Source organism: Stenotrophomonas maltophilia, from assembly GCF_003970865.1.
GTDB classification, from domain to species: Bacteria; Pseudomonadota; Gammaproteobacteria; order Xanthomonadales; family Xanthomonadaceae; genus Stenotrophomonas; species Stenotrophomonas maltophilia_AR.
This window is the reverse complement of record NZ_RXLZ01000044.1, coordinates 1-42,982: the sequence shown is the minus strand read 5'-3', so window position 1 is coordinate 42,982 and position 42,982 is coordinate 1. Positions and strand designations below refer to the sequence as shown.

General features: G+C 66.6%; 34 protein-coding genes and 1 pseudogene. 15 read left to right on the top strand and 20 right to left on the bottom strand.

The window, feature by feature from the left end:
• Nucleotides 1–171: 171 nt before the first annotated feature.
• The 3 genes from purH to purD are packed head-to-tail and all read left to right on the top strand — an operon-like array spanning nucleotide 172 to nucleotide 3,992.
• The gene (purH, locus tag EKL94_RS15055; protein WP_126929689.1) at nucleotides 172–1,755 is read left to right on the top strand and encodes a bifunctional phosphoribosylaminoimidazolecarboxamide formyltransferase/IMP cyclohydrolase; all 1,584 of its coding nucleotides are present in this window, start codon (nucleotides 172–174) and stop codon (nucleotides 1,753–1,755) included.
• Nucleotides 1,756–1,771: 16 nt separating this feature from the next.
• The gene (locus EKL94_RS15050; protein ID WP_126929688.1) at nucleotides 1,772–2,650 is read left to right on the top strand and encodes a hypothetical protein; all 879 of its coding nucleotides are present in this window, start codon (nucleotides 1,772–1,774) and stop codon (nucleotides 2,648–2,650) included.
• Between the two features lie 58 nt (nucleotides 2,651–2,708).
• On the top strand, nucleotides 2,709–3,992 hold the full coding sequence (gene purD / locus EKL94_RS15045; RefSeq protein ID WP_126929687.1) for a phosphoribosylamine--glycine ligase: 1,284 nt from the start codon (nucleotides 2,709–2,711) through the stop codon (nucleotides 3,990–3,992).
• A 226-nt stretch (nucleotides 3,993–4,218) separates the two neighbouring features.
• Here purD and EKL94_RS15040 read toward each other — a convergent pair whose 3' ends face one another.
• The 9 genes and pseudogenes from EKL94_RS15040 to rhlB form a co-directional block, all read right to left on the bottom strand.
• On the bottom strand, nucleotides 4,219–4,650 hold the full coding sequence (locus EKL94_RS15040) for a DUF2247 family protein (RefSeq protein WP_185830039.1): 432 nt from the start codon (nucleotides 4,648–4,650) through the stop codon (nucleotides 4,219–4,221).
• A gap of 59 nt (nucleotides 4,651–4,709) precedes the next feature.
• Nucleotides 4,710–5,465 (bottom strand): annotated as a pseudogene (locus EKL94_RS22695) (RHS repeat-associated core domain-containing protein); the annotation flags it as partial.
• A gap of 18 nt (nucleotides 5,466–5,483) precedes the next feature.
• Entirely contained in the window at nucleotides 5,484–5,681 is a 198-nt protein-coding gene (locus EKL94_RS22690; protein WP_260473437.1) for a hypothetical protein, read from the bottom strand.
• Nucleotides 5,682–6,029: 348 nt separating this feature from the next.
• On the bottom strand, nucleotides 6,030–6,905 hold the full coding sequence (gene rpoH, locus EKL94_RS15030; protein WP_006397457.1) for an RNA polymerase sigma factor RpoH: 876 nt from the start codon (nucleotides 6,903–6,905) through the stop codon (nucleotides 6,030–6,032).
• A gap of 277 nt (nucleotides 6,906–7,182) precedes the next feature.
• The gene (gene ung / locus EKL94_RS15025) at nucleotides 7,183–7,896 is read right to left on the bottom strand and encodes a uracil-DNA glycosylase (protein ID WP_126929685.1); all 714 of its coding nucleotides are present in this window, start codon (nucleotides 7,894–7,896) and stop codon (nucleotides 7,183–7,185) included.
• A 9-nt stretch (nucleotides 7,897–7,905) separates the two neighbouring features.
• Nucleotides 7,906–8,748: a response regulator gene (locus tag EKL94_RS15020; protein WP_099604709.1), complete on the bottom strand. Its 843-nt coding sequence runs from the start codon at nucleotides 8,746–8,748 to the stop codon at nucleotides 7,906–7,908.
• Between the two features lie 7 nt (nucleotides 8,749–8,755).
• Nucleotides 8,756–9,703 (bottom strand): permease-like cell division protein FtsX, encoded by a 948-nt coding sequence (gene ftsX / locus EKL94_RS15015; protein ID WP_099588825.1) that lies wholly within the window; start codon nucleotides 9,701–9,703, stop codon nucleotides 8,756–8,758.
• 3 nt (nucleotides 9,704–9,706) lie between these two features.
• Nucleotides 9,707–10,393 (bottom strand): cell division ATP-binding protein FtsE, encoded by a 687-nt coding sequence (ftsE, locus tag EKL94_RS15010; RefSeq protein ID WP_049424090.1) that lies wholly within the window; start codon nucleotides 10,391–10,393, stop codon nucleotides 9,707–9,709.
• A gap of 158 nt (nucleotides 10,394–10,551) precedes the next feature.
• Nucleotides 10,552–12,273 carry an ATP-dependent RNA helicase RhlB gene (gene rhlB / locus EKL94_RS15005; protein WP_126929684.1) on the bottom strand — a complete coding sequence of 574 codons (1,722 nt, stop codon included), beginning with the start codon at nucleotides 12,271–12,273 and terminating at the stop codon, nucleotides 10,552–10,554.
• A gap of 510 nt (nucleotides 12,274–12,783) precedes the next feature.
• Here rhlB and trxA point away from each other — a divergent pair.
• The 3 genes from trxA (at nucleotide 12,784) to EKL94_RS14985 (ending at nucleotide 16,875) form a co-directional block, all read left to right on the top strand.
• A complete protein-coding gene (gene trxA, locus EKL94_RS14995; RefSeq protein ID WP_005411275.1) occupies nucleotides 12,784–13,113 on the top strand; it encodes a thioredoxin in 330 nt (109 codons plus the stop codon).
• 228 nt (nucleotides 13,114–13,341) lie between these two features.
• Nucleotides 13,342–15,084, top strand: a complete 1,743-nt coding sequence (gene rho / locus EKL94_RS14990; RefSeq protein ID WP_126929683.1) for a transcription termination factor Rho — start codon at nucleotides 13,342–13,344, stop codon at nucleotides 15,082–15,084.
• 216 nt (nucleotides 15,085–15,300) lie between these two features.
• Nucleotides 15,301–16,875, top strand: a complete 1,575-nt coding sequence (locus EKL94_RS14985; RefSeq protein WP_126929682.1) for a sensor domain-containing diguanylate cyclase — start codon at nucleotides 15,301–15,303, stop codon at nucleotides 16,873–16,875.
• Nucleotides 16,876–16,909: 34 nt separating this feature from the next.
• Here the strand turns inward: EKL94_RS14985 and EKL94_RS14980 are convergent, their stop codons facing one another.
• The 11 genes from EKL94_RS14980 to EKL94_RS14930 all read right to left on the bottom strand — a co-directional run bounded on the left by EKL94_RS14980 (nucleotide 16,910) and on the right by EKL94_RS14930 (nucleotide 28,281).
• Nucleotides 16,910–17,800: an energy transducer TonB gene (locus EKL94_RS14980; protein ID WP_126929681.1), complete on the bottom strand. Its 891-nt coding sequence runs from the start codon at nucleotides 17,798–17,800 to the stop codon at nucleotides 16,910–16,912.
• A 75-nt stretch (nucleotides 17,801–17,875) separates the two neighbouring features.
• A complete protein-coding gene (gene aceK / locus EKL94_RS14975; RefSeq protein WP_126929680.1) occupies nucleotides 17,876–19,606 on the bottom strand; it encodes a bifunctional isocitrate dehydrogenase kinase/phosphatase in 1,731 nt (576 codons plus the stop codon).
• 146 nt (nucleotides 19,607–19,752) lie between these two features.
• Nucleotides 19,753–20,112: a hypothetical protein gene (locus tag EKL94_RS14970; RefSeq protein WP_005419760.1), complete on the bottom strand. Its 360-nt coding sequence runs from the start codon at nucleotides 20,110–20,112 to the stop codon at nucleotides 19,753–19,755.
• Between the two features lie 53 nt (nucleotides 20,113–20,165).
• Nucleotides 20,166–20,582 carry a roadblock/LC7 domain-containing protein gene (locus EKL94_RS14965; protein WP_019336717.1) on the bottom strand — a complete coding sequence of 139 codons (417 nt, stop codon included), beginning with the start codon at nucleotides 20,580–20,582 and terminating at the stop codon, nucleotides 20,166–20,168.
• Entirely contained in the window at nucleotides 20,575–21,123 is a 549-nt protein-coding gene (locus tag EKL94_RS14960; protein WP_126929679.1) for a GTP-binding protein, read from the bottom strand. The genes EKL94_RS14965 and EKL94_RS14960 overlap by 8 nt, the downstream gene beginning before the upstream one ends.
• Nucleotides 21,116–22,081 carry a hypothetical protein gene (locus EKL94_RS14955; RefSeq protein ID WP_126929678.1) on the bottom strand — a complete coding sequence of 322 codons (966 nt, stop codon included), beginning with the start codon at nucleotides 22,079–22,081 and terminating at the stop codon, nucleotides 21,116–21,118. The genes EKL94_RS14960 and EKL94_RS14955 overlap by 8 nt, the downstream gene beginning before the upstream one ends.
• A gap of 278 nt (nucleotides 22,082–22,359) precedes the next feature.
• Nucleotides 22,360–24,582 (bottom strand): NADP-dependent isocitrate dehydrogenase, encoded by a 2,223-nt coding sequence (locus EKL94_RS14950; protein ID WP_126929677.1) that lies wholly within the window; start codon nucleotides 24,580–24,582, stop codon nucleotides 22,360–22,362.
• Between the two features lie 364 nt (nucleotides 24,583–24,946).
• Nucleotides 24,947–25,459, bottom strand: a complete 513-nt coding sequence (locus EKL94_RS14945; RefSeq protein WP_032130280.1) for a hypothetical protein — start codon at nucleotides 25,457–25,459, stop codon at nucleotides 24,947–24,949.
• A gap of 42 nt (nucleotides 25,460–25,501) precedes the next feature.
• Entirely contained in the window at nucleotides 25,502–25,795 is a 294-nt protein-coding gene (locus EKL94_RS14940) for a LysM peptidoglycan-binding domain-containing protein (RefSeq protein WP_005419771.1), read from the bottom strand.
• A 243-nt stretch (nucleotides 25,796–26,038) separates the two neighbouring features.
• Nucleotides 26,039–26,884, bottom strand: coding sequence for an NADPH-dependent 7-cyano-7-deazaguanine reductase QueF (gene queF / locus EKL94_RS14935; RefSeq protein WP_126929676.1), 846 nt, complete (start codon nucleotides 26,882–26,884; stop codon nucleotides 26,039–26,041).
• A 77-nt stretch (nucleotides 26,885–26,961) separates the two neighbouring features.
• Complete coding sequence (locus EKL94_RS14930) at nucleotides 26,962–28,281, bottom strand: M20 family metallopeptidase (protein ID WP_126929675.1); 1,320 nt, start codon at nucleotides 28,279–28,281, stop codon at nucleotides 26,962–26,964.
• Nucleotides 28,282–28,467: 186 nt separating this feature from the next.
• On the opposite strand from EKL94_RS14930, the gene EKL94_RS14925 reads away from it, so the two are divergent.
• The 9 genes from EKL94_RS14925 to EKL94_RS14885 all read left to right on the top strand — a co-directional run bounded on the left by EKL94_RS14925 (nucleotide 28,468) and on the right by EKL94_RS14885 (nucleotide 42,758).
• Nucleotides 28,468–29,709 carry an efflux RND transporter periplasmic adaptor subunit gene (locus EKL94_RS14925; RefSeq protein WP_049411831.1) on the top strand — a complete coding sequence of 414 codons (1,242 nt, stop codon included), beginning with the start codon at nucleotides 28,468–28,470 and terminating at the stop codon, nucleotides 29,707–29,709.
• A gap of 73 nt (nucleotides 29,710–29,782) precedes the next feature.
• A complete protein-coding gene (locus EKL94_RS14920) occupies nucleotides 29,783–33,016 on the top strand; it encodes an efflux RND transporter permease subunit (protein WP_126929674.1) in 3,234 nt (1,077 codons plus the stop codon).
• Between the two features lie 31 nt (nucleotides 33,017–33,047).
• Nucleotides 33,048–36,170 carry an efflux RND transporter permease subunit gene (locus EKL94_RS14915; RefSeq protein WP_126929673.1) on the top strand — a complete coding sequence of 1,041 codons (3,123 nt, stop codon included), beginning with the start codon at nucleotides 33,048–33,050 and terminating at the stop codon, nucleotides 36,168–36,170.
• A 193-nt stretch (nucleotides 36,171–36,363) separates the two neighbouring features.
• Nucleotides 36,364–38,541 carry a YccS family putative transporter gene (gene yccS, locus EKL94_RS14910; protein ID WP_126929672.1) on the top strand — a complete coding sequence of 726 codons (2,178 nt, stop codon included), beginning with the start codon at nucleotides 36,364–36,366 and terminating at the stop codon, nucleotides 38,539–38,541.
• 140 nt (nucleotides 38,542–38,681) lie between these two features.
• Complete coding sequence (locus EKL94_RS14905; protein ID WP_071305944.1) at nucleotides 38,682–39,476, top strand: SDR family NAD(P)-dependent oxidoreductase; 795 nt, start codon at nucleotides 38,682–38,684, stop codon at nucleotides 39,474–39,476.
• 140 nt (nucleotides 39,477–39,616) lie between these two features.
• Nucleotides 39,617–41,506 carry an MFS transporter gene (locus EKL94_RS14900; protein ID WP_126929671.1) on the top strand — a complete coding sequence of 630 codons (1,890 nt, stop codon included), beginning with the start codon at nucleotides 39,617–39,619 and terminating at the stop codon, nucleotides 41,504–41,506.
• Nucleotides 41,507–41,688: 182 nt separating this feature from the next.
• On the top strand, nucleotides 41,689–41,976 hold the full coding sequence (locus EKL94_RS14895; RefSeq protein WP_005419784.1) for a CD225/dispanin family protein: 288 nt from the start codon (nucleotides 41,689–41,691) through the stop codon (nucleotides 41,974–41,976).
• Between the two features lie 34 nt (nucleotides 41,977–42,010).
• A complete protein-coding gene (locus EKL94_RS14890) occupies nucleotides 42,011–42,289 on the top strand; it encodes a CD225/dispanin family protein (protein ID WP_126929670.1) in 279 nt (92 codons plus the stop codon).
• A gap of 43 nt (nucleotides 42,290–42,332) precedes the next feature.
• A complete protein-coding gene (locus EKL94_RS14885; RefSeq protein WP_006473646.1) occupies nucleotides 42,333–42,758 on the top strand; it encodes a DUF2752 domain-containing protein in 426 nt (141 codons plus the stop codon).
• Nucleotides 42,759–42,982 lie beyond the last annotated feature (224 nt).

The following is a 42,982-nucleotide window of genomic DNA, read 5'->3' as shown; positions in this document are numbered from 1 at the left end:
TGATAGTGGTCCATACAACTACCCGTACTCAGTGGCCAGTGGTCTGTGCTTTCGGGGTGCAGTTTTTTTTTTTCCAGGAGAAACCGGAAAACGAGATAGGAGTCCGTCCCGGGGGCTCGGAGATGTGTAAAAGGGCCCGTATCGGCCCCGCTCCGCTGCCGATTCTGTCCCATGACTGCTGATCTGTTGCCCGTCCGCCGGGCCCTCCTCTCCGTTTCCGACAAGACCGGTCTGGTCGAGCTGGCCACTGCGCTGGCGGCACGCGGCGTGGAGCTGCTGTCCACCGGCGGCACCGCCAAGGCGATCCGCGATGCGGGCCTGGCCGTGAAGGACGTGGCCGACGTCACCGGTTTCCCGGAAATGATGGACGGCCGGGTCAAGACCCTGCACCCGATGGTGCACGGCGGCCTGCTGGGCCGTTCGGGTCTGGATGATGCGGTCATGGCCGAACACGGCATCGGTGCCATCGACCTGCTGGTGCTGAACCTGTACCCGTTCGAATCGGTCACCGCCAAGGCCGACTGCACCCTGGCCGACGCGGTCGAGAACATCGACATCGGCGGCCCGGCCATGCTGCGTTCGGCGGCCAAGAACTTCGCCCGCGTGGCAGTGGCCACCGACCCGTCGCAGTACGCCGAACTGCTGGCCTCGCTGGAGGCCAACAACGGCCAGCTGACGGCCGCCACCCGCTTTGCGTTCTCGGTGGCCGCGTTCAACCGCGTCGCCCAGTACGACGCCGCGATCAGCAACTACCTGTCGGCGGTCACCGCCACCGACGCCGCCGTGCCGGCGCGTGCCGAGTACCCGGCGCAGATGAACTCCACCTTCGTGAAGGTGATGGACCTGCGCTACGGCGAGAACCCGCACCAGAGCGGCGCCTTCTACCGCGACCTGTACCCGGTGCCGGGCACGCTGGCCACGTTCCAGCAGCTGCAGGGCAAGGAACTGAGCTACAACAACCTGGCCGATGCCGATGCGGCGTGGGAATGCGTGCGCCAGTTCGACGCGCCGGCCTGCGTCATCGTCAAGCACGCCAACCCGTGCGGTGTGGCCGTCGGTGCCGGCAACGGCGACGCCTACGAACTGGCCTACGCCACCGACCCGACCAGCGCCTTCGGCGGCATCATCGCCTTCAACAAGCCGCTGGACGCCGCCACTGCCAAGGTGATCCTGGACCGTCAGTTCGTCGAAGTGCTGATTGCCCCGGACTACGAGCCGGCCGCGCTGGAATACGCGCAGAAGAAGGCCAACGTGCGCGTGCTGCGCATCCCGCATGGCGATGGCCTGAACAACTTCGACAGCAAGCGCGTGGGCTCGGGCCTGCTGCTGCAGTCGTCGGACAACCGCGGCATGACACGCGACGAACTGAAGGTGGTGAGCAAGCTGGCGCCGACCGACAAGCAGTTCACCGACCTGCTGTTCGCCTGGAAGGTGGCCAAGTTCGTGAAGTCCAACGCGATTGTGTACGCCAAGGACAACCGCACGATTGGCGTGGGCGCCGGGCAGATGAGCCGCGTCTATTCCGCGCGCATCGCCGGCATCAAGGCCGCCGACGCGAACCTGGTAGTCGAGGGTTCGGTGATGGCCTCCGATGCGTTCTTCCCGTTCCGCGATGGCATCGACGCCGCGGCGGCCGCCGGTATCAAGGCGGTGATCCAGCCGGGCGGTTCGATGCGCGATGCCGAAGTGATCGCCGCCGCCGACGAACATGGCCTGGCCATGGTGTTCACCGGCGTGCGCCACTTCCGTCATTGATCCTGGAGCGACACGGATGTCCACAGTTTCGATGAAATCGCTGGCCGCCGTCGCCCTCGTGGGCGCGGCCGCGCTGGTGGGCTGCAAGCCTGCTGCAGAGCCCAGCGTGGCGCCGAAGGTGGATGCGCCTGCGGTGGCCCCCGCCGCACCAGAACAGCATGTCAGCCGCACCGCGCGGCTGCAGGCCTTCCTGGTCCAGCGTTACGGCAGCAACGCCAGGCTCTCCGGTGAATGGCGCGGCAGCTGGACCCAGGACGACGACACCCATCCGGTGGACTGGCAGGTCTGTGCGGAGCAACCGGTGGTGAACGGAGACAGCTGGCAACAGCTGCTGGCCGTGTGTGGTGCGCTGGTCGATGGTGCGCACATCGACCCAGGAACCATCGAGTTCTTCGTGCTGCGCCCGAAGGACGATGGCTTCGAAGTGGCCAGCGAACTGACCGGCGAGCGCTTCGGCAGCGGTGGCCAGCCCGGCACCGCCAGCATCATCCGCGCCGGCAGCGACTTCTATGGTTTCCGCGTCGAGGACGGCTGGTTCGGGCAGGGTTTCTCGCTGCTCTCGCAGTCGCTGATCCTGCCGGGCCCGAACGGCCTGGTTACCAGTGGCAGCGTGCGCAGTCATATCGACAATGACGCCCAGTACGAGTGCGACACGGTCGACGCCAGTGCCGACCCCGACACGGCCACTGACTGCCGCACCCGCCGCTTCAGCATCGATTTCGCCTTGCGTTTCGACGACAGCGACCGCAGCGCGCGCGTCTGGCCGCTGCTGATCGACGAAACCGGAACCACCTGTGGTGGCAAGCAGGTCCGGCAGGAACACCGCTTTACCCTGGACCCGAAGACCTGGGCCTATTCCTTCCCCGAATCGCTGCGACGCGAAGGCTGCGAGTGAGCCACGCGCGCCGCCGGGGATATCGATCTTCCCTTCCCACGCAATCTGGAATCTCGTGATGAACGTACTTGTCATCGGCTCTGGCGGCCGCGAACACGCCCTGGCATGGAAGCTGGCCCAGTCCTCCCGTGTCACCGAAGTGATCGTGGCACCCGGCAACGCCGGCACCGCCAGCGAAGACAAGTGCCGCAACGTGGCGGTGAAGGTGACCGACATCGACGGCCTGCTGGCGCTGGCCCAGGCTGAAGGCGTGGCGCTGACCGTGGTCGGCCCGGAAGTACCGCTGGTGGCCGGCGTGGTCGACCGCTTCCGCGCCGCCGGCCTGCGCATCTTCGGGCCGACCGCCGCTGCCGCGCAGCTGGAAGGCAGCAAGGCCTACGCCAAGGACTTCCTGGCCCGCCACAACATCCCCACCGCGTTCTACGCCGTGCACACCGACGTGGACGCCGCCCTGTCCTACATCCGCGAGAAGGGCGCACCGATCGTGGTCAAGGCCGATGGCCTGGCCGCCGGCAAGGGCGTGATCGTGGCAATGACCCTGGCCGAAGCCGAGGACGCGGTGCGTGACATGCTCTCGGGCAATGCCTTCGGCGATGCCGGCGCCCGCGTGGTGATCGAAGAGTTCCTCGATGGCGAGGAAGCCAGCTTCATTTCCATGGTGGACGGCGTGCATGCGCTGCCGATGGCCACCTCGCAGGACCACAAGCGCGTCGGCGACGGTGACACCGGCCCGAATACCGGCGGCATGGGCGCCTACTCGCCCGCGCCGGTGGTGACGCCCGAGGTGCATGCGCGGGTGATGCGCGAGGTGGTGAACCCGACCGTGCTGGGCATGATTGCCGACGGCATTCCGTTCACCGGCTTCCTCTATGCCGGCCTGATGATCGATGCCAGCGGCGCGCCGAAGGTGATCGAGTTCAACGTGCGCTTCGGCGACCCGGAAACCCAGCCGGTGATGCTGCGCCTGCAGTCGGACCTGGTGGAGCTGGTGGAAGCCGCCATCGACGGCCGCCTGGACCAGGCAGAAGCGCAGTGGGATGCGCGCCCGTCGCTGGGCGTGGTGCTGGCCGCCAAGCCCTACCCGGAAGCGCCGATCACCGGTGACGTGATTTCCGGCCTGGACGACGTACCTGCCAGTGCCAAGGTGTTCCATGCGGGGACTGCATTGGACGCGCAGGGCCAGGTGGTCAGCGCCGGCGGCCGCGTGCTGTGTGTGGCTGCGCTGGGTGACAGCGTGCGCGACGCGCAGGCCAATGCCTACGCCGGCGTAGCCAAGGTGACGTGGGCCAACGAGTTCCACCGCAACGACATCGGCTGGCGCGCGATCGCACGCGAGGGGTGAGGGAGGCGCCGTGTCCAGCCTCTGTCGCCCTTCCGTCGATGGATTCAGGCGGAAGGTATCGGCGCAGGGCTGTCGCAATGCTGTTGATTCGAGCGCTTCACCCTTGCGATGGACCAGATAAGGGATTCTGGATATCTTCACCGTCCTCGGCATGGAAAGCCGGGACGGTACTCTCCGTGACAAGGCGGCGCACGCCAAGCGAGGGAGATTGTCTGGAATTCATCCGCTATCTCGCGGAATCAAGAAACGCTTTCCAGTTCTCAAAGAGCCGCGCCACGTTCTGCTCATGTGAATGCGCTGCGGGATCATAGCCACCAGAAGCTGGCATGTACCTTACAAAGCTTTCCACAGACTCCGGATAGTCAAAATCAGCGTAGATCTTCTCGACCTCTCCGAGCGGATCAGCAACCACATCGCGCTTGGCGTAAAGATCCGTGAGGAGTGCAACAAGCCACCTTCTGGAGACTTCATCTTCGTCTAGATTTTCATCGAGTACCGTCAGCTGTGTAGCTACCCTGTTGCGCTCCTCAGGAGAAACGCTTTCCAGTCTTTGAATCAGGGAATTCAGATTGAATTCCTCCTTCAGCTCCTTCTGCCCTGACCCGCATTGTTTCACCACCTCAAAATCGATCAGATGGCGCCCCATTGCCCACGCCATCTCGGTCTGACTCCAGGGCCCGTAAGGTTGAATACAATCATACGTTCTCATGTAGACACTCATCTCTTGTTTGGTATTCCGTTCATGCTGCCACCTTCTACAAATCTTTGATGGGTCAAGTCTCCGGCTTTGTCTACTATGTATTCAAACCGACCGGCCTTTCCATTGAGTTCACCGGGGAGCTGAGTCAGAGTGCGAACCACGCCGTCGCCACCTGTCAACGGAGTATGAACACCTGCTTCTGCAGCGGTCTCTCGCATAAAGGTCGCTGAATTGTGCCCAGCGTCCCCTTTGAGTGCACTTCCCACAGGCCGGGAATTCAAAAGTGCCCGACCTTCTGCACTCAGAGCTTTGGATGCCGCCACACCTGCTCCACCGGCACCTGTAACTCCTGCGATATCAGCAGCGATACTGGTAGCTGCCGATACGACACTTGGATTGGCCATCGCAACCATGCCAGCTTCGATCAGCACTGGGGCAGCCATTGCCGCTGTAACAGCGATTGCGGCCGGTCTCATCGGCTCGTATACGGCGCCGTTCCCGGCAGCAATATCCCTCCGATGCTGCTCAACGAATCGCTCTGCGGCCTGCCTTCCATCCGCATCGACGAACCTGTACGAATTCCCATTCGCGTACCGATACCGATTGAACTGCTCAACTGGCATTTGGTGAGCGGTGACTGGGTCTACCGACAAAAACACACCCAATTGTGGATCCATGTAGCGCTGTTGCATGTAGCTCAGCCCTGTGGCCGAGTCGCTCACATGTCCAGCGTACCCAGGTCCATCCGTGACCTGACCACCTACCACGGCCCCGTAGGGCTCGTAGTCGTATCACTTGATGACGTTGCCGTTGGCATCGCTTTCGGCCACAACCGAGCCGAGGGCATCGGTGTGAATGTATGTGATCGTTGTCTGGGCGATTGCGGATGGTGACAGGCCAAGGCCCATCAGCAGCACGCAGCACAGCCAGGCACCTATGGCACCGAGCTTGCGAGTTCGATCTTCAAATCCCCCGAAGCGGGTCGACACACCGCCTGCAGTTCCCCCGAACCTGCGCATCATTCCAATCCATGAAAGAGCCTTGAAGCAAGGCTTGGCATTCATAGCACAGGAAGGCAGTCATCGGAGTCCAACTCTAGGACTGAGGCCAGAGGGACCATTCTGAATTGGACCAGACCCTTGGGTATAAACCTCGCGAGGGATTGAACGGCTACCGGAAGCGCATGACTGCCCGCCATGGGCTGGTACTACTGAAGCAGCCGATCAGCGGCCCGCATTACCAACAGCCATGCCGGTCAAACGAAAAGCCCCGACCAACGCCGGGACTTTTCATCAGAACGGGGGCCGGAACTAGGAACCGAACCAAAGATCCATGCCTTACGCGGTGAACAGCGCCTTCATCTTCTTCAGCGCGTTCGCTTCAACCTGGCGGATGCGCTCGGCGGACACGCCGTATTCGTCAGCCAGCTCCTGCAGCGTCACCTTGCTGTCGGCATCCAGCCAGCGACGGCGGATGATGTCGCGCGAACGGGCATCCAGCTCAGCCAGGCCTTCGCGCAGCAGCTGCATCTGGTTGTCTTCGCTGTCGGCACGCTCGTAGGCCATCGACGGGTCTTCGTCGTTGGCGACCAGGTACGCAGCCGGCGACGGCGGCGCGTGTTCGTTGTCCTCGTCGGTCGGCGCATCGAAACCGATATCGCGACCGGACAGGCGCGACTCCATTTCCATGACCTCGCGCTCGGACACGTTCAGGTCCTTGGCCACCGCGCTCACTTCAGCCGCGTTCATCCAGCCCAGGCGCGTCTTCGACTTGCGCAGGTTGAAGAACAGCTTGCGCTGCGCCTTGGTGGTGGCGACCTTCACGATGCGCCAGTTCTTCAGGATGAACTCGTGCATCTCGGCACGGATCCAGTGCACGGCGAAGGAGACCAGGCGCACGCCCATCTCCGGGTCGAAGCGCTTGACCGCCTTCATCAGGCCGATGTTGCCTTCCTGGATCAGGTCACCCAGGGCAAGGCCGTAGCCGTTGTAGCCGCGGGCCACGTGCACCACGAAGCGCAGGTGCGAATGCACCAGCTCGCGGGCAGCGTCCAGATCGTTGCCGTCGCGGAAGCGACGGGCCAGGTCCTGTTCGTCATCGACCGACAGCACCGGGATCTGGTGCACGGCACCGATGTAGGCGTCCAGCGAACCGAGCGCACTGGGAATCGGGAGATTGTTTGCCACAAGGGCAGTAGAGGTGTTCTGGCTCATAGGCACCCATCTTAGCAGTCCGGGATTTGGACTGCTAAAGGAGGAAAAAGTTCCAGCATCCTATTGATGCAACACTGGTCCCAAACAGAGCCCTACCGTAGCGCGATTTGATGACAGTGGCGAGCACGCTTTTCGGGATTCACAATCCCTTGGAATTCAATCAATTACCTACCGGAAACCGGCCGATTCCGGTCAAGCGGAGCTGAACGGGCCGTTCTGGAGGCCCATTCAGGGTCAGCAACGTTGCCAGGCGTTCAGCCCGGGCCGGGCGGCCCGCTCAGAGCGCCGAACGCGGCGGCAGCGACCAGTCGATCGGGGCCTGGCCGCGGCGCTGCAGGTACTCGTTGGCCATCGAGAAATGCTGGCAGCCGAGGAAGCCGCGGTGGGCCGACAGCGGCGACGGGTGCGGCGACTTCAGCACACGGTGGCGGCGGGTGTCGATAACCTTGCCCTTCTTCTGCGCGTACGCGCCCCAGAGCATGAACACCAGGCCGTCGCGTTCGCGGTTGAGCACATCCACCACGTGGTCGGTGAAGCCTTCCCAGCCACGCCCCTGATGGGCACCGGCCTGGCCCTCTTCCACCGTCAGCACGGCATTGAGCAGCAGCACGCCGCGCTGCGCCCACGGGATCAGGCAACCGTGGTCCGGACGCGGGATACCGAGATCGCTCTCGATCTCCTTGTAGATGTTCAGCAGCGACGGCGGCACCGGCACACCGGGCGCCACCGAAAAACTCAGGCCATGCGCCTGGCCGCGACCGTGGTACGGGTCCTGCCCGAGGATCACCACCTTCACCTGCTCGAACGGCGTGGCATCGAACGCGGCAAAGATCTGCGGTCCGGGCGGGAACACCGCCGCACCGCTGGCCTTGCGCTGGCGCAGGAAACCGGACAGCTCGCGCATCTGCGGCTGCATCAGGTAATCGCCGACATGCTGCTTCCAGCTCGGCTCGAGCTGGATCGTCGGGGTGCCGGCTACTTCATCAATCATCGCGCCACTTCATCGAATCAGGGGTCCATCGTTCAATCGGGCCAGGCGCAGCTGGAACAGCACCTTGGTGACCAGCAGGCGCTCTTCAATCGGCTTGAGCACCAGGTCGTTGGCACCGGACTGCAGCAGCCCGGTCTGGTTGTGCGGGTTGCCATCGCCGGTCATCACCAGCACCGGCAGGCGGCGCTTGCCGTAACCGAAGTCCACGCGCACGCGCTGCACCACGTCGCGGCCGCTCAGTTCACCCTTCAGGGTGACGTCGGTCAGCACCAGGTCGATGCGGTGGCGGCTGCGGCCCAGCGACTCGGCAGTGAGCAGGGTGAACGCCTCTTCGGCGCTGACCACGTGCAGCACGTTCAACTGCTGGCGTTCCAGCATGCGCTTGGTGGCCTCGGCGACCACGCGGCTGTCCTCGATGTAGAGGATGGTGGCGCCGGGAATGGTCTGCGGCTGCACGTAGCCACGGATGAAGGTCGCCAGTGCTTCATGGCCGAGCGATTTGTCGAAATAGTCGGTGACGTACTCGGTGAAGCGGCGCTGCTCCAGGTGCTGCTGGGCATCGCCGGAGACCACGATCACCGGCACATAGGCCTGGCCTGCGGCTTCGCGGACCATCCGCGCCAGTGCCAGGCCGTCACCATCACGCAGGGTCAGCGAGGTGGTCACCAGATCCACCGGGCCCTGCGCCAGCGCCAACTGCGCATCCTCGATGCTGTCGCAGCCGATCACCTCCACGCCCGGCAGGTCGCGCTGCAGGACATCGGCGATCAGCTTGCGGACCAGCTTCGACCCATCGACCACCATCACCCGCGTCGCGGGCCCCTCAAGGTGCTTCAGCGCTTGCGGTTGCATGCCGGTCTCAGGTGTCGGTCGGGCGGGTCTGGCGGAGGAAGTGGCCGGTCACCAGCCACGCGCCCAGCCAGCCCAGCAGCAGCGTGCCGAGCAGGACCAGGCTGCCATGCAGCAGGTCCAGGCCGTGCAGCACGAACGGACTGCCGTAGCTGCGCGAGAGTTCGGCCAGCGGCACGCGCAGGGCGGCGCCGGCCGCAGCAATCAGGGCCAGCGCCACCGCACCGGCACCCAGGCCATACCACGCGCCCAGGTACAGGAACGGGCGGCGGATGAAGCCATCGCTGGCGCCAAGCAGCTGCAGCACGCCGATCTCTTCGCGGCGGGCCTGGATGTCCAGGCGCACGGTGTTGCCGACCACCAGCGCGGCGCCGACGCCGAGCAGTACCGACAGCACCTGCACCAGCCGTGCGCCGAACGCCAGCCAGGCATCCAGGCGCTGGCGCCACAGTGCGTCGTGCTGCACCAGGTCGGCCTCGGGCAGGCTTTCCAGCGCGCGCGCCAGGCGTGCGTCGTCCTTGCCCTGGCCCGGGGTGATCACCAGCAGCGACGGCAGCGGGTTGTCGTTGAGAGCGTCGATTGCCTCGCCGAGGCCGGCATCGCGCAGTTCCTGCAGGCCCTGTTCGGGCGTGCGCACGTTCACTTCGGCCACGTCGTCGCGGTCGCGCAGCTGGCCGGCCAGCCGCAGCGCGCCGGGGCCATCGACGTCGCCCTTCAGGAACACATTGATGTCGCGCGACTGCTGCACGCTGCCGGCGAACTGCTTGAGGTTGTCCAGCGCGATCGACAGGCCCAGCGGCAGGGCCAGCGCCAGCGCCATGACCATCACCGTCAGCAGGGTCGCCCACGGCTTGCGGCAGGCGCGGCCGAGGCTGAACACCACGCTGTGCACGTGGTGCTGGAACCAGACGCCCACGCGCGACGGGGCGGCGGCTTCGCTGTTTTCGTTCTTCGCCATCGGTTACTCCGCCAGGTCCTGCGGCGAGATGTCATCCACCAGCCGGCCGTGGTCGAGGATCAGCACGCGCTTGCGCATACGGCGCAGCAGCGGCAGGTCGTGGCTGACCACCAGCACGCTGGTGCCGCGCGAGGGCAGCTCGGCGAACAGGGCCATGATCTCCGCCGCCAGGGTCGGGTCGAGGTTGCCGGTTGGTTCATCGGCCACCAGCAGCTTGGGCTCACCGACGATGGCGCGGGCGATGCCGACGCGCTGCTGCTCGCCGGCCGACAGCTGCGAGGGCAGCGCCTTCTCGCGGTGGCCCAGGCCCATGCGCTCAAGCACCGAGCGCACGCGCTTGCTGATGTCGCCACGGCGGGTGCCGCGCAGGATCAGCGGCAGCGCCACGTTCTCGGCGATCGAGCGATCCATCAGCAGGCGATGGTCCTGGTAGACCGCACCCACCGCGCGACGGTGGCGGGGCACGTCGCCGCCACGCACCTTCAGCAGGTTGCGCTCGTCGAACACCACCGCGCCGCGGCTGGGCCGCTCGTCCAGGTGGATCAACTTGAGCAGGGTGCTTTTGCCCGCACCGGAATGGCCGGTGACGAACAGCATCTCGCCCGGCGCGACCTCGAAGCTGACATCGGTCAGTGCCTCGTGGCCACCGGCGTACTGTTTGCTGACATTGTCGAAGCGCAGGACACTCATGCCCCGATTATGCAGGACCGGCGCGACGTCGTGGAGACGGTCGCACGATCGGTAGTGCCGGCCGCTGGCCGGCAACCCACACAGCTGCCGGCCAGCGGCCGGCACTACCCTACCCCATGGGGCAGTGCGGACCAAGGTCCGCACCCACCATCGACGGCTTAGTTGCCCGACAGCATCCGGCGGATCTTGCGGCCGATGCGGGTCAGGAACGAATCGCCGGTATCAGCAGCCGTGCGCACCGGCTTGGCCACCACCTGCACCGGGGTGACCGGGCTGGCGCCATTGCCGGCGGCGTTCTGCACGCCCTCGGCACCTTCGACCGGACGGCCATGGCGACGACGACGGCGCTTGCGCGGCTTGTGCTCGCCGTCCACCGCAGCTTCCGGTGCGCCTTCGGCGCGCGGCGGGCGCGGCGGACGCGGGGCCTGGGCAACGGCGCCTTCAGCACCGGCGGCCGGGGCGGCAGCGCCCTGCTCGCCTTCCACGCGCGGCTTGCGCGGGCCACGCGAACGGCGCTCGCCACTGCGCTCACCGTCGCGACCACCACGACCACCGCCGCCTGAACGGCCGCCACTACGGCCACCGCCCCGACGCTCTTCCTCGGCGGCGCGGGCTTCGCGCGCTTCGCGGAAGATCTGGCCGACGCTTTCGTTGTCCTCGCCTTCCTCGCCTGCAGCCGGAGCCGGGCGTTCCGGGCGCGGCAGCGGGGTCAGCAGTTCCTTGGTGACCGGCTCGGACGGAATCTTCTGCTCGATGTAGGCCTCGATGTCCGGCAGGCCCATGGCATAGCGTTCGCAGGCGAAGCTGATCGCATCACCCTCTTCGCCCAGGCGCGCGGTGCGGCCGATGCGGTGCACGTAGTCTTCGGCGTCAAACGGCAGGTCGTAGTTGTAGACGTACTTGATGCCGTCGATATGCAGGCCGCGCGCGGCCACATCGGTGGCCACCAGGATTTCCAGCTGGCCCTTCTGGAAGCGGTTGAGCAGGCTCTCGCGCTTCTTCTGCGGCACATCACCGGACAGCACGCCGACACGGTAGCCGGCCTTTTCCAGCGAACGGGCAACGCGTTCGACGAACACCTTGGTGTTGACGAAGACCATGGTGCGTGCGCCTTCGCTGCGCGACAGCAGGCCCAGCAGCAGCGGGATCTTCTCGTCGTCGGCCGGGAAGTAGATGCGCTGGCGCACGCGCGCGGCGGTGATGGTCTCGGCTTCAACCACCAGCTTCTGCGGTTCGTTCATGTGCTCGTAGGCCAGCTCCAGCACGCGGTGGCTGAGGGTGGCACTGAACAGCAGGGTCTGGCGGGTGGTGCGCTCGGGCATGCGGCGCAGCAGGAAGCGGATGTCCTTGATGAAGCCCAGGTCGAACATGCGGTCGGCTTCGTCCAGCACGCAGATCTCGCAGGCGTGCAGCGACACCACCTTGTGCTGCTTGACGTAGTCGATCAGGCGGCCCGGGGTGGCGATGATCACGTCCACGCCCTGCTGCAGCAGTTCGCGCTGCTTGTCGTAATCCACGCCGCCGTAGACCAGCGCGAAACGCAGGCCCAGGTCGGAACCGAACTTCACTGCATCCTTGTGGATCTGGATGGCCAGTTCGCGGGTCGGGGCGAGGATCAGCGCGCGCGGATCTTCCGGCTTGCGGTCAGCCAGGGCCGGACGCGTCAGCAGGCGGTTCACGACAGCGACCAGGAAGGCCAGGGTCTTGCCGGTGCCGGTCTGGGCCTGGCCGGCAACATCACCACCGGGCAGCGCGACCGGCAGGGTCAGCGCCTGGATCGGGGTGCAGCGGGTGAATCCGGCTCCTTCAAGGCCGGCCTGCAGGGCCGGATGCAGCTCGAAGGAGGAGAAGGTCAAATCGGTCAGCGGTTTGTCGCTCATGAGTCCGTCTTGGTATGGCCGCCGGCCCGTGGGGCGGCTGGCACTTCATCGTCTAGGGGCACCGTCGCAAACTGCGGCCCCTGCGGCGGGTTGGCAGGCTGGGACCACCCGGTCCGCGCGCCGCACAATGCCCCAGTTTAACGCACTCGGGCCAGCAAACCGGAATGACCTGTCTCATAAAGTCAAGAGACGGCGTCCTTCACCCAGCCACACCGGACTTGAACGGCCCTGCCAGGGCCGCTGGTGTCGCCCGCTGCCAGCCCCATGTACAGGAAGACAGTGAAATCCGACACATACCAGGCATCGAAGCGATCACGATACGCTGGGTTCCAGCCGGCGCCTGTCCCCGCCCTGCGATAGGGGTACACTGCCGGCCGTGAGCGTCCAGGCATCCCGCCGAACGCACCGCGGCAGTGCGCCGCGAGGCAACGACGAGGGTCGCGCCACCGGGCATGGCCCAGTTCACCCACCTCCGGCATGGCCGGGTGCAATCCAAGACGAGAAACCAAGATGAGCGACAAGGTTGTACATGTCGGCGACGCCGACTTTGATAGCGCAGTGCTGAATTCCAAGGAACCGGTGCTGGTCGATTTCTGGGCCGAGTGGTGTGGCCCGTGCAAGATGATCGCCCCGGCGCTGGACGAACTGGCCGATGCCTACCAGGGCCGCGCCAAGATCGCCAAGGTCAACGTCGACCACAACCGTGCGCTGGCCGCCAAGTACCACGTGCGTTCGATTCCGTACCTGGTCGTGTTCAAGGACGGCGAGAAGGTCGGCGAGCAGATTGGTGCGGTGGGCAAGGCCCAGCTGGCCGGCCTGCTGGACAAGGCCCTGGCCTGATCCTGCTGTTCTCCGGCAGCCGCCGACCGCGGCTGCCGGCGGGCGCCCCGCGCCCATGATGAATGCTGTTCCCGGCGCCCCTTGCGTGGCGCCGCAGGCCGATGATAGTGTCGGCATATCCGGCCGCGTTCGCGTGCCGCACCCTCTGGACGCAGTTTCTTCCAGACCCATTCCCAACGTTCGCCGCCCCAGCCGGGCGCTCGCACCTTCAAGCGAGGAATAACGCTCTTGTCCGATAACACTTCCGAAACCGGCAGCGCCGATGCGCCCGCCGAAAAGCGCGTGCGCAAGCCCCGCGTGAGCAAGGCCACCGCTCCGGCAGCCGCCGAAACCAGCGCCGCTCCGGCGCAGCCGACCCTGCCGCTGGCCGCCGCGCCCGAGGCACCAGCTGCTGCCCCCGCGCCGAGCGCGCCCGCCGCCGAGGCCCCTGCCAGCACTGGCGGTGGCGAAGGCGGTGAGGGTCGCGAATCCGGCCAGCCGCGCCAGCAGAACCACCAGGGGGGCGGCCAGAACCAGGGCCAGAACCCGTACAATCAGAACGGCCAGCAGGGCCAGGGGCAAGGTCAGGGCAACCGCCGCGACCGCTTCCGCAACCGCCGCGACCGTGACCGTAACAACCGCTTCCGCGACGATGGCCTGCCCAACGACGGCGGCGAGCAGCAGCCGTTCGTGCCGCGCCCGCATGCCAACGTGCCCGAGGGCTTCCCGGTCTACTCGCTGAGCGACCTCAAGCGCATGCCGGCACAGAAGCTGCTGGAAATCGCCGAGCAGCTGCAGATCTCCGAAGGCGTGGCCCGCGCCCGCAAGCAGGACGTGATCTTCGCCCTGCTGAAGGTGCTGACCCGCCACGGTGACGGCGTCGCCGCCGACGGTGTGCTGGAAATCCTGCCGGACGGCTTCGGCTTCCTGCGCGCGGCCGAAGCCAGCTACCTGGCCGGCCCGGACGACACCTACATCTCGCCCAGCCAGATCCGCCGCTTCAACCTGCGCACCGGCGACCACATCTCCGGCCGCATCCGCTTCCCGAAGGACGGCGAACGCTACTTTGCGCTGAACATCGTCGACACCATCAACGGTGAGCCGATCGAAGCGTCGAAGAACAAGGTGCTGTTCGAGAACCTGACCGCGCTGTTCCCGCGCCGCCGCTTCACCCTGGAGCGTGGCAACGGTTCGTCGGAAGACATCACCGGCCGCATCCTCGACCTGATGGCCCCGCAGGGCAAGGGCCAGCGCTCGCTCATCGTGTCGCAGCCGAAGGCCGGCAAGACCATGATGATGCAGCAGGTCGCTACTGCCATCACCACCAACCACCCGGACGTGCACCTGATCGTGCTGCTGATCGACGAGCGCCCGGAAGAAGTGACCGAAATGCAGCGCACCGTGCGCGGCGAGGTCATCAGCTCGACCTTCGACGAGCCGGCCGCACGCCACGTGCAGGTGGCCGAAATGGTCATCGAGCGCGCCAAGCGCCTGGTCGAGCACAAGAAGGACGTGGTGATCCTGCTCGACTCGATCACCCGCCTGGCCCGCGCCTACAACAACGTGGTGCCGAGCTCGGGCAAGGTGCTGACCGGTGGTGTGGACGCCAACGCGCTGCATCGTCCGAAGCGCTTCTTCGGTGCCGCGCGCAACGTGGAAGAAGGCGGCAGCCTGACCATCATCGCCACCGCGCTGGTCGACACCGGCTCGAAGATGGACGAGGTGATCTACGAAGAGTTCAAGGGCACCGGCAACAGCGAAGTCCACCTGAGCCGCCGTATCGCTGAAAAGCGCGTGTTCCCGGCCATCGACATCAACCGTTCCGGCACCCGCCGCGAAGACCTGCTGATCGAGCCGGAGCTGCTGCAGAAGATCTGGATCCTGCGCAAGCTGCTGCATCCGATGGATGAAATGGCCGCGATGGAATTCCTGCTGGACAAGATGAAGAACACCAAGTCCAACGACGAGTTCTTCGGTTCGATGAAGCGCTGAGCCCCGGCCCGGTCCTGCATTGGAAGGAAACCTGCCGCTCGCTGCGGCAGGTTTTTTTTTGCCTGCAGGGCGACGCACTTCACTTCGCTCGCGCCTGCTTTTGGCGATAATCCGCGCGATACCCTGCCCGGCCCCCGTGGGCCCTGCCACCGATTCCCGCTGTTGCCCCTTCCGGAGAACCGGTCGGGTCCAGCCTCCTGCCGGATCCGTCGACGCATGCGAACGCTGTCTCCCCGCCTCAACCTGGGCAAGCTGATCCTCGCCCTGGCACTGCTCAGCGCCATCATCGCCCTGGCCAACACCCTGCTGGCCAGCTATCGCGTGCAGCGCGACCAGCTGGTCGGTAACACCCTGGAAGCCAACCGCGTCTATGCCACCAAACTGGCCGAGACCACCCAGAACTTCCTGCTGGCCGCGCAGCAGCAGCTGGCCTATGCCGCGACCCGCCTGGGCGAGGACGACCTCGATCCGAAGCAGGCCCAGGATGAAGCCAGCCGCCTGCAGCTGCAGTCCAGCAGCTTCAACTCCTCGCTGGTGGTGGACGCCGACGGCCTGGTGATCGCCACCTCGCCGCAGACCCTGCAGCTGCAGGGCGAGGTGCTGCACAGTGTCGGCAACAACGCGGCACTGGCGGCGCGCCAGCCGATGATCAGCGATCCCTACCAGTCGGCCACGGGCAAGCTGCTGGTGTCGCTGTCGCACCCGATCTTCGACCGCCAGGGCCGCTATCGCGGCTATGTAAGCGGCACCCTGTACCTGCGCCAGCGCAGCGCACTGCACACGCTGCTGGGCAAGCACTACTACCGCGACGGTTCCTATCTGTACGTGGTGGACCGCAATGGCCGCCTGCTGTACCACGCCGATGGCAAGCGGGTGGGTGACTACGTGGTCGGCAACCCGGCGGTGAAGGCCGTGGTGCGCGGAGAGCGTGGCGCACAGCAGGTACGCAACAACCGCGGCGTGTCGATGCTGGCCGGCTATGCGCCGGTGGCGGCCACCGGCTGGGGCATCATCGCCCAGCGCCCGACCGAGGCCACCCTGCAGCCGCTGTCACGGTTGATGACCGCGGTGATCTGGAATGCGATTCCGCTCGGCCTGCTGTCGCTGCTGATCACCTGGTGGTTCGCGCGCCGCATTTCGATGCCGCTGTGGCAGCTGGCGCGCAATGTGCAGGGCGGCGAGGACACCGGCAATGCGATCAACCATGTCAGCGGCATCCGCGCCTGGTACTTCGAGGTCGCCCAGCTCAAGCAGGCGGTGCTGCACAGCTTCAATGCCCTGCAGGATCGTATCGGCACGCTCAACCGTGCCAGCCGTACCGACCCGCTGACCGGCCTGCTCAACCGCCGCGGACTGCAGCAGGCGCTAGACGCACTGCAGGTGCAGGGCATTCCGTTCGCGATCCTGGCGCTGGACATCGATCGCTTCAAGTCGATCAACGACAGTTACGGGCATGACATCGGCGACAACGCCATCGTCCACATCGCCGACCAGATGCGCCGCTACTCGCGCGACAGCGACATTCTCTGCCGCGCCGGCGGCGAGGAATTCCTGCTGCTGTTGCCGGGCATCAGTACTGAATCGGCCCGTCAGGCCGGTGAACGCCTGCGCCAGCACATCGCCGACCATCCGTTCGGACCGGTCGGCACCATCACCGTATCGCTTGGCGTGGCCCACTTCCCCAGCTTCCACGTCGATGCCGAGCAGGCCTTGCGGCTGGCCGACAAGGCGCTGTACATGGCCAAGGAACAGGGCCGCAACCGGGTGGTGGTCTACCCTTACGCCGACTGACGCGGAGCCGGGCTGCCCGGCTCCGCAGCGGGCCTCAGCTCTGTTGCAGCGGGGTCAGCAGGCGCAGGCCGCGCTTGGCGCCGTCCACCATGTAGACGCCGCCTTCCGGCAGCAGGTCGCTGCCGGCCTGCTCGACCGGGTCCGCCTCGCGCCACGGCACGGTCTGCCGCGGCCCCGGAATGAAGGCGCGCCAGCGGCCATAGCGTCCCGCCACTGCATTGGGATCGTTGTTCAGGGCGAAGTTCACCGGGATGCGAACCGTCCAGCTGTCCCGGGTGCTGTCCTCGCCGGTGGTCGGCGGCTTGAAGGTCCACGTGCGGGCGGTGCTGACGCTGGCTCTGGCCAGGATGTCGCGCATCTTGGCCAGGGTCCGCTCGGATGCGACCACGGCCATGTTCACCTGCTCGGCGGCCACATCGGCCACTGTTCCGTCACGGGCCACCTTGACCAACAGCAGCACCTCACCCTGGCCACCGTTACGGTAGGCCGCTTCCGGGTAGCGCGGCGGCGTCATGTGCAGCTGGGTCACCGAATCGGTAGCCTTCGGATCGTACTCGCTGAAGTCGACACTGGTCATGCTGATTTCATAGCCGCCATCGGCCGCAGCCTTGCCGCGCAGGCGAACGCGCAAAGGGGCCCGCGTGGCCACCGCCTGGCCATCGCGCAGCGTGGGCTCGAAGCGCCAGCCACCGATGGTGCCTTCCACGAAGGAGGCGATGCTCGGGGCCACCATGGCTTTCTGGTCCAGCACCAGCGAACGGACCGCGCCCTCCGGCGTGACCTCGATATGACCGGACAGCACCATGCTCATTTCTGCAGTCGCGCGTACGGCACGTGCGGTCTGCGCAGTGGCGTCGCCTGCAAGCAGGGGGGCGCCGGCACCTACGGCCAGCGCGAGGGCGAGAAACAGTGGGGAACGCATCATTGCCGGATCCTTGGTGATGAACGGCGAGCCTATCTCAGCCCCAGCCGCGATGACAGCCGGTTCACGCCAGCCGGTTCACGCCAGCCGGTGTGCGCCTGCGTAGGGCGGCGTGTCCGGATAATCACCCCGGGCGAAGCGTTCCTGCAGGCCCTGCCACCAGCCCGGGTCGAACAGGTGCCGGTAGTGCTCGCGCACGGCTGCCAGCTCTGCAGCCGGCAGGCCCATGAACGGGCCGAAGCGCTCGGGAAACACGTCGCGCGGGCCGACATGGAACCACGGCTCGTCGGCCATCTCTTCCTCCGGCGTGCGTGGCTGCGGCCAGGCGCGGAACACGCAGTCGCTGACCAGGCACAACTCGTCATAGTCATAGAACACGGCCCGGCCGTGCCGTGACACACCGAAGTTCTTCGGCAGCATGTCGCCGGGGAAGATGTTGTTGCGCGCCATGTCGGTGATCGCCTGCGCGTAGTCGAGCACCGCCGCGCGCACCGCCTCCCCGGACTGCTCGCGCAGGTACAGGTTCAAAGGACGGAAACGACGCTGCACATAGCACAGTGCGACTTCGACCTCATCGCCATCGACGCGTACGCTCTGCGCGCACTGCTGCAGCAGTTCATCCAGCAGGGCCGGCGCGAAGCGCTCGCGCGGAAAGCGCAGATGACGATAGGGCTGCGCATCGAGCAGGCGGCCGACACGATCGAGATTGAACACCAGCGCGTACTTCTCTTCCACCTGCTGCCGCGACATTGCCTTGGGCCAGGCGAAACGGTCACGGATCAGCTTGAACACCAACGGATAACTGGGCAGCGTGAACACTGCCATGACCATGCCCGGCGTGCCTTCGGCATGCACCAGCCGCTCCTGCGGGTGCTCGTTGAAGTGGCGGAAGAACGTACGGTAGCGCTCGGTCTTACCCTGCTTGGCGCGACCCAGCACCGTGTAGATCTCATCGATGGGCTTGCCTGGCAGCAGGCTGCGCAGGAACACCACGGCGTCGCCCACCGTGCCCAGATCGGCCTGGAAGTAGCTGCGCGACACGCCGAACAGATGGGCAACATCACGGCGCCGGGTCAGCACCGCATCGGCACGCAGGCCGCGCTCATCGTTGACCAGGGCAATCACGCATGGCGAGAAGCGATGCTCGCCGAACACGCGGCCGACCAGGTAGGCGCGGCGCTCACGGTAGAACACGGTGTCGAGCAGTTCGATGCTGCGTACCGGCGTGTCACCCCAATGGGCGAGGTCGTCCTGCAGGCGCACGGCGATGGCTGCCGCGCAGCGCAGCTGGTGCGCGTACGGAATGTCGAAGCGATAGTCGGCCAACACGCGTTGCAGGGCCTCCACCGGCCGCGTCGGCGAGACGGCGTAGGTATGCCGCGCGACGGGATGGGTGATTGCATCGGAGGGCTCGACGTCGAAAGCAATGAATTCCAGCGCCGGGTCCACGCCGCGGGTAGCGAACAGGCGCCGCGACAGCGTGTTGTAGAAGGTCTTGTACAGCTCGGCATCGATCAGGCCCTGCAGCAGCGCGCTGTAGCGGGCGTGCACCTGCAACCACAGCGCGCGCTCGCCGATCGCGTCACCGGCGAGGCGACGCAACGCATCCATCTGCTCGGCGATGCACAGGTCGTACAGGGCGATGCGCTCGACCGCATCCTGTCGCGCACCGGCCCAGTCGCGCTGCTCGAAGCGCTGCCGTGCGCGCGCAGTGATCGCCGCGAAGCGGGCATGGTACTGCTCGAAACCATCGCGGATGGCACCGGCGATACGCAGCGCCAGCTCGGCAGCGATGTCAGGCTTGGACATGCATGGCTCACCCGGGAGGACCGGCTTCACCATACGCTGGCGTGTGCGATGCCGTCGAGCGCGAAGGTAGTGCCGGCCGCTGGCCGGCAGCACCTGGACCGTCGATGGATTGATGCAGATGCCGGCCAGCGGCCGGCACTACCGGCTCAGATCGCCAGTTCGGCCTCCACGTCCTGCACCTTGCGCCGGGCCAATGCCAGATTGGACTTGGTGCGGTCCAGCACGATGTAGAAGAACAGGCCCTTCTTCTTCGCCACCGGGCGCATGATGTGGTACGCCTTGCCCAGAGAGATCAGGATGTCCTCGATGCTGTCGTTGAGGTTCAGCGACGCGGCGGTCTTCATCTTGGCGCGGATCACTTCGGTGTTGCCGGCGGCAGCCACTTCCATGTCCATGCCGGCACCGGCTTCGCCCAGCAGCATGCCACTTTCGTAGTCGACCAGCGCCACTGCCTGCGCGCCGTCGATGCCCATCAGTGCGTTCAACGATTCATTCAATCCAGCCACGTCGCACCCCTTGTCGATGTTGGTTCGAGCCCCTCGTTCCCCTGCGGCCGGGCTCACGATCCGCCGAGTTCGGCCAGGATCGCCTGGCCACATTCCCTGCTCTGCCACAGCACCTGGCCGATCACGCTGCGCTGGTCGCAGGCCGCCATCAGCAGCAGCGGTGCGCGCCCCTCGGCCTGGATCGCCAGCATCAGCACCTTGCCGCCCGCCGCTTCCAGCATCAGCGTCTGCAGATCCCCAAGCACCAGTTCGCGCCCGACCGCTGCGGCCAGCGCCAGCATCGCGCTGGTCATCGCCGCCAGCCGTTCGCCGCGCCCTTCGGCCCCGGCACTGACCAGGGCGAAGCCGTCGACACTGGCCAGCACCACCGTGCGCACGCCTTCCACCCGCTGCTGCAGGTCCTGCAGCAAGGGCTGCAGGCGCTCACGCTGGCCGGCATCGGGCAGCACCGCCATCTGCCCGTCAGCCATGCGCCGCCACCAGTGCGTGCGCTTCCATTTCGCTCATCAGTACATCCATCAGCAACAGTCCCTGTTCGCGGTCGCGGGCATCCACCGCCAGCAGCGGCAGTGGTTGGTCATCGAGGCGGGCACGTGTGGCCCAGTCGTCCAGTGCGGCCTGTGGTGCCAGGTCCAGGTGCGTGACCGCCACCACCAGCGCCAATGACGATGCGAACGGCCGCAGCACCTGCAGGTAGTCCTGCAGTTCGGTGGCCAACCCGGCACGGCGCGCGTCCAGCAGCAGCACCGCGCCACGTGCGCCCTGCAGCAGGATCGGCCACAGGAAATCAAAGCGCTGCTGGCCGGGCGTTCCGTAGAGCCGCAGGCGTTCGCCGTTGGGCAGGTCGATGTCTGCGTAGTCCAGCGCGACGGTGGTGGAGGCCTTGTCGGCACCGAGGCGATCACTGTTGGCCACATCGGTGTCGATCACCGCGCCGGCCGCGATGCTGCGCACGAGTGTCGACTTGCCGCTGCCCATGCCACCCAGCACGACCACCTTGTGCTCACGCATTGCGCTCGCCCCCGCGCAGGTGCCGCCACAGGCGGGCAAGCAGGCCGTTGTCGGTGCCATTGCCGCGTGGCGCCGTCATCGGTGCCGTAGGGGCGCTCTGCAACTGCGCGTAACCGCAGAGATAGGCTGCATGGATGAAATCGCGCACCGCCGCAGCCGGCAACTCGAGCAGCATCGCGCATTCTTCAACCGTACACGCGCGCTTGAGCAGCAACGAGCACAGGCGGAAGCCATCGTGGTCGTGGCCCAGCACGCGGAAGTCCGGCCAGCGCAGCAGCTTCACCGAGGCGCCACGCAGGCGTTCGTCCAGTGCCTGCCAATGGCGGCTGCGTTGCGCCCATTGCCACAGCAGCGGCCGCAGTGGCTGGCGTGGCCGCTCACCGGCCAGCGCCTGCAGGCGTGCGGGTGTCAGCGCATCCAGCTGCAGGCGTTCGAAGGCATCGGCCAGGCGCTCCACCAGCGCGCTCGCCGGCTCCTGCAGCAGCACGGCCTGATCATGCTCAAGGTCCATCAGCAGGACGGGTTCACCCGCGTCACTCAGCAATGCCTGCCCCTGGCGCAGGGGCAGCCGCTCGCGCAGCAGGCGGGTAATGGCATGTGCACCATCGGCCAGGCGGATCGGTGCAGGTGCATGCATGGCCAGGGGCTCCGGTATCAACTGCATGCGGCGCAGCGCGCGGCCGATGGCACCATCGTCAAGCACGTCCTGGTGCCCGTCGCCATCACGCAGCTGGCCGCCGATGTCTTCGATCCAGCACTGCAGTCGCGGACGCTGCTGGCGCATGCGCTGGGCCGCGTTGCGCAGCGCCGGCGTATCGCGGATGACCAGCAGATCGCAATCGTCCAGGTCCTGGCTGCGGCGGATCTGGCCATCCGGCAGGGCCGATGCTACGCGCAGCCGCTGCAGCAGGGCCTGCTCGCCCTGGATGTCGGTTCCCACTACCAGCACGCGTGCCATCCGTGTTCCCCGTGCGGCCACCTCCCCGGTGGCCTCGCGTCGCCAAGGCTAGGGCATCGCCAGCGGCAGCCGTCGTGATCGATTGCTCAGATCGAGGGCAGTTGCAGACGGTGTCCGATCGGTTCTGCGACGGCCATCGCGGGCAAGTTTCATGCCCCGTTGACGGCATTCCGACAGCCGACGGAAGTCACGGTTCTGGATGCGGGCCGAATGGGGTCGAAAAAAAAGAAACCCGCGCCGAAGCGCGGGTTCCGGGGTCACGACCGAACGGCGATGGATCAGCCGCGCAGCTGCTCCAGCGCGGCGTTGAAGGTCGCGCTCGGGCGCATCGCCTTGCTGGCCTTGGCCACGTCCGGGCGGTAGTAGCCGCCGATGTCCACGGCCTTGCCCTGCACCGCGATCAGCTCTTCAACGATCTTCTGCTCGTTGTCGGTCAGTGCCTTGGCCAGCGGGGCGAAGCGTGCCTTCAGTGCGGCGTCCTCGTCCTGCGCGGCCAGCGCCTGCGCCCAGTACAGCGCGATGTAGAAGTGGCTGCCACGGTTGTCGATGCCACCCAGCTTGCGCGACGGCGACTTGTCGTTGTCCAGGAACTGGCCGTTGGCTTCGTCCAGCGCCTTGGCCAGCACGCGGGCGGCAGCGTTGTCGTAGCGGTTGCCCAGGTGTTCCAGCGACGCGGCCAGGGCCAGGAACTCACCCAGCGAATCCCAGCGCAGGTAGTCCTCTTCGACGAACTGCTGCACGTGCTTCGGGGCCGAACCACCGGCGCCGGTCTCGAACAGGCCACCACCGGCCATCAACGGCACGATCGACAGCATCTTGGCGCTGGTGCCCAGCTCCATGATCGGGAACAGGTCGGTGAGGTAGTCGCGCAGCACGTTGCCGGTCACCGAGATGGTGTCCTCGCCCTTGCGGATGCGGTCCAGCGAGAACGCGGTGGCTTCCACCGGCGGCAGGATGCGGATGTCCAGGCCGTTGGTGTCGTGGTCCTTCAGGTACTGCTCGACCTTGGCGATGACCTGCGCGTCGTGGGCGCGGGCGGCATCCAGCCAGAACACGGCCGGGGCGCTGCTCAGGCGGGCGCGTTCGACGGCCAGCTTGACCCAGTCCTGGATCGGCGCGTCCTTGGTCTGGCACATGCGCCAGATGTCACCGGCTTCCACGGTGTGTTCGAACACCACGGTGCCCGCGTCGTCGGTGACCTTGACCACGCCATCGGCAGCGATCTGGAAGGTCTTATCGTGCGAGCCGTACTCTTCGGCCTTCTGCGCCATCAGGCCGACGTTCGGCACCGAGCCCATGGTGGCCGGATTGAACGCACCGTGCGCCTTGCAGTCGTCGATGACGGCCTGGTACACGCCGGCGTAGCAGCGGTCCGGAATGACGGCCTTGGTGTCCTGCAGCGTGCCTTCGGCATTCCACATCTTGCCGGAGTCGCGGATCATCGCCGGCATCGAGGCGTCGACGATCACATCGCTCGGCACGTGCAGGTTGGTGATGCCCTTGTCCGAGTTGACCATGGCCACGCCCGGGCGCTGTGCATACTCGGCCGCCAGGTCGGCTTCGATCGCGGCGCGGGTGGCTTCGGGCAGCGACGGCAGGCGCGCAGCCAGGTCACCGATGCCGTTGTTGGCATCGAAACCGGCCTGCTTCAGCACGTCGGCATGCTTGGCCAGCACGTCCTTGTAGAACTCGTTGACCGCCACGCCGAACATGATCGGGTCGGAGACCTTCATCATGGTCGCCTTCAGATGCAGCGAGAACAGCACGCCCTGGGCCTTGGCATCGGCAATCTGCTCACCGATGAACGCGGCCAGTGCCTTGCGGCTCATGACGGCGGCATCGACGATCTCGCCGGCCTTGACCGCGGTCTTTTCCTTCAGCACGACGGTGCTGCCGTCCTTGCCGTGGAAGGTGATCTTCAGCGCACCGGCGTTGGCCAGGGTGGCCGACTTCTCGCTGCCGTAGAAATCACCGGCGGCCATGTGCGCGACGTGCGACTTCGAATCCGACGCCCAGGCGCCCATGCGGTGCGGGTGCTTGCGCGCGTAGTTCTTTACCGACAGCGGCGCGCGGCGGTCCGAATTGCCTTCGCGCAGCACCGGGTTCACCGCACTGCCCTTGACCTTGTCGTAGCGCGCCTTGTAGTCGCGCTGCTGGTCGTCGGCCGGGGTTTCCGGGTAATCCGGCAGCGGATAGCCCTGGTCCTGCAGTTCCTTGATGGCCGCCTTCAGCTGCGGCACCGAGGCGGAGATGTTCGGCAGCTTGATGATGTTGGCGTCCGGCGTGGTCGCCAGCTGGCCCAGCTCGGCCAGGTCGTCGCTGACCTTCTGCGCGTCGCTGAGCAGTTCCGGGAACAGCGACAGGATGCGGCCGGACAGCGAGATGTCACGGGTTTCCACCACGATGCCTGCGGTGGCGGTGTAGGCGCCGACGATCGGCAGCAGCGACTGGGTGGCCAGGAACGGGGCTTCGTCGGTCAGCGTGTAGAGGATCTTGGACATGGGGGACTTGGACTCTGTAGCAGTGCTCAGGGGAAGGCCGGCGCCAGCGCCGGGCCACGTGCAACCGTGTCGCGCGCGGGGCCGGGCCCCACGCTTTCCCCCGTCGCCGTCAGGGTGGGCGCGCGGCGGGGAAACCCCTGCATTGTCGCGTTTTCAGCCGCGCGGGGCAAAGCCGCGCCATACGCGGCGGTACTGCATGCCGGCAACGCTGTGATCCATCCACGCACGGCGTGGGTGAAGCGCGGCCCGCGCTGTCAGTAGATCCACGCCATGCGTGGATGGGGCCAGCCGCCGCCCAATAAAAAAGGACGCAGCCTCGCGGCTGCGTCCATCGTGAGCCCTGCCGGGAGAGAGTCGGCAGGACTTACTTGACCTCGAACTCCTGCGGCGTTCCGGCCGCCTTGCCATCGACGGTGACCTCGGCGCGGTACTTGCCGGCCGGCCAGCCCTTTGCATTCTTGAAGGTGACGTTGGTGGTTTCCGCACCACTGGTGTTCAGCGTGGCGTTCTGTTCGCCGGCCACCTGGCCGTCCTGGTAGGTCAGCTTCGCGCCGACGGTGACGTTGTTGGCGGCACCGTCGGTCTTGACCGAGACGATGACGTCATCCTTCGGTGCGAACAATGCCGTCGTCGCAACCGACTTGTCGGCGGCTGCGGTCTTGCCGACGGTGACCGCCGAGACGCTGACTGCAGCGGCTTCGGCCATCGGCGGCGGTGCGCCGGTCATCGGTGCAGGTGCTGCCGGTTCGGCCGGAGCGGTCGCTGCGGGAGCGGCGTTGCTGTCGGTCGATTCTTCTTTCTTCTTGCAACCGACCAGCGCAACGCTGCCCAGCAGGGCGGCGATCAGGGCGGTCTGGAGCGGGGTGGTCTTGATCATTCGGGGTTCCTCCCAGGGATTGTCGGACGGCGTTCAGCCGGCTTACTTCGGCGGCAGTTTCAGGGTCTGGCCCGGGAAAATCTTGTCCGGGTCATCAAGCACATCGCGGTTGGCTTCGAAGATCTTCTTCCAGGCATTGGCGTCGCCCAGATGCTGCTTGGCGATCTTCGACAGCGAGTCACCCTTCTGCACGGTGTAGGTGCCGCCGCTGACGACGTCTGCGGTGCTGTCCACCGAAGCGCTGACGCCAGAGAAGTCTGCCTTCGGCACCTGCTCGGCGGTACTGTCGACACTGCCACTGACGCCGGAGAAATCGGCTTTCTTCTCGGTACTCATCCACAACTCCCGTCTGCATGACTACGTGATTCGCACGGTGCCATGGAGGTTGTTAAATGGGGATGGTGCAGATGTGAAGCCGCCCCCGGGGGCGGCTGAACAATCGGGAGAGACGGTGCCCGGTAGTGCCGGCCGCTGGTCGGCTGTGCCAGGGGGATCCGGCCTTGGCCGATTGCCGGCCAGCGGCCGGCACTACCCGTAACCGCCTGCGATCCAAAGGTAACGCCGGCCGCTGGCCGGCGGTTACTGCCGCAGTTCGCGGTAGGTCGCAGCCGGAGCCGCGATGCCGGGGCTGGCACGCCAGGGATTGATGTCCAGGCCACCACGGCGGGTATAGCGGGCCTCCACTTCCAGCCATTGCGGCTGGCAGCGCGCAGACACCTCGCTGAAGATCCGCTCAACGCACTGTTCGTGGAACTCGGCATGCTCGCGGTAGCTGACCAGATAGCGCAGCAGGCCGGCACGGTCGATCTTCGGACCGCGGTAACGCAGGCTGACCGTGGCCCAGTCCGGCTGGCCGGTGACCGGGCAGTTGGACTTCAGCAGCGCCGAGACCAGGGTCTCCTCCACCACCTCGCCCGCATCGGCGACGAGGAAGTCCGCCTGCGGCGGACCGTAGCAGTCGATCTCCACGTCCAGCCCGTCGATGGACTCACCGAGTGGCGTCTCACACAGGCCCGGCAGGCCGAACTCGACCTGGACCGGCGCACCGGCGCAGGCCGACAGGTCGGCCACCAGGCGCTCGCGCAGTGCCTCGGCGCTGTCGATACGGGTGCTGTTGAGGGAGTTGAGGTACAGCTTGAACGACTTCGATTCGATCAACCGCGGCGAGGTGCACGGCACCTGCACGGTGGCGACGGCGACCTGCGGCTTGCCACGCGGGTCGAGCCAGCTCAGCTCGAAGGCGTGCCAGCGGTCGTGGCCGACGAATGGCAGCGCGGCGTCATCGAGGCCGATCTCGGCGCGGGCGCCGATGCGCGGGATGGGAAACAGCAGGCCGGGATCGTACTGCGACGGGTAACTGACCTCGCGACCGAGCTTACATGGACGTACTTGCAGCGGCCCCTGCCACCGGACCCACCCCGCCATCCCTCAGGAAACCAGCTTTTTGACGTTGACGTGGCTTTGGCCTCAGCGGGTGCAGGGCGCAGCCCTGCCGGAAACCCTCATCCCGCCGGAGTGCCTGCACCGTGCAGGTAATCCAGGCTCACCTGCAGCAGCGCGCGCAGCCCCACATCCAGCGCCTTCTCATCCAGCAGGAACTTCGGCGAATGGTTCGCCGGCGCCGTCGCCGGGTCGATGCCCACGCTGGTGGAGCCGACGAAGAAGAACATCCCCGGCACTTCCTTCGCGTACAGCGAGAAATCCTCCGCACCCATCTGCAGCGGCGGCTCGTACACGTTGTCCTTGCCTACCACCGCCTGCAGGCTCGGCAGCATCTTCGCCGTCAATGCCGGGTCGTTCACCGTGGCCGGATTGCCGTCGGCCTCGTAGATCTCGGTCACCGCTTTCGCACCATGCGCGGCGGCGGTGTGCTCGGCCACGTTGCGCAGGTCGGCAAAGATCTGCTGGCGCATGCCTTCATCGAAGGTGCGGATGGTGCCGACCATCTCCACTTCATCGGGAATGATGTTGTAGCGGATGCCGCCGTTGATCGCGCCGAAGGTCAGCACCGCCGGCTGCTTGGACAGGTTGGCACGGCGGCTGACGATGGTCTGCGCGGTTCCCACCAGATCGGCGGTGGCGACGATCGGGTCAATGCCGTTCCACGGTGCGGAACCGTGCGTCTGGCGACCGGTCACCTTGATCCCGAATCGATCCGAAGCCGCCATCAGCGGGCCACCACGCACGGCGATCTGCCCGGCCTGCACGCTGGAGAACACATGCAGGCCAAACACGGCCTCCGGCTTGAAGTCGGCGAACAGGCCTTCCTTCAACATGAGTGCGGCGCCACCCTCCTCCGGTGGCGGCGCGCCTTCCTCGGCCGGCTGGAAGATCAGCATCACCTGGCCCGGCAGGTCCTTCTTCATCGCGACCAATGCTTCGGCCACGCCCAGCAGGGTGGCGGTGTGCGCGTCATGGCCGCAGGCATGCATCACGCCCACGGTCTGGCCGCGGTACTGGTCGGTGGCCTTGGAGGCGAACGGCAGGCCGGTCTGCTCGGTCACCGGCAGCGCGTCCATGTCCGCGCGCAGGGCGATCTTCGGGCCGGGCTTGCCGCCTTCGATGATCGCCACCACGCCGTGGTGGGCGATGCCGGTCTTCGGCTTCAGGCCCATCGCACGCAGGCGCTTGGCGACCTCGGCCGAGGTTCGCACCTCGCGGTTGGACAGTTCCGGGTGCTGATGGAAGTCACGGCGCCATTCGACCACCTTGGCCTGCAGGCGCTGGGCGGCGGCGGTCACTTCGGGGCGTTGCCCGTCCTGGGCATGGGCAAGGGCCGGCAGGGCCAGCAGCAGGGCGGACAGCAACAGCGAACGGCGCATCGCGATCTCCACGGCAGGGGGTTCCAGCTGAATGTAGGGCAACGCCGCCGCCACGGGAACCTCCGCGGCCAGATCCGGTCATAGCGCCCGTCCCATCCGTCATGCAGGAAACGTGATGTGGCGCAGGTATGCTTTGCGCATTGCCAACCGGGGTCGCGCCCCGTCCAGCCCTCTTGGAGTCCTTGAATGTCACGTGTTTGGAAGATCGTGCTGCTGGTCGTGGCGGTACTGGTGCTGGCCGTGGTCGGCCTGCGCGTACTCGGCGGGGGCAAGGACAAGGCCGGTGGCGCGGCGGCAGCTGCGCGCCAGGGCGGTGAAGACCCGGATGCCGGCCCGGTGCCGGTGACCGTGGTGGATGCGGCACGCCAGGACGTGCCGGTCTATGCCAGCGCGCTGGGTACGGTGACGGCAATGAACACCGTCACCGTCAGCCCGCAGGTCGGCGGACAGCTGATGAGCCTGAACTTCCGCGAAGGCCAGGAAGTGAAGAAGGGCGATGTGCTGGCGGTGATCGACCCGCGCACCGCCCAGGCCAGCTATGACCAGGCGGTGGCATCCAAGCGCCAGAACGAGGCGCTGCTGGCCACCGCGCGTTCCAACTACCAGCGCTCGAACGCGCCGGAGTATCGTCAGTTCGTCGCCAAGACCGATCTGGATACACAGCGAAACCAAGTGGCACAGTATGAAAGCGCCGTGGCCGCCAACGAGGCCAGCATGCGCTCGGCGCAGGTACAGCTGCAGTACACCAAGGTCACCGCACCGATCACCGGCATCGCCGGCATCCGTGCGGTCGACGCCGGCAATGTGGTCAACGCCGGCACCGCGCTGGTCACCCTGACCCAGATCCATCCGATCCACGTGCTGTTCAACCTGCCCGAGCGCCAGCTCGGCGATGTGCGCCAGGCGCAGGCCGCCGGTGCGGTACCCGTCGCGGCACTGGACCGCGCCGATTCGCACGTGCTGTCCGGCGACGGCAAGCTTGACGTGGTCGACAACCTGATCAGTGCCGACAGCGGCACGTTCAAGGCGCGCGCGATCTTCGACAACACCGACAACGGACTGTGGCCGGGCCAGTTCGTCAACGTGCGCATGCAGCTGCGCACGATCGCCGGCGGCGTGGTCATCCCGACCCAGGCCGTACTGCGTGGGCCGGATGGCGAGTACGTCTATGTCGTGCAGGGCGACAACACGGTGAAGATGCAGACCGTGCGCAGCGGCGTGGAAGTGGGCGACAGCCAGGTGCAGATCGCCGAAGGCCTGAAGGGCGGCGAGCGGGTAGTCAGTGAAGGCCAGTTCCGCCTGAAGCCGGGCAGCAAGGTCACCGCGCTGAAGCCGGGCGAGACTCCGGTCGCACCGACCGAGGCCGAACTGAAGGCCGCCGAACAGAAGAACGGCGGCGGTGGCCGTCGCGGTGGTGGCCCGCGCTGAGCGCAGGCTACTGACCTTCCCGCGCCGGCAAGCCTGCCGGCGCTGCCATTGAAGTGCCAGCAAGGATCAGTCCGTGGGCTTTTCGACGATCTTCATCCGCCGCCCCATCGCCACCTCGCTGTTGATGGCGGGCCTGTTGCTGCTGGGCATCCTCGGTTACCGCAAGCTGCCGGTGTCGGCGCTGCCGGAAATCGATGCGCCCAGCCTGGTGGTCACCACCCAGTACCCCGGCGCCAACGCCACCACCATGGCCTCGCTGGTCACCACGCCGCTGGAGCGCCAGTTCGGGCAGATCTCCGGGCTGGAGCTGATGACCTCCGACTCGTCGGCCGGGTTGTCCACGATCATCCTGCAGTTCTCGATGGACCGGAACATCGACATCGCCGCGCAGGACGTACAGGCGGCGATCCGCCAGGCCACCCTGCCCTCGTCGTTGCCCTACCAGCCGGTCTACAACCGGGTGAATCCGGCCGACGCGGCCATCGTCACCCTGAAACTGACCTCTGACACGCGCCCGCTGCGCGACGTCAACAACTACGCCGACTCGATCCTGGCCCAGCGCCTGTCGCAGGTGCAGGGCGTGGGCCTGGTCTCGATCGCTGGCAACGTGCGCCCGGCCGTGCGCATCCAGGTCAATCCGGCACAGCTTTCGAACATGGGCCTGACCCTGGAGCAGCTGCGCAGCGCGCTGACCCAGGCCAACGTCAACGCGCCGAAGGGTTCGCTGAACGGCAAGACCCAGTCCTACAGCATCGGTACCAACGACCAGCTCACCAGTGCCGCCGAGTACCGCGACACCATCATCAGCTACAAGAACGGCCGTCCGGTGCGTTTGTCCGACGTGGCCGAGGTGGTTGATGGCGTGGAGAACGACCAGCTGGCCGCCTGGGCCGATGGCAAGCCGGCGGTGCTGCTGGAAGTGCGCCGCCAGCCGGGCGCCAACATCGTGCAGACCGTCGAGCGCATCCGCGCGATCCTGCCGCAGCTGCAGGGCGTGCTGCCAGCCGACGTGCACCTGGAGATCTTCAACGACCGTACCGAGACCATCCGCGCCTCGGTGCATGAGGTGCAGTTCACCCTGATCCTGACCATCGGCCTGGTGGTGGCGGTGATCTTCGTGTTCCTGCGCCGCCTGTGGGCCACGATCATCCCCTCGGTGGCGGTGCCGTTGTCGCTTGCAGGCACCTTCGCGGTGATGGCCTTCGCCGGCATGTCGCTGGACAACCTGTCGCTGATGGCGCTGGTGGTGGCCACCGGTTTCGTGGTCGACGATGCGATCGTGATGATCGAGAACATCGTGCGCTACATCGAACAGGGCAAGAGTGGCAAGGAAGCGGCCGAGATCGGTGCACGCCAGATCGGCTTTACCGTGCTGTCGCTGACCGTTTCACTGGTGGCGGTGTTCCTGCCGCTGCTGCTGATGCCCGGCGTCACCGGCCGCCTGTTCCACGAGTTCGCGTGGGTGCTGAGCATCGCTGTCGTGCTGTCGATGCTGATCTCGCTGACGCTGACCCCGATGATGTGCGCCTACCTGCTCAAGCCCGACGCCCTGCCCGAGGGCGAGGACGCGCATGAGCGCGCAGCGGCGGCCGGCAAGCAGAACCTGTGGACGCGCACCGTCGGCCTGTACGAGCGCAGCCTGGACTGGGTGCTGGACCACCAGCGCCTGACCCTGGCCGTGGCCGGCGGCGCACTGGTGCTGACTGTGCTGCTGTACGTGCTGATTCCCAAGGGCCTGCTGCCCGAACAGGACACCGGCCTGATCACCGGCGTGGTCCAGGCCGACCAGAACATCGCCTTCCCGCAGATGGAGCAGCGCACCAAGCAGGTGGCCGAGGCGCTGCGGCAGGATCCGGATGTGACCGGCGTGTCGGCCTTCATCGGCGCCGGCAGCATGAATCCCACGCTCAACCAGGGCCAACTGTCGATCGTGCTGAAGGAGCGCGGCGAGCGCGATGGCCTGGATGAGATCCTGCCGCGCCTGCAGAAGGCGGTGGCCGGTATTCCGGGCGTGGCGCTGTACCTGAAGCCGGTACAGGACGTGACCCTGGACACCCGCGTGGCCGCCACCGAGTACCAGTACTCGCTGTCGGACGTGGATTCGGCGACGGTGGCCACCCAGGCCACGCGCCTGACCGAAGCGCTGCGCAAGCGCCCGGAGCTGGCCGACGTCGACAACAACCTGTCCAACCAGGGCCGCGCGCTTGAACTGAACATCGACCGCGACAAGGCCAGCGTGCTGGGCGTGCCGATGCAGACCATCGACGACACGCTCTACGATGCGTTCGGCCAGCGCCAGATCTCGACCATCTTCACCGAACTCAACCAGTATCGGGTTGTGCTGGAAGTGGCGCCGGAGTTCCGCACCAGCACCGCGCTGATGGAACAGCTGGCCGTGGCCTCCAACGGTGCAGGCGCCCTCACCGGCACCAATGCCACCAGCTTCGGCCAGGTCACCTCGTCCAACTCGTCCACCGCCACCGGCATCGGCGCGCAGAACACCGGCATCACCGTCGGCGCCGGCAGCATCATTCCGCTGTCGGCACTGGCCGAAGGCAAGGTCAGCAGTGCGCCGCTGGTGGTCAGCCACCAGCAGCAGCTGCCGGCGGTGACGGTCTCGTTCAACGTGGCGCCGGGCTATTCGCTGTCCGAAGCCGTGCGTGCGATCCAGGAGACCAAGGACAGCCTGGACATGCCGGCGCACCTGCATGCCGAATTCATCGGCAAGGCCGCCGAATTCACCGGCAGCCAGACCGATGTGGTGTGGCTGCTGCTGGCCTCGCTGGTGGTCATCTACATCGTGCTGGGCGTGCTGTACGAGAGCTACATCCACCCGATCACGATCATCTCCACGCTGCCGCCGGCCGGTGTCGGCGCGCTGCTGGCGCTGATGCTGTGCGGGCTGAGCCTGTCGGTGGATGGCATCGTCGGCATCGTGCTGCTGATCGGCATCGTCAAGAAGAACGGCATCATGATGGTGGACTTCGCGATCGAGGCGCGCCGCGCCGGTGCCAATGCGCATGAAGCGATCCGTCGCGCCTGCCTGCTGCGCTTCCGCCCGATCATGATGACCACCGCTGCGGCCATGCTCGGCGCGCTGCCGCTGGCACTGGGTACCGGCATCGGTTCGGAACTGCGCCGCCCGCTGGGCATCGCCATCGTCGGCGGCCTGCTGCTGTCGCAGCTGGTGACCCTGTACACCACGCCGGTGATCTACCTGTACATGGAGCGCTTCTCCGAATGGCTTGCCCGCCGCCGCGAGCAGCGCGCACTGCGCGACGGTTCGCTGCAGGAGCCACGGGCATGATCCACGCCCCGCTGCCGCGGGGGGCCGCACGGTGAACCTGTCCGGCCCCTTCATCCGCCGCCCGATCGGCACCGCGCTGCTGGCCATCGGCCTGTTCATGGTCGGCCTGATCTGCTACCTGCGCCTGGGCGTGTCGGCACTGCCGAACATCGAGATCCCGGTCATCTTCGTGCACGCCAGCCAGTCCGGTGCAGATGCGGCAACCATGGCCTCCACGGTCACCGCGCCGCTGGAACGTCATCTCGGCCAGCTGCCGGGCATCGACCGCATGCGCTCGTCGAGCTCGGAAGGCAGCTCGCTGGTGTTCATGATCTTCCAGAGTGGCCGCAACATCGATTCGGCCGCGCTGGACGTACAGACCGCGATCAACTCGGCGCAGGCCGACCTGCCCTCGGGCATGGGGTCGCCGATGTACCAGAAGGCGAACCCGAACGACGATCCGGTGATCGCCATCGCGCTCACCTCGCAGACGCAGTCGGCCGATGAGTTGTACAACGTCGCCGACTCGCTGCTGGCGCAGCGCATCCGCCAGATCAGCGGCGTCGCCTCGGTCGACATCGCCGGTGCTTCGACGCCGGCGGTACGCGTGGACGTCAACCTGCGCCTGATGAACGCACTCGGCCTGACCGCCGACGACCTGCGCAACGCCGTGCGTGCAGCCAACGTGACCTCGCCCACCGGCTTCCTCAGCGATGGCAACACCACCACCGCGATCATCGCCAACGATTCGGTCGCCCGCGCCACCGACTTCGCCGACCTGGTGGTCAAGACCCAGGGCGATGGCCGGGTGATCCGGCTGAAGGACATCGCCAACGTCTACGACGGCCAGCAGGACGCCTACCAGGCGGCCTGGTTCGATCGCAAGCCGGCGGTGGTGATGTACGTGTTCACCCGCGCCGGCGCCAACATCGTGGAGACCGTGGACCGGGTCAAGGCGCAGATCCCCGCGCTGCGCGACTACCTGCAGCCCGGCACCACGATGACGCCGTACTTCGACCGTACGCCAACCATCCGCTCGTCGCTGCATGAAGTGCAGATCACCCTGCTGATCAGCCTGGCGATGGTGGTGCTGACCATGGCGCTGTTCCTGCGCCGGCTGGCACCCACGTTGATCGCCGCCGTGACCGTGCCGCTGTCGCTGGCCGGTGCCGCGCTGGTGATGTACGTGATGGGCTTCACCCTGAACAACCTGAGCCTGCTGGCGCTGGTGATCGCGATCGGCTTCGTGGTCGACGATGCGATCGTGGTGATCGAAAACATCATGCGCCACCTCGACGAAGGCATGCCGCGAATGCAGGCGGCGCTGACCGGCGCGCGCGAGATCGGCTTCACCATCGTCTCGATCACCGCCTCGCTGGTGGCGGTGTTCATTCCGCTGCTGTTCGCCAGCGGCATGATGGGCGCGTTCTTCCGCGAGTTCACCGTCACCCTGGTGGCAGCGATCGTGGTCTCGATGATCGTCTCGCTGACGTTGACCCCGGCGCTGTGCAGCCGCTTCCTCAGTGCGCACGACCACAGCGCACCGCCGTCGCGTTTCGGCCGCTGGCTGGACGCCGGCCACGAGCGCATGCTGCGCATCTACACCGTTTTCCTCGACTTCTCGCTGCGCCACGCGCTGCTGCTGTCGCTGACGCCGCTGCTGCTGATCGGTGCCACCGTCTTCCTGTTCGGTGCAGTGAAGAAGGGCGCGTTCCCGCCGCAGGACACCGGCCTGATCTGGGGCCGCGCCAACTCCAGCGCCACGGTCTCCTTCGAGGACATGGTCAGCCGCCAGCGCCGCATCACCGACATGCTGATGGCCGACCCGGCGGTGAAGACGGTGGGCGTGCGCCTGGGCAGCGGCCGCCAGGGTTCCAGCGCACAGTTCAACGTCGAGCTGAAGTCGCGCAAGGAAGGCCGCCGCGAAACCACCGCGCATGCCCTGGCGCGACTGAGCGCCAAGGCCGACCGCTACCCCGACCTGCAGCTGCGCCTGCGTGCGATCCAGGACCTGCCCAGCAACGATGGCGGTGGCTCCAGCCAGGGCGCGCAGTACCGCATCTCGCTGCAGGGCAACGACCTGGCGTCACTGCAGGAATGGCTGCCCAAGCTGCAGGCGGAGTTGAAGAAGAACCCGAAGCTGCGCGACGTCGGCACCGACGTGGACAATGCCGGGCTGCGCCAGAACATCGAGATCGACCGTGCCAAGGCGGCCCGCCTGGGCGTTTCGGTCGGCGCCATCGACGGCGCGCTGTACGGCGCGTTCGGCCAGCGCCAGATCTCCACCATCTATTCGGACATCAACCAGTACAGCGTGGTGGTCAACGCCCTTCCTTCGCAGACCGCTACGCCGGCGGCGCTGGACGAGGTGCATGTGCGTGCGCGCAACGGTGACATGGTGCCGCTCACGGCGGTGGCCAGGCAGGTGCCGGGGCTGGCGCCTTCGCAGATCACCCATGAGAACCAGTACACGACGATGGACCTCAGCTACAACCTGGCGCCGAACGTGAGCATGGGCGAGGCCAAGGCGATCATCGACGCGACAGTGGCCGGCATGCGCATGCCCGGCGACATCCGCCTGGCTGATGACGCCGGTTTCGGGTTCAACTCCGACCCCAGCGACATGCTGATCCTGGTGTTTGCCGCGATCCTGACCGTGTACCTGGTGCTGGGCATGCTCTACGAGAGCCTGATCCACCCGGTCACCATCCTGTCCACGCTGCCGGCGGCGGGCGTGGGTGCGCTGCTGGCGTTGTTCGGCACCAACACCGAGTTGTCGGTGATCTCGATGATCGCGCTGGTGCTGCTGATCGGCATCGTCAAGAAGAACGCGATCATGATGATCGACTTCGCGCTGGTGGCGCAGCGCGAACATGGGCTGGCACCGCGCGAGGCGGCACGTGAGGCCAGCATCGTGCGCTTCCGCCCGATCATGATGACCACGATGGTGGCGATCCTGGCCGCGGTTCCGTTGGCGATCGGCCTGGGCGAAGGGTCCGAGCTGCGTCGTCCGCTGGGTATCGCGATGATCGGCGGCCTGCTGTTCTCGCAGAGCCTGACCCTGCTCAGCACGCCGGCGCTGTACGTGATCTTCTCCTGCCTGGCCGAGCGCTGGCGGGCACGTCGCGCACGCAAGCGCGAAGCGAAGCTGCTCAAGCGCGCGCAGCGGGCGTAGAACGGCCCATCCACGCATGGCGTGGATCTACGGGGGTAGAGCCGGCCGCTGGCCGGCTTTCTCCGTACAGTGCGCCTGCCGGCCAGCGGCCGGCACTACCATGGTCCGGAAGGTGGGTGCGGACCGTTGGTCCGCACTCCATATTTCACGCGTGGCCCGCAATAATGGTGGAAGACCCTTCCACCGAGCCTGCATGTCCGCCCGCGAATCCCGCCTCAGCCGCCTGTGGGCCCACGAAAAGGCCAGTTACGGCCTGCGCGTGTTCATCGCCCTGACCGCAGCGCTTGCCGTGTGCTGGCAGCTGGATGCGCTCACTGCCCTGCCCGGCGTGTTCCTCGGCATCATCGCCAGCGCCATCGCCGAGACCGATGACAACTGGTGGGGCCGTACCAAGGCGGTACTGCTGTCGCTGCTGTGCTTCTGCCTCGCCGCCGCCTCGGTGATCTGGCTGTTCCCCTGGCCATGGATCTTCATCGGTGCGCTGGCGCTGTCCACGTTCGGACTGACCCTGCTGGGTGCGCTCGGCGAGCGCTACGCATCGATCGCCCAGGCCACGGTAACGCTGGCGATCTACACCATGATCGGGCTGGAGCAGCATGGCGCCAGCGACCTGCACAGCGCGCTGGACGCGGTCAGCCACCTGCTGGCCGGTGCGGTCTGGTACGGCCTGCTGTCGATCCTGTGGACCGCACTGTTCGCCAACCGTCCGGTACGCGAACGCGTGGCGCGCCTGTACGTTGAACTGGGGCGCTACCTGCAGTTGAAGGCAACACTGTTCGAGCCGGTGCGCGAGGCTGACCTGCAACGTCGCCAGCTCGACCTGGCCGAGCAGAACCGGCGCGTGGTCGGTGCGTTGAACGAGGCCAAGACCGCGATTCTCGCCCGCTTCGGCCGTTCCGGGCGGCCGGGCGTGAACTCCGGCCTGTACCTGCGCCTCTATTACATGGCACAGGATTTCCACGAGCGCGCCAGCTCCTCGCACTACCCGTACGGTGCGCTGGTCGATGCTTTCTTCCACAGCGATGTGCTGTACCGCTGCCAGCGCCTGCTCGACCTGCAGGGCCAGGCCTGCGCGCGGCTGGGCGAGGCGATCCGCCTGCGCCGTCCATTCGTGTATGGCGAAAGCAACCAGCAGGCCGGACGCGATCTGGCCGATGCGCTGGCCTACCTGCGCGACCAGCAACGGCCGCAATGGCAGCGACTGCTTGGCTCGCTCGACCTGCTGGTGCACAACCTGCGCAGCATCGAACGCCGCCTGCTGGATGCGGAGCGCTCCGAGGCCAGCCTGGACAACGTCGATACGCGCCTGCGCGACAGCAACCCGCACACCCTGCGCGAGATGGGCGTGCGCGTGCGCCAGCAGCTCACGCCCGGCTCGGTCCTGTTCCGCCACGGCCTGCGCATGGCATTGGCGCTGATCGTCGGTTTCGCGGCAATCCGCCTGTTCAATGCCCAGAACGGCTCATGGGTGCTGCTGACCATCGTGTTCGTATGCCGCCCCAACTTCGGCGCCACCCGCCAGCGCCTGGCGCAACGCATCGTCGGCACCGTGGCCGGCCTGGTACTGACCTGGGCGCTGCTGCAGCTGTTCCCGCAGCTGCACGTGCAACTGCTCATCGCGCTGCTGTCGGCGCTGTTGTTCTTCTTCACCCGCACCGACCGCTACCTGGTGGCATCGGCGGCGATCACGGTGATGGCCCTGACCTGCTTCAACCTGATCGGCGATGGCTTCGTGCTGATCGTGCCGCGCATGGTCGATACGCTGCTGGGCTGCGCGATTGCCGCCGCCGCCGCGTTCCTGATCCTGCCCGACTGGCAGGGCCGCCAGCTGCACCTCGTGCTGGCGCGCGTGCTGGACACCGCTGCACGCTACCTGGATTCGGTGCTGGGCCAGTACCGCAGTGGCATGCGCGATGACCTGGCCTACCGCATCGCCCGCCGCGACATGCACAACGCCGATGCCGCGCTGTCCACCGCGCTGTCGAACATGCTGCGCGAGCCGGGCCACGTGCGCCGCAACCTCGATGCCGGTTTCCATTTCCTGGCGTTGTCCAACATGCTGCTCGGCCATCTCTCGGCGCTGGGTGCGCACCGCGACCAGGTGGACAGCTACGCCGGCGATCCGCTGGCGCTGGCCGCCGGTGAACGCGTGCGCAAGGCGCTGCAGCAGCTGGCCTCGGCCCTGGCCGCACGGCAGCCAGTCAGTGAGGACGACAACGACGCCGACCGCGCGGTGGCAGCCGAGCTGGAGCAGATCGACGAGGCGATGCCGCCGAAGCTGCAGCTGATCCGCACGCAGATGGCGCTGGTGCTGCGGATGCTGCCGAAGGTGCGGGCGGCGGCGAATGAGGCGGTGACCAGCCTGACCTGATCCCTCATTGCTGGTCGGACATTCCATCCACGCGTGGCGTGGATCTACTGCACCGTGTGCAACCGTGTGTTGCGCTTGGCGATGCACCCCGATCACATTCCCGCGCGGATACTGGGTGATCCCCTGCTCCCGGACTCCCCATGAAGATCGAACTCGCCGGCCGTACCGCGCTGGTTACCGCCTCCACCGCCGGCATCGGCCTGGCGATCGCCCAGGGCCTGGCCACCGCGGGTGCGCGGGTCATTCTCAACGGCCGCAGCACCGACAGCGTCGAACGCGCCCGCCAGCGCCTGCTCGCCGCCGTTCCGGGTGCCGACGTGCTCGGCGTGGCCGCCGACCTCTCCGATGCGGCCGGCGTCGACACGCTGCTGGCGGGCCTGCCCAAGGTCGACATCCTGGTCAACAACGCCGGCATTTTCGGCCCCGAGGACTTCTTCGAGACCGAAGACGCAACCTGGGAGCGCTACTGGCAGACCAATGTGATGTCCGGCGTGCGCCTGTCGCGGGCACTGCTGCCGGCGATGGTCGATGCCGGCTGGGGTCGCGTACTGTTCATTTCGTCCGAATCGGCACGCAACATTCCGGCCGACATGATCCATTACGGTGTCAGCAAGACCGCGCAGCTGTCGCTGTCGCGCGGCCTGGCCAAGCGCGTGGCCGGCAGCGGCGTCACCGTCAACGCGGTGCTGCCCGGCCCGACCCTGTCCGACGGTTTCGCGGCGATGTTCGAAGATGAACGCCAGCGCAGCGGCAAGCCGCTGGAGCAGATCGGCCGCGAGTTCGTGATGGCCCACCGGCCGTCTTCGGTGATCCAGCGCACCGCCACGGTCGAGGAAGTGGCCAACATGGTGGTGTACCTGGCCTCGCCGCAGGCTTCCGCCACTTCCGGTGCGGCACTGCGCGTGGATGGCGGCGTGGTCGACGATATCGTCTGAGACATTCAGGCCGAGTGCGGACCAACGGTCCGCACCCACCGCCATGGGGTCTGGGTAGATCCACGCCATGCGTGGATGCGCCCCACCGCAGTCCCGACACACGGGCAGGAATGCTAGGCTGCGCCGGTCAAGGAGGCTCCATGTCCGGTCACAACCAGTTCGCCCTGCTGCGCCAGCGCCGTTTCCTGCCGTTCTTCGTCGTCCAGGCGCTCGGAGCGTTCAACGACAACGTGTACCGGCAGGCGATCATCAGCATGTTGCTGTTCATGGCCGTGCCGGAGGAAGAACTGGGGCTGTATGCCACGCTGGCACCTGCCATCTTCATCCTGCCGTACTTCCTGTTCTCGGCACTGGCCGGGCAGATCGCCGACAAACTGGAAAAATCGCGGCTGATCGTGATCACCACCACCATGGAGATCGTGATCATGTCGCTGGCGGCCACCGGCTTCCTCACCCAGAGCCTGCCGGTGCTGCTGGTCGCCTTGTTCTGCACCGGCATGCAGTCAACCCTGTTCGGCCCGGTGAAGTACTCGGTGCTGCCCTCGGTGCTCAAGCCCGAAGAGCTGACCGGCGGCAACGGTCTGGTTGAAATGGGCACCTCGATGTCGATCCTCTCCGGCATGATCGTCGGCGGCCTGGTGTTCACTGTGGCCGGCAGCCACGGCACGGTGGTGGCGGCCTGCGCGATCATCGGCCTGGCGATCTGCGGCAACATCGCCGCGCGCCTGATTCCCAAGGTCGATGCCGGCGACCCGAACCTGAAGATCAACTGGAACCCGCTGCCGGAGTCACTGGCGGTGCTGCGCATGGCGCGCCAGCAGAAGGCGGTGCGCAATTCAATCCTGGGCGTGTCCTGGTTCTGGTTCGTCGGCACCGTGCTGACCTCGCAGCTGCCGGCCTATGCCGTGACCAACCTCGGCGGTGAGCCAACTCTGTACATCTTTGCGCTGGCCCTGTTCTCGGTCGGCACCGGCATCGGCTCGCTGCTGTGCGAGAAGCTGTCGGCACGCACGGTGGAAATCGGCCTGGTGCCGTTGGGCGCGTTCGGCATGACCGCGTTCCTGCTCGACCTGTACTTCGCCCGCAGTGGCGAAGCGACCGTGCACGGACTGACCATCGGAACGTTCCTGCAGCAGCCGGGCAGCATCCGCATCGTCATCGACCTGATCGGCATCGGCCTGTTCACCGGCATCTTCGTGGTGCCGCTGTTCGCGCTGATCCAGAGCCGCACACCGAAGGCGCAGATGTCGCGCGTGTTTGCCGCACTGAACATCCAGAATTCCGGCTTCATCGTCGGCGCAGCCCTGCTGTCACTGGCCGCGCACAAGCTGCTGCACTGGACCATTCCGCAGCAGTTCCTGGCGCTGGCCATCGCCAACGCTCTGGTGGCGATCTACATCTTCACCATCGTCCCCGAATTCCTGATGCGCTTCCTCAGCTGGCTGATGGTGCGCACCCTGTACCGCCTGCGTCCGCACGGCATCGAAGCGAACGTTCCCGACGAGGGCGCCGCGCTGCTGGTCTGCAACCATGTCAGCTACATGGACGCACTGATCCTGTCGGCGACGATTCCGCGCCCGGTGCGCTTCGTCATGTACTACAAGATCTTCAACATCCCGGTGATGCGCTGGATCTTCCGTACCGCCAAGGCGATCCCGATCGCCGGTGCGCGCGAAGACCCGGCGTTGATGCAGCGCGCGTTCGATGACATCGACGCCGCACTGGCCGAGGGCGAGCTGGTCTGCATCTTCCCGGAAGGTGCACTGACCAAGGATGGTGCGATGGCACCGTTCAAGTCCGGCGTCGAGAAGATCCTCGAACGGCGCCCGGTGCCGGTGGTGCCGATGGCCCTGCGCGGCATGTGGTCGAGCATGTGGAGCCGGCGCGACAGCCGCCTCGGCCGCATGCGCGTGCCGCGCCGTTTCCGTGCCACCGTCGAGGTGGTGGCGGCACCGGCCGTGGATGGCCACACCACCAGCGCCCCGGTGTTGGAGGCCCAGGTGCGGGCCCTGCGCGGCGATCACGCCTGACGCAACCGGCCCGCCAGGCGGGCCCGGCAACCTCCCCCACATACGTCACCGTCCAGTGGCGTACGCGACATGTCGTGACTGTAAACGCATACATGCAACGTCGGTTGCGGTAGATTACGCACCCACAGGGGGGAGGTCCGGCCGGTACATCACGGCTGGCCACCAAGGAATGGAGTCTTGCTTTGAATCAACCGCCACCGCTCAGCCGTCCGGTCTACATCCCCAACCATCTGGTCTGGGCGATCCTGACGACGCTGTTCTGCTGCCTGCCGTTGGGCGTGGTGTCGATCGTCTATGCCTCCCAGGTCGATGGCCGCCGCGCGGCCGGCGATCTTCCGGGGGCCTACAGTGCGTCGCGCAAGGCGGGCTGGTGGGCGGTGGCTTCGGCCGTGGCCCTGCCGGTCCTGTTGCTGTTGTGGTTCGGGCTGTTCGGCGGCTTGGCCGTACTGGGCGCTCTTTCCGACCAATGATTCACCACCACCACCCATCAAGGAGCTTGAACCCATGAATACTGCTACTCCGCAGGTCCCGAACAACCTGGTCTGGGCGATCCTGTCCACCCTGTTCTGCTGCCTGCCGGCCGGCATCGTGTCGATCGTCTACGCCGCCCAGGTCAACGGCAAGCTGGCCGCTGGCGACATCGCCGGCGCCCAGGACTCCGCAGCCAAGGCCAAGAAGTGGGCCATGTGGTCGGCCATCGCCTGGGTCGTGCTGGTCGTGCTGTACGTGCTGTTCTTCGTTGTGCTCGGCGGCATGGGCGCGATGAGCAACGGCAGCTACTGATACGCCTGGACGGATCCGGCGCCTGCGCCGGATCCGTTGTTGCATGTCCGCGCTTCCCGCTCGTTCCCGACTCGCCCGCTGGGCACCGCTGCTGGTTTCCGCCGGCCTGGCCGTGGGTGCCACGGTGGTCCTGCGCAACGTCAATCCGTATGTCGCCGGCAATCCACTGCCGAGCTGCCCGCTGTACGCCCTGACCGGCCTGTACTGCCCGGGCTGTGGCAGCACGCGCTGCCTGTATTCCCTGGTCCACTTCGACCTGCCCGGCGCGATGGCGATGAACCCGCTGCTGGTCATCAGCCTGCCGTTCCTGTTGCTGATGCTGCTGAACATCGCCGGCATCCGCCCACGCGTGCTCGATCCGCTGATGCGGGTGCTGGCCAATCCCGTGTTCTGGCTCTGGGTGCTGCCCGGGTATGCGCTGCTGCGCAACCTGCCGTGGGCACCGTTCACTGCACTGGCACCGATCTAGGTTTCCAGCCAACGGCGCAGCCCCTCGTGGTGGGCGGCGTTTGAAGGCAGAAGCCTTGGGGTTGGCCGGGCGCGTCCACCACGGAAAAGAAAGAGAAGATCAAAAGCGGAAGCGGATCGCTTGGCTCGGCAGCCCCCACTGGCGTGGGTCAACCGTTTGGCCAAAGTGCGACCCCGCCAAAAACCCCCGGAAAGCTGGGGGGGGGGGGGGGGGGGGGGGGGGGG

Coding starts and splice junctions, on each gene's coding strand:
- EKL94_RS14985 (WP_126929682.1), top strand. CDS start 15,301: ATGCGAACGCTGTCTCCCCGCCTCAACCTGGGCAAGCTGATCCTCGCC.
- ung (WP_126929685.1), bottom strand. CDS start 7,896: ATGATTGATGAAGTAGCCGGCACCCCGACGATCCAGCTCGAGCCGAGC.
- EKL94_RS15040 (WP_185830039.1), bottom strand. CDS start 4,650: ATGGCGTGGGCAATGGGGCGCCATCTGATCGATTTTGAGGTGGTGAAA.
- EKL94_RS14965 (WP_019336717.1), bottom strand. CDS start 20,582: ATGGCTGACGGGCAGATGGCGGTGCTGCCCGATGCCGGCCAGCGTGAG.
- yccS (WP_126929672.1), top strand. CDS start 36,364: ATGTCCGCCCGCGAATCCCGCCTCAGCCGCCTGTGGGCCCACGAAAAG.
- ftsE (WP_049424090.1), bottom strand. CDS start 10,393: ATGAGTGTCCTGCGCTTCGACAATGTCAGCAAACAGTACGCCGGTGGC.
- EKL94_RS14900 (WP_126929671.1), top strand. CDS start 39,617: ATGTCCGGTCACAACCAGTTCGCCCTGCTGCGCCAGCGCCGTTTCCTG.
- EKL94_RS14885 (WP_006473646.1), top strand. CDS start 42,333: ATGTCCGCGCTTCCCGCTCGTTCCCGACTCGCCCGCTGGGCACCGCTG.
- EKL94_RS15050 (WP_126929688.1), top strand. CDS start 1,772: ATGTCCACAGTTTCGATGAAATCGCTGGCCGCCGTCGCCCTCGTGGGC.
- ftsX (WP_099588825.1), bottom strand. CDS start 9,703: ATGGCGAAGAACGAAAACAGCGAAGCCGCCGCCCCGTCGCGCGTGGGC.
- purH (WP_126929689.1), top strand. CDS start 172: ATGACTGCTGATCTGTTGCCCGTCCGCCGGGCCCTCCTCTCCGTTTCC.
- EKL94_RS14930 (WP_126929675.1), bottom strand. CDS start 28,281: ATGCGCCGTTCGCTGTTGCTGTCCGCCCTGCTGCTGGCCCTGCCGGCC.
- queF (WP_126929676.1), bottom strand. CDS start 26,884: ATGGCGGGGTGGGTCCGGTGGCAGGGGCCGCTGCAAGTACGTCCATGT.
- EKL94_RS14960 (WP_126929679.1), bottom strand. CDS start 21,123: ATGCGTGAGCACAAGGTGGTCGTGCTGGGTGGCATGGGCAGCGGCAAG.
- EKL94_RS14905 (WP_071305944.1), top strand. CDS start 38,682: ATGAAGATCGAACTCGCCGGCCGTACCGCGCTGGTTACCGCCTCCACC.
- EKL94_RS15020 (WP_099604709.1), bottom strand. CDS start 8,748: ATGCAACCGCAAGCGCTGAAGCACCTTGAGGGGCCCGCGACGCGGGTG.
- rpoH (WP_006397457.1), bottom strand. CDS start 6,905: ATGAGCCAGAACACCTCTACTGCCCTTGTGGCAAACAATCTCCCGATT.
- purD (WP_126929687.1), top strand. CDS start 2,709: ATGAACGTACTTGTCATCGGCTCTGGCGGCCGCGAACACGCCCTGGCA.
- EKL94_RS14950 (WP_126929677.1), bottom strand. CDS start 24,582: ATGTCCAAGATCCTCTACACGCTGACCGACGAAGCCCCGTTCCTGGCC.
- EKL94_RS14940 (WP_005419771.1), bottom strand. CDS start 25,795: ATGAGTACCGAGAAGAAAGCCGATTTCTCCGGCGTCAGTGGCAGTGTC.
- EKL94_RS14955 (WP_126929678.1), bottom strand. CDS start 22,081: ATGGCACGCGTGCTGGTAGTGGGAACCGACATCCAGGGCGAGCAGGCC.
- EKL94_RS14945 (WP_032130280.1), bottom strand. CDS start 25,459: ATGATCAAGACCACCCCGCTCCAGACCGCCCTGATCGCCGCCCTGCTG.
- trxA (WP_005411275.1), top strand. CDS start 12,784: ATGAGCGACAAGGTTGTACATGTCGGCGACGCCGACTTTGATAGCGCA.
- EKL94_RS14890 (WP_126929670.1), top strand. CDS start 42,011: ATGAATACTGCTACTCCGCAGGTCCCGAACAACCTGGTCTGGGCGATC.
- rhlB (WP_126929684.1), bottom strand. CDS start 12,273: ATGAGCGACAAACCGCTGACCGATTTGACCTTCTCCTCCTTCGAGCTG.
- EKL94_RS14925 (WP_049411831.1), top strand. CDS start 28,468: ATGTCACGTGTTTGGAAGATCGTGCTGCTGGTCGTGGCGGTACTGGTG.
- aceK (WP_126929680.1), bottom strand. CDS start 19,606: ATGTCCAAGCCTGACATCGCTGCCGAGCTGGCGCTGCGTATCGCCGGT.
- EKL94_RS14980 (WP_126929681.1), bottom strand. CDS start 17,800: ATGATGCGTTCCCCACTGTTTCTCGCCCTCGCGCTGGCCGTAGGTGCC.